32 protein-coding genes and 8 pseudogenes (1 of these 40 only partly in view) are annotated in these 49125 nt (G+C 61.9%); 19 read left to right on the top strand and 21 right to left on the bottom strand.

All coding sequences use genetic code 11. The features are described 5' to 3' along the window. Positions 1–386: 386 nt before the first annotated feature. The 5 genes and pseudogenes from ACMGFH_RS22515 to ACMGFH_RS22495 form a co-directional block, all read left to right on the top strand. Positions 387–635 (top strand): annotated as a pseudogene (locus tag ACMGFH_RS22515) (UPF0175 family protein); the annotation flags it as partial. After that, positions 632–950, top strand: a pseudogene (locus ACMGFH_RS22510) (twitching motility protein PilT); the annotation flags it as partial. The pseudogenes ACMGFH_RS22515 and ACMGFH_RS22510, both read left to right, overlap by 4 nt. 759 nt (positions 951–1709) lie before the next feature. After that, positions 1710–2006 carry a hypothetical protein gene (locus ACMGFH_RS22505; RefSeq protein ID WP_415383369.1) on the top strand — a complete coding sequence of 99 codons (297 nt, stop codon included), beginning with the start codon at positions 1710–1712 and terminating at the stop codon, positions 2004–2006. A gap of 89 nt (positions 2007–2095) precedes the next feature. Further along, positions 2096–2455 (top strand): MarR family transcriptional regulator, encoded by a 360-nt coding sequence (locus ACMGFH_RS22500; protein WP_415383368.1) that lies wholly within the window; start codon positions 2096–2098, stop codon positions 2453–2455. Beyond that, positions 2452–2574, top strand: a pseudogene (locus tag ACMGFH_RS22495) (PemK-like protein); the annotation flags it as partial. The gene ACMGFH_RS22500 and the pseudogene ACMGFH_RS22495, both read left to right, overlap by 4 nt. Here the strand turns inward: ACMGFH_RS22495 and ACMGFH_RS22490 are convergent. Together ACMGFH_RS22490 and ACMGFH_RS22485 are read right to left on the bottom strand one after the other, a co-directional pair. Further along, positions 2573–3133: a hypothetical protein gene (locus tag ACMGFH_RS22490; protein WP_415383367.1), complete on the bottom strand. Its 561-nt coding sequence runs from the start codon at positions 3131–3133 to the stop codon at positions 2573–2575. The pseudogene ACMGFH_RS22495 and the gene ACMGFH_RS22490 sit on opposite strands and share 2 nt — an antisense overlap. After that, on the bottom strand, positions 3130–3669 hold the full coding sequence (locus ACMGFH_RS22485) for a winged helix-turn-helix domain-containing protein (protein WP_415383365.1): 540 nt from the start codon (positions 3667–3669) through the stop codon (positions 3130–3132). Before ACMGFH_RS22485 ends, ACMGFH_RS22490 begins: the two co-directional genes overlap by 4 nt. A gap of 53 nt (positions 3670–3722) precedes the next feature. Between ACMGFH_RS22485 and ACMGFH_RS22480 the strand changes: the two are divergent. The 4 genes and pseudogenes from ACMGFH_RS22480 to ACMGFH_RS22465 all read left to right on the top strand — a co-directional run bounded on the left by ACMGFH_RS22480 (position 3723) and on the right by ACMGFH_RS22465 (position 10179). Beyond that, a pseudogene (locus tag ACMGFH_RS22480) lies at positions 3723–4048 on the top strand (hypothetical protein). Between the two features lie 49 nt (positions 4049–4097). After that, positions 4098–4697 (top strand): helix-turn-helix domain-containing protein, encoded by a 600-nt coding sequence (locus tag ACMGFH_RS22475; protein ID WP_415383364.1) that lies wholly within the window; start codon positions 4098–4100, stop codon positions 4695–4697. Further along, complete coding sequence (locus tag ACMGFH_RS22470; protein ID WP_415383363.1) at positions 4694–5203, top strand: hypothetical protein; 510 nt, start codon at positions 4694–4696, stop codon at positions 5201–5203. Before ACMGFH_RS22475 ends, ACMGFH_RS22470 begins: the two co-directional genes overlap by 4 nt. Positions 5204–6843: 1640 nt before the next feature. Next, positions 6844–10179: a PAS domain S-box protein gene (locus tag ACMGFH_RS22465; protein WP_415383362.1), complete on the top strand. Its 3336-nt coding sequence runs from the start codon at positions 6844–6846 to the stop codon at positions 10177–10179. Positions 10180–10348: 169 nt separating this feature from the next. Here ACMGFH_RS22465 and ACMGFH_RS22460 read toward each other — a convergent pair whose 3' ends face one another. The 7 genes from ACMGFH_RS22460 to ACMGFH_RS22430 all read right to left on the bottom strand — a co-directional run bounded on the left by ACMGFH_RS22460 (position 10349) and on the right by ACMGFH_RS22430 (position 19268). Beyond that, positions 10349–12217 (bottom strand): hypothetical protein, encoded by a 1869-nt coding sequence (locus ACMGFH_RS22460; RefSeq protein ID WP_415383361.1) that lies wholly within the window; start codon positions 12215–12217, stop codon positions 10349–10351. 885 nt (positions 12218–13102) lie between these two features. Continuing rightward, entirely contained in the window at positions 13103–15004 is a 1902-nt protein-coding gene (locus tag ACMGFH_RS22455) for an ABC transporter ATP-binding protein (protein ID WP_415383360.1), read from the bottom strand. A gap of 457 nt (positions 15005–15461) precedes the next feature. Then, complete coding sequence (locus ACMGFH_RS22450) at positions 15462–15752, bottom strand: exodeoxyribonuclease VII large subunit (RefSeq protein ID WP_415383469.1); 291 nt, start codon at positions 15750–15752, stop codon at positions 15462–15464. Next, positions 15695–15895, bottom strand: a complete 201-nt coding sequence (locus tag ACMGFH_RS22445; protein ID WP_415383359.1) for a hypothetical protein — start codon at positions 15893–15895, stop codon at positions 15695–15697. Before ACMGFH_RS22445 ends, ACMGFH_RS22450 begins: the two co-directional genes overlap by 58 nt. 97 nt (positions 15896–15992) lie before the next feature. Further along, positions 15993–16970: a hypothetical protein gene (locus ACMGFH_RS22440; RefSeq protein WP_415383358.1), complete on the bottom strand. Its 978-nt coding sequence runs from the start codon at positions 16968–16970 to the stop codon at positions 15993–15995. 457 nt (positions 16971–17427) lie between these two features. Then, complete coding sequence (gene heR / locus ACMGFH_RS22435) at positions 17428–18201, bottom strand: heliorhodopsin HeR (protein WP_415383357.1); 774 nt, start codon at positions 18199–18201, stop codon at positions 17428–17430. A 188-nt stretch (positions 18202–18389) separates the two neighbouring features. Further along, positions 18390–19268 (bottom strand): magnesium transporter, encoded by an 879-nt coding sequence (locus ACMGFH_RS22430; protein ID WP_415383356.1) that lies wholly within the window; start codon positions 19266–19268, stop codon positions 18390–18392. 877 nt (positions 19269–20145) lie between these two features. On the opposite strand from ACMGFH_RS22430, the gene ACMGFH_RS22425 reads away from it, so the two are divergent. Further along, positions 20146–20634: an Lrp/AsnC family transcriptional regulator gene (locus tag ACMGFH_RS22425; RefSeq protein ID WP_415383355.1), complete on the top strand. Its 489-nt coding sequence runs from the start codon at positions 20146–20148 to the stop codon at positions 20632–20634. Between the two features lie 81 nt (positions 20635–20715). Continuing rightward, positions 20716–20967: a HalOD1 output domain-containing protein gene (locus ACMGFH_RS22420; RefSeq protein WP_415383354.1), complete on the top strand. Its 252-nt coding sequence runs from the start codon at positions 20716–20718 to the stop codon at positions 20965–20967. Positions 20968–21342: 375 nt separating this feature from the next. Here ACMGFH_RS22420 and ACMGFH_RS22415 read toward each other — a convergent pair. Then, positions 21343–23287, bottom strand: a pseudogene (locus tag ACMGFH_RS22415) (type B DNA-directed DNA polymerase); the annotation flags it as partial. Positions 23288–23470: 183 nt separating this feature from the next. Here ACMGFH_RS22415 and ACMGFH_RS22410 point away from each other — a divergent pair. Beyond that, positions 23471–24160, top strand: coding sequence for an SOS response-associated peptidase (locus ACMGFH_RS22410; RefSeq protein WP_415383353.1), 690 nt, complete (start codon positions 23471–23473; stop codon positions 24158–24160). Between the two features lie 322 nt (positions 24161–24482). On the opposite strand, the gene ACMGFH_RS22405 is transcribed toward ACMGFH_RS22410, so the two are convergent. The 3 genes and pseudogenes from ACMGFH_RS22405 to ACMGFH_RS22395 all read right to left on the bottom strand — a co-directional run bounded on the left by ACMGFH_RS22405 (position 24483) and on the right by ACMGFH_RS22395 (position 27668). Next, the gene (locus ACMGFH_RS22405; RefSeq protein ID WP_415383351.1) at positions 24483–25880 is read right to left on the bottom strand and encodes an FAD-binding oxidoreductase; all 1398 of its coding nucleotides are present in this window, start codon (positions 25878–25880) and stop codon (positions 24483–24485) included. 32 nt (positions 25881–25912) lie between these two features. Next, entirely contained in the window at positions 25913–26356 is a 444-nt protein-coding gene (locus ACMGFH_RS22400) for an ester cyclase (protein ID WP_415383349.1), read from the bottom strand. 282 nt (positions 26357–26638) lie between these two features. Further along, positions 26639–27668 (bottom strand): annotated as a pseudogene (locus ACMGFH_RS22395) (Cdc6/Cdc18 family protein). 265 nt (positions 27669–27933) lie between these two features. On the opposite strand from ACMGFH_RS22395, the gene ACMGFH_RS22390 reads away from it, so the two are divergent. Beyond that, on the top strand, positions 27934–28857 hold the full coding sequence (locus ACMGFH_RS22390) for a DUF955 domain-containing protein (protein WP_415383348.1): 924 nt from the start codon (positions 27934–27936) through the stop codon (positions 28855–28857). A 31-nt stretch (positions 28858–28888) separates the two neighbouring features. After that, positions 28889–29536 carry a hypothetical protein gene (locus tag ACMGFH_RS22385; protein ID WP_415383347.1) on the top strand — a complete coding sequence of 216 codons (648 nt, stop codon included), beginning with the start codon at positions 28889–28891 and terminating at the stop codon, positions 29534–29536. Between the two features lie 29 nt (positions 29537–29565). Here the strand turns inward: ACMGFH_RS22385 and ACMGFH_RS22380 are convergent. Further along, positions 29566–30231: pseudogene (locus ACMGFH_RS22380) on the bottom strand (helix-turn-helix domain-containing protein). A gap of 178 nt (positions 30232–30409) precedes the next feature. Between ACMGFH_RS22380 and ACMGFH_RS22375 the strand changes: the two are divergent. Both ACMGFH_RS22375 and ACMGFH_RS22370 read left to right on the top strand, forming a co-directional pair. Then, on the top strand, positions 30410–30613 hold the full coding sequence (locus ACMGFH_RS22375) for a hypothetical protein (protein ID WP_415383346.1): 204 nt from the start codon (positions 30410–30412) through the stop codon (positions 30611–30613). 604 nt (positions 30614–31217) lie between these two features. Beyond that, positions 31218–35921, top strand: coding sequence for an Ig-like domain-containing protein (locus ACMGFH_RS22370; RefSeq protein ID WP_415383345.1), 4704 nt, complete (start codon positions 31218–31220; stop codon positions 35919–35921). 73 nt (positions 35922–35994) lie between these two features. Here ACMGFH_RS22370 and ACMGFH_RS22365 read toward each other — a convergent pair whose 3' ends face one another. Beyond that, entirely contained in the window at positions 35995–36780 is a 786-nt protein-coding gene (locus ACMGFH_RS22365; RefSeq protein ID WP_415383344.1) for a helix-turn-helix transcriptional regulator, read from the bottom strand. Between the two features lie 176 nt (positions 36781–36956). Here ACMGFH_RS22365 and ACMGFH_RS22360 point away from each other — a divergent pair, with 176 nt between their 5' ends. Beyond that, complete coding sequence (locus tag ACMGFH_RS22360; RefSeq protein WP_415383343.1) at positions 36957–42044, top strand: beta strand repeat-containing protein; 5088 nt, start codon at positions 36957–36959, stop codon at positions 42042–42044. 278 nt (positions 42045–42322) lie between these two features. On the opposite strand, the gene ACMGFH_RS22355 is transcribed toward ACMGFH_RS22360, so the two are convergent. Both ACMGFH_RS22355 and ACMGFH_RS22350 read right to left on the bottom strand, forming a co-directional pair. Next, positions 42323–43126, bottom strand: coding sequence for a DUF6036 family nucleotidyltransferase (locus ACMGFH_RS22355; protein ID WP_415383342.1), 804 nt, complete (start codon positions 43124–43126; stop codon positions 42323–42325). Then, positions 43123–44049, bottom strand: a complete 927-nt coding sequence (locus tag ACMGFH_RS22350) for a MarR family transcriptional regulator (protein ID WP_415383340.1) — start codon at positions 44047–44049, stop codon at positions 43123–43125. Before ACMGFH_RS22350 ends, ACMGFH_RS22355 begins: the two co-directional genes overlap by 4 nt. 138 nt (positions 44050–44187) lie before the next feature. On the opposite strand from ACMGFH_RS22350, the gene ACMGFH_RS22345 reads away from it, so the two are divergent. Both ACMGFH_RS22345 and ACMGFH_RS22340 read left to right on the top strand, forming a co-directional pair. Then, positions 44188–44508: a hypothetical protein gene (locus ACMGFH_RS22345; protein WP_415383338.1), complete on the top strand. Its 321-nt coding sequence runs from the start codon at positions 44188–44190 to the stop codon at positions 44506–44508. Between the two features lie 179 nt (positions 44509–44687). After that, on the top strand, positions 44688–45005 hold the full coding sequence (locus tag ACMGFH_RS22340; RefSeq protein ID WP_415383337.1) for an RPA12/RPB9/RPC11 RNA polymerase family protein: 318 nt from the start codon (positions 44688–44690) through the stop codon (positions 45003–45005). 451 nt (positions 45006–45456) lie between these two features. Here ACMGFH_RS22340 and ACMGFH_RS22335 read toward each other — a convergent pair whose 3' ends face one another. The 4 genes and pseudogenes from ACMGFH_RS22335 to ACMGFH_RS22320 form a co-directional block, all read right to left on the bottom strand. Next, complete coding sequence (locus tag ACMGFH_RS22335) at positions 45457–46380, bottom strand: 2-dehydropantoate 2-reductase (RefSeq protein ID WP_415383336.1); 924 nt, start codon at positions 46378–46380, stop codon at positions 45457–45459. Continuing rightward, entirely contained in the window at positions 46380–47576 is a 1197-nt protein-coding gene (locus tag ACMGFH_RS22330; RefSeq protein ID WP_415383335.1) for an RNA-guided endonuclease InsQ/TnpB family protein, read from the bottom strand. The genes ACMGFH_RS22335 and ACMGFH_RS22330 overlap by 1 nt, the downstream gene beginning before the upstream one ends. A gap of 2 nt (positions 47577–47578) precedes the next feature. Beyond that, positions 47579–47968: an IS200/IS605 family transposase gene (gene tnpA / locus ACMGFH_RS22325; RefSeq protein ID WP_415383334.1), complete on the bottom strand. Its 390-nt coding sequence runs from the start codon at positions 47966–47968 to the stop codon at positions 47579–47581. A 339-nt stretch (positions 47969–48307) separates the two neighbouring features. Continuing rightward, positions 48308–49125: pseudogene (locus ACMGFH_RS22320) on the bottom strand (Fic family protein) (its annotated part continues 16 nt past the right edge of the window); the annotation flags it as partial.

The raw sequence follows: 49125 nt of genomic DNA, 5'->3' as shown, positions 1-49125 counted from the left end.
TGCTAGAAACGGAACAGGTGGCTGGAATCGAACGACTTACACCCGAAGATAGGTGAATGGGGCCCTGATCAGAACGTTCTGTGATGATGTCTGTTACGGACGTCTGTTAGAGTTATCTGTGGTGCTTGTCTGTGGTTGAGATAAATCTATTCACAAAAACCATCTCATTGATACTAGCCGAACATCTGGACGATACTTGGCCGAAACACCCCGTCGTCGATTTGTAAATCTCGCGGTTCAAGCGGGAAGAGCAACAATCTAACTGTATCCCTCAGCACGGAGGTGCCGTCGATTAATCTCGCGTCGATGCTGCCCTGCGCGCAGCCACAATATTTTGCGAACTACGACCCAGCCCGAAGTTGAGACCCCTCTTCTCAATGTATATGACTAATCATGAAACCGAGCACATTGCAGCTGCGCTCGCCCTCTACGAGCGCGAGCGGATTACGCTCGATGATGCTACGAGACTTGCTGATGTCGACCGGTGGACGATGCGTGATATCCGCCGCGAGCATGGCGTTGACCACCGCCTCGGGTTCGCTGACGAACACGACGCAGCCTACGAGGTCGAGGCAGCGACCGAACTCGAATTCGATGATGAGGACTGGGACGACGAGGGGTCGCGCGCGAAATGACAGGTGACGATCTTCCAGGAAACTCGAGTGCCCTGAATACGACTGTCCTCTCGAACTATTCCTACATCGACCACCTATGGGTCGTTGCAGAAATCACTGGGATCTGTACAGTTCCAGTCGTTCGCGAAGAACTCGAAAACGGCGTTGATGATCATCCGTCTCCCCGGTCGGCACCTGATATACTCGACGACGAAATTCCAGTCGCGACGGTTTCTGACACAGTTGCAAACAGAGAGCGGTGGTCAGTGACCATCTTGATCACGGCGAAGCTCAGGCGTTTCCTTGGTAGGCGTGCCTGACGGCCGTCTGCAGACAGTGAACAACGGTTTCTAGACCTACACGGATACGCCAGCAGTTTCCGCACAGAAACGGAGCTCCAGGGATGATCGCCTGCCGTGTTCGTGTCAAATTCGGTCCTACCCCGACATCGCTGTGGCGAAATATCGTCGACGGAGCGATAGAACAATCACAGAATTAGAGTCGGCGATCAACCTTGCAGTCGGGCTTAATAGACTCATGTCTGGTTCGGTAGAGGGAACGAAGACTACTGGAACAGCGAGGCCAAATACCGCTGCCCGCAGCAGTACGAGGAGTTGCGGGATGGCGATCAAGTATTGCGTACTGAATGGGTCGAGAACGTAAACGACGCAAAATCTCTTTTGTATATCGGAATATGGTTTATAAGGTAGCAGTTTGGGATTTCAGGCTCTCTATGTGGGGATATGACTGTATTTGGGGTGTCGACATGGTGGTGCTGATTATTCTGGTAATCACGACCAGTTTGAGGTATTCCGGCGCCGTCGGTGAAGCACGAATCGTGGAACTGACTCAGAACGGTGCTTCTCCCGGGCAGAGCCACCGAGACCGAATCGCAGACTCGTGGAGGACCGTTTGATGCCTGACCGGATACCCTCGACGCCACTCGTCGATAGCTTCGAGCGCTACCTCTAAGACGGGAGAATGGACGCGGGGGCGACGACGGGAACTACCGGTGAACACTACAATGGCTTCTGAACGACGCAACGAAACACGGGCAGGGCGTCAGGCAGGAGCCATCGCCAACGGTGCGGCGCCGTGGGCGAACCTAGAGGTGACGGTTCCGACCGGGATCACGCGTCGGCCGTTGCGCTCGTGGCGTGCGCCCTCGGCGATGTCACGCACGATGTGGGCGCCGTCTTCGTCTCCCGGCAGGTTGGGCGTTCGATGCGGACGCAGTACGGCGTCGGCGACGACGTCGGCGCGCAGTTCCAGATCGAACTCGGGCATCTGGTAGGCCCGTTGCAGCTGTGCGAACGCTGTAGTCCAGGCGGGCTCGTGACGTACTGGACGTGCGATCTCGAAGCACAGTTCGTCGCGATGCTGGCGGAGTGACTCCATCTCTCAATCCCCGGTACAGAAGTCACTCTCACAAGTAACAAACATCCCAAACAGCTGTGTCCCAACAGTCACACCACTAGTCTATGTCGAGCGGCACCATCGATATCGAGGAGTTCGAGGACGCCGACGCCGACGAGTTTGCTGAGCGCAACGACACCGAGCGGATCGTGCTGTTCCTCGACGAGCACGACGACCGGGCCTGGAAGGCAGCGACCATCGCAGAGCGACTTGGGCTGGAGACCGACGCTGTCAGCGCGATCCTCTCGCGCCTGAACGAACGCGGACTCGTGCGACACAAGCGTCCGTACTGGGCGATCACGGACGACGAGGAACGGCTCCAAGCTGCCTACCGACTCCACCGCCACCACGAGACGGCGGACGACCAGTACGGCGAGGAGCGGCTCGAAGACCTCCAGACTGATGAGATGGAAGCGGTACAGTGACTGCGTTCGATGACCTGACACGCGGTGACATCGCCTGGGCGAGCGACCCGCTCTCGGAGAAAGGTCCCCCGATGCTCGTGCTGGGAACTCCTCGATTCTCGAACCGCGGTACCCAACTCAGGCCTGCTGAAGCCGATCCGCGATGATTTCGAGGGTCTCCCAGAGAACACCGACCGGCGCCGTCGCCGCAAGCGATACGTCGTCGTAGTCGTACTCGTCGGTTGGCGACGCCCGTTCCTGATAGTGAAGGTGGCCGTCGACATGTGGGTTCGGTTCGAGATGGACGCCGCAGTCGAATCCCGACGACTCGCTATAGTGGATTTTGAAGTTCGACGTGAGTGATGTCCGACGGCGGTCGTCGAGACTGGTCTCCGGTGGAAGGTGCGGATTCGGCTGCCACGTCACCCGTAGCGATGCCGATTCACCATCGCGCCCGAACTGTGCTGGGTCGACGTCTGCCTCAAGTTCAGCATACTGCCCGTCCGGGCTCCCCCACGCGGAGTTGATGGCTGGATGGAGTTCGAGTTGCTCGCGCAGCGAGCGGAGAATCCGGTGACGTTTCTCAACGTCGTCGTGCGCTGACTCCCAACCGCCATCCGGCCGCTGTGGCTGGCGGCCGAACTCACTATCGGCGGTAGGCTGCTCACTTCCGTCATCATCTTCGCCGGCGTCGGTCATGCGGATGCCGGTGGACGAGAAGTATACGTCTCGTAGTGGTCGATCGCATCCCCAAGCAGCGAGAGTTGGTACTGTGCGGACTCCCAATTAGCCGCGATACGCAGTCGCTGTTGGGCGTCCTCAACCGAGACGTCTTCCGTGACGGACGCACGAAGCGATCGCGGTGACTCGACATCATACTCCGCTTTCCAAGACTCGATATCTGCTTGAATGGCTGTTGCCTGTTGAGTGAGGTCGGCTTCGGAGTTCTCTGCGACGAGTTCCTGTATCGCAGTCAGGCGCGTGTAGACCGGGTCCGGATAGTACGTCTTGCCTCGTACTGACTCATCGGTGACGAGCACACCGAGGTCGACGAGACGTTCGAGATGGTTACGCGTCGTCGGCTCAGAGACATGTGCTTCATCGGCGATCCAGCCCGCTGTCCGAGGCTCCTCAAGGGACGACGCAACCGAACGCACTCGGTCGAATCCCGTTGTTGCGTCCTTCCACCGCGAGACATATGCTGGTTCATCTTCCCCATCGCGAGAGTCCGCCATGTCCAACACCACGTGGTGGAGAAACATAATATTTTCCACAGCCAAAATAATCTATTCCCGTCGGCTGTGCGTTCTGCGACTCCACGCCCGGTACCGAGACTGGCGAGGCCCACACCTGGGGCACGACGAGCGGGTCAGCCACTCGATCTGCGTTGACTGTGCCACCCAGACGGAGCCGGATCCCGACGAGCGCGGTCACGTTGCCTGTGACGGCTGTAGGCTCGTCGTCGACGCGCTCGCGGCACTGACGCGGTTCTGAATGGAACTCGGCCATCTCGAAGGCCCGTTGCAGTTGTGCGCCCGCTGTAGTCCGGGCGGGCTTGCGACGTACTGGACGCGCTATCTCGAGGAGCATCTCGTCGCGACGACGGCAGAGTAACCCCAACACCCTTTACTGATTCGCTGTAATCTGTAATCAAGGCCGAATCGTGTCACGCACCTCAAACCGCGCCGACGGTGACATCGTCCAGGACTTCCTCTCGGTCGCTGACCTTCTCGAGGAGCCACAGCTGGCTCAGCTATACGCGTACCTCGCTCGGGAGGGGGAGGCGACTGTCCAGGACGTGATGGACGACCTCGAGCTTGCTCAGGGAACCGCCTACAGCTACGTCAATCGGCTCGTCGACGCCGGCGACGTCGACGTCACCGATGACGAGCAGCCGCGGCGGTACGCCGCCCGGGAAATCGACCTGACTGTAACGACGGCCGCCGGTGACCGCGAGTACACGATCACGACGGCGCTCATCGACGCCGTCGGCCGCCGCGAGACGGACGCCGACATCGACACGTACATCGACCGCCACGGCGTCGCCGGCCTCGCAACGGCGCTCACCTACGCCGTCGCCCGTGAACGCGGTGAGGTGACCCACCGGCTGATGGCGGAGGACCTCGACATCTCACCGCTGGCTGCAGAGATGATCCTCCAGGCACTCCGTCCCGTCGTCCACGAGCACTACGACACCGAGGAGGCCGGGGCGGGACTCGACGAGTTGGACATCGACGACGGCGACGCGGCTGACGACGCGTGAGCCGGCTCCACACCGCCGACACCGGCCTGTTCGTCGCGATGGGGCAGCCGTCGAACAGCCGCTACCGGGCCGTTCGGCGGTTCGATCGCCGAAACAACATCACCTTCGTCCTGCCCGAACGGGTGTACGAGGAGCTGACCATCGACGACCCCGACATCGAGGCACCACCCGTCGACGCCGCGATCGATGAGGGCTGGGCGACGGTTGCGTCACCGTTGGAGTTCTCCGAGCCTGTCGCCTCGCGGGTGATGGATGGCGTCCAGCGGTACATCGCGAACGCCGACGACCGTCCTGCCGACGAGATCGAGCGTGCCGACGCTGCCCTCGCCGCCCTAGCTGCCCAGCATCTCAGCGCGGGGTCTGCGACCGAGGTCTACATCTACACGACCGATATCGCGGCCGGCAAGGGGGCCGAAACCGTGCTCGCGAGCGAGGGCTACGGGGACTCGGTGCCGTTCGTGAACGGCTTCCGGTTCATCAAGGACCTGGTCGACGGCGACAGCTGACTGATTGCTAGTCTGCTTCGGTGGGAGAGGACACTCGAAACCCCTCGGCCGCTCGACGTCCCGCGACCACCGCTGCGCGCCTCGTGCCTGCGGTGCTTGCGGGGTCGGGGGACAGCCGAGGCGCCCTCACCCCTTTCTGAGACCGCCAGGACTGTAGATGGCTCACCGAGCGACGTAGCCGGCTGAACGGGTACGTATGAGACGGCCCGCCCCGCTCGCCGCTGCCGCCCTCCGCGTCGATCGCGACCGACGATTCCGGGCATGCGGGCGCTCTCCGCACCGCCCGCGCCCCTTCCGGGCTAAAGTGAATGTGCCCTCGGCGCCAGCGGGTAAGCGCGAGGGGTTGCGCGGCGTAGCTGCTCACCCCCGACTGGGAGGGCTATGATCAAGGTGCCAAAGAATTGCGCACGAAATGGTTATTTTCGTCGTAGGAATCACCGAATCTGCTGGTAAGTAGATATGCAAGTGTAACAGTAGTTGCAGACACCAAAGTCGTGAAGAGAAGTTGGACTGAAGCGACCACAGGTGACAGCAGGCGTTGAAAGCCCTCGGCGCGCTCGCGGTCGTTGAGTGGGATATCCTCGGTCGCTTCGCTCCCTCAGATAGTGCCCACTCAGACGACTCTCCGCTGGCGCGAGCACGCCTCGCCCTTTCAGTCCACCAGGACAGCATCGCAGACAGCCACACGCCTCCCCAACCGATTGCGGTGCTCGCTACGCTACGCTGCGCTCCTCGCCCCTCGCACGACTACTGTTGCGCGATGAAACGCGCGACAGCGCGCGCCACCGCAATTGGTCACTTTGTGGGCTACCCTGCTCGATTGATGCTCTCAACTGGCCAGTTCCGAGACGCGGTTGTCTGACTGCTGAACGGTGGTGAAAGAAGACGTCACCGGTACGGCATCGTCCACGCCTGTTCTCGACGGTGTGTGCGCCGCAGAATCCCTGGGCGTTTCCCCCGGACTCGCCTGACCGTGTCGTCGAGACAGCATTCCAAGGGCCATCAAGGGTGGGGACCCAGATCACGGTGGCGATGCCGCCATTGCCCAGTGACTCGCGACAGCGCGCGATTTGCTGGCGATCGACTAGCTACGTTCCCTACATACAGCGGCCTCGTGCCCGGATGGCGGGCACGAAGCGTGTTACGAAACGGTGTTTCGGTGGGTGGGCTGTGGGTGTGGAGTTCTGGCAGCTCCAACGAAGTGGATGGCTTCGTTGCCCGATGTACGGGCACTTCATCGATTGACAGCGATGTACTTTCACTCTTCGGCCTATTCGTTTAGGCAATAGTATCCACTCAGCGAGCAGACGAAGAAGTATCCGGACTGTAAGTGGGGCCATGTCCGCTGAGAACGTGACTGATCGCGGTCCTCAGCACTGGCGGTAGCCGTGGTTATGGGGAGACAAGACCGACGGCGAGAGACGAGATCAACGAGTTCGAAGAGGGGTCGAAACTGTTCAAGCGCGACCGTCGCGAGCCCTGCCCAGAGTCTCACGTGCGGCTCATCAATCCGGCTTTTCTCACTCGTGGAAGCCGGTCTCAGCCCATCGAATGGGTCGTTCTGGTGTCCACTCGAAACTCTGCGTAGGATCTGCAACTGGACGACGACCTTAACCGGATTGAAGTCCACTCGAACTCGTATGAGCGATCAGTCAGAGGAAACAGAAGGGGGCCTCTGGGAGGGTGGGGATGAGGAGACGTTCGAACGATGTCAGACCCTTCTCCGCACGGTCAGCGACGGTATGTATCGGCTCGACATCGACGGACGATTCGTCGCTATCGATGACGGTTTGATCGAGATGACCGGGTATACTCGCGGCGACCTCCTCGGAGAGTCGGTCTCGGAACTGCTGGACGAATCGGCTGTCGCCCGCATCGAAGACGTGATTCGCAACCGCCGCGAGAACGGTGCCGACGACACGCCCTTCGATGTCGCAATCACCACGGCCGACGGGGACCGGATTCCGTGCGAACTATATCTCAATCGCCTCCTCGACGGCGACGAGTTCGAGGGGACTGTCGGCGCCGTTCGAGAAATCAGCGAACAAAAGGAATACCAGCGGAAACTCGAGGAGTCCGAGCGGCGCTACCGGACACTGGTCCAGAATTTCCCCAACGGTGCTGTCACACTCGTCGACGAGGACATCAAGTATCAGACCGTCGGCGGTAACCCGCTCGACGTGATAGATCTCACGGCCGAGGAGGTGGAAGGTGAGCCGGTGAGGGATGTCGTCCCGCCGGAGCTAGCCGCCGAACTCGTTCCATGCTACGAGGCCGCATTCAGAGGTGAATCCAGTGCGTTCCAGGAGGAGTCCGGCCACAAGGTCTATCAGTTCCAGGTCGTGCCAGTCCGAGATGGCGAGGGCGACGTCTTCGCGGCACTCGGGATGTCCCAGGACATCACCGAGCGCGAGGAGGCCCAGCGCAGGCTTGCGGAGAGCGAGCGACGATACCGGACGCTCGTCGAGAACTTCCCGAACGGCTCGGTGGGGCTGTTCAACGAGGACTTAGAGTACACGGCCCTCGGCGGACAGCTTCTGGATACGCTCGGCGTTGCGCCGGACGACCGCATCGGGCACAGTATTCAAGAACTTCATCCGGACGGGTTGCTCGAGCAGATAGAGCCGCACTTCCGGTCTGCACTCGAGGGGGAATCGAACGTGTTCGAGATCGAGTATCGCGATCAGTATCTGTCGGTCTACACCCTCCCAGTGAGCGACGCCGGCGACGAGACCTATTCAGGAATGGTCGTCGTTCAGGACGTCACCGACCGGAAAGCGGTGGAACAGGACCTCAGGGAGAGCGAGGCCCGATTTCGGATGCTTGCGGAGAATCTCGACGAGATCGTCTGGATGACCACTCCGGACGCCGAGGAGTTCATCTACGTGAATCCCGCCTTCGAGGAGGTTTGGGAACAGGACCGGACGCAACTCTACGACGACCCGCTCTCGTTTCTCGATAGGGTCCACGAAGAAGATCGCGAGCGCATTCGCAAACGATTCACCGCCCTTCCCGAAGCTGACTTCGACGAGGAGTACCGCGTCGTCCGTCCCGACGGCGAGATCCGATGGATTCACTCCCGGGGCACAAGCGTGGTAGACGGCGGGATGGCCCGCATCGTTGGCATCGGCCAGGACATCACAGAGCGCAAAGAGCAGAAGCGAGAGCTCGAACGGGCATTGGACCTCCTCGAGCGGACCGAGCGCGTCGCGGACGTCGGTGGCTGGGAGATCGACACGGAGTCGATGGACGTGTTCTGGACCGACCACACGTTCGACTTGCTAGAGGTCGACGCCGACGAGGAACCCCCGCTGGATACAGCTCTCGACATGTATCACGACGAGGGCCAATCGGCCCTCGAAGACGCCATCGAGACCGCCCTGGAATCGAACGAATCGTTCGACGTAGAGGCCCGAATCCGGACAGGCGACGGCGGCATGCGATGGCTCCGGCTCCAGGGAGTTCCCGAGACCATCGACGGCGATGTCGTGTCGCTCCGTGGGGCGGCCCAGGACATCACCGAGCGCAAACACCGCGAACAGCGACTCGAAGAGAGCGAGGCCCGGTTCCGTCTCCTCGCAGAGAACCTCGAGGAGATGGTCTGGATATCCGACACCGAGACGAGGGAAATCCTCTACCTCAACCCCGCTTACGAAGATATCTGGGGGCGCGACCGAACGTCGCTGTACGACGACCCTACCACGTTCCTCGAGTCCGTCCACCCGGACGACCGCGAGCGCGTCGAGCAGGCGTACGCGACTGTGCCAGACGAGCGGTTCGACGAGGAGTACCGGGTCATCCAGCCAGATGGCGACGTTCGGTGGCTCTCCGTCCGAGCCGAATCAGTCCGCAGTGAGGGGAGAGAACGCGTCGTCGGCATCGCCGAGGACATCACTGACCGCAAAGAGCACGAACGAGCGCTCGAGGAGTCCGAACGGCGCTACCGGACGCTCGCAGAAAACTTCCCGAACGGCGCGGTCGGACTCTACAACGAGGATCTGGAGTACACTGCCGTCGGCGGGCAGCTTCTGGAGGCGACTGGCGTCGAACCGGCGGACCGTATCGGCAGCAGCGTCTACGAGATCTACCCTGACGAACTCATCGAGGAGATCGAGCCGTACTTCCACGCCGCGCTCGATGGTGAGGCGAATTCGTTCGAGACCGAGTTCCACAACAGAAACCTGCTTGCCCATACGCTCCCCGTGAGAAACGCCGATGACGAGGTGTTCGCAGGGATGCTCGTCGTGCAGGACGTCACCGAGCGTCGCGAGTACGAGCGCCGACTCGAAGAATCGAACGAACGGCTCGAACAGTTCGCCTACGCGGCTTCCCACGACCTGCAGGAGCCGCTCCGGATGGTGTCGAGTTACCTGCAGCTCGTCGAGAGCCGGTATGCAGACCAACTCGATGAGGACGGTCGAGAGTTCATCGAGTTTGCCGTCGACGGCGCTGACCGGATGCGGGACATGATCGAAGGCCTACTCCAGTACTCCCGGGTCGACACGCGCGGAAACCCCTTCGAAGCGGTCGATCTCAACGAGGTAGTTGCGGACGTTCGCCAGGACCTGCAGGTGAAGATTCAGGATACCAACGCTGAGATCACCGCCGAGGACCTCCCCCGAGTCTACGGTGACGGCAGTCAACTCAAACAGGTCTTTCAGAACCTGCTGGACAATGCCATCGAGTACAGCGGCGACAAACCACCGCACGTACACGTCGGTGCCGAGAAGAACGACGATCAGTGGATTATTTCGGTCAGGGACGAGGGTCTCGGCATCGATCCCGAAGACGCAGAGCGGGTGTTCGAAGTGTTTCAGAGTCTCCACGGTGGCGGAGATTCCGGCACGGGGATTGGACTGGCGTTAGTCGAGCGCATCGTGGAGCGCCACGACGGCGAGATCTGGATCGACTCGGAGCCCGGTGCGGGGGCCACGTTCTCGTTCATCTTGCCCGCGGCCGACGAGGTCGACGAGTGACCGGAACGGCGCTTCGGCAGCTACCCTGCTAGTCGCGAACCTCTCCGAGACTATTGCCTACCCGCGGGGGCGTTCTGTCAGATAGCATCATCACCATGCTCTCCGTGGCGACCGATGGTACCGAAGTGTTCGATTCCCTTTGCGCGTAGGTTTCGAGCGCGGTCATCCACTACTCGTCGATAATCTCGTCGCGGAGCTGGGCTACCGTGTAGATATCCGTCAAGCCCGGTTCGTCGATCTGCATGGACTGGGTTGGCGTCCCCTCCGAGTAGGTCTTCTCGACACGCGGGTCGCCGTCGAGCGGGTCGTTGAGCGCGGCGAGCACCTCGTGGGCGTCCTGATGGGACATCACGACCCAGATCGCCTCGTCGGGATCGCAGGTGGCCATCTTGTCGTAGTCGTCCGGCACTGCCCGGCGGGTATCGTGATTGATGCGTTCGACCTCGATCGTCAGGACGATCTCGCCGTCTTCGTCGAGGCCGACGAGGTCCAGCCGGTGGTGTTCGAAGTCGTCAGCGGCGTCCTCGACGGCCTCGTCGCCACCGAAGAAGGCGTCGGCGTCGATCGACCCCTCTTTCAGGTCGTAGTAGGGGCGGATGGTCACCACGTCGGAGTCGGGGTTCTTCGCGAACTCGCGGGTGGCCCAGCGGTCGCTGACCTCGACACCGAGGTCGTGCTCCGAGGACTCGTCGAGGTCGCCCTTGCCGTGACCGAACGCGACGCCGAGACTGTGGGGCTCCTGGATCACGTCCCGGCCGTCGGGCGTGAGTGAATAGAGGCGATACGGGCGGTCGGTGTCTCTGGTGACCAGCCCGTCGTCGACCAGTTGCTCGACGTCGTCGGTGTCGATGCCAGCGTACTCCTGGATCCGGATCATCGAGTCGCGGGCGATGTCGTACTCCGGGCGCTCGTAGTTGTTCTGCTGGGCGTTGTACACTGCCTGCATGAAACACAACTCTCTGGGCGAGTACTCCGACGCGACGATACCTTCCGAGGCGAGCGAGAGATTGAAGTCGCAGATAGGGAAGTCGTCCGGGTCGATTCCGCTCATGAAGTGACAGCAGTCGATCGCCTGCATCATGCCCTGGGCGCTGGCGTTGTAGCGGTTGTCACAGCCCTCACAGCGGATCGCGTGTGCGCTCTCGTCGTAGTCGACGCACCCGGGCAACCGCTTCGTGTAGGGCAGCAGCGTGTCGACGCGTGGTAACGCGTCGGCGTCGACATCTTCGTCGGTGGTGCCGAACTCGTGGTCGATGGTACTGGGTTCGCCGATTTCGATGCCCGCTTGCTCGCGGGTCCGGTCCTGCAGTGACTCGACGGCGTCCTCGAAGGCACGTCGGTCCCGGCCGACGAGCGTGTCGTCGCTGGCGGGGTGACCAGGTGGGGCGGGCAGGGACTCACCGAGGAACGGACGGACCGACGGTTCGCCGAAGCCCGCCCCCCGGCGGACGAGCCACTCACCGCGACGCAGCGCGCCGAGTCGGCGCTCGACCTCACTCGGGGACATGTCGCCCGTCGCGAGTACGTCCGGCAGATGACGGTCCACGGCGACGTTGCCGACGACGAACGTCGCGGTCTCGTTGAGCGCCTCGCGATACGTGTTGTTCGACGGGTCCGGCGAGTCCAGCTGTTCGAGGAACTGCACACCCAGCGTTACCGACAGATCGAAGCTCCGCCCCTGGGCGAGCAGCGTATCCACCAGTTCGGTGTCGGCGACGTCTTTCGCCTCTTCGAGGTAGAGGTTGACCTGTGGGGTGTCCGCGTCGCTCGGCGTCCGCTCTTCGCGGGCTTTGATCGCCGTCCAGAGGTTCGACAGGAGCACGAGCGTGAGCGTCCGCTTGATCCGCGTCTCCATCCCGCCGAAGTCGAAGATGACCACTGTGTCTTCGTCGACGACTTCGGTGAAGTCGAAGCGGGCGTCGTCGGCCGGGCTGGGATCCGTCTCTTCGACGGGGACCGGAAGCGGCCGCGGTGGGCGTGTGGCTGGTTCGGGTTTGGACGGTGCTGCCGATTCTGTAGCGTCTCGTTCACTCGCCATCGTTGGGAGGGCGTCTGGCTGCTGGATTCTGCGGATCTGTCTACAGCTACGTTGGCCTATTCATGTCCATTCATTGTACTTTGCGGATCGCGATGGTGTCGTGGCGTCCGAACGCCCCCGCGCGCTCGTCGCCGCCGCGCCTCGCTGCGCTCCAGTGGGTGCTTACGTCGGCGGGGCGGCGACGAGCGCGCGGCTCCGTTCGATTGCCCGCCCGGTGTGGACTGTCGCGAGATTTGCGGCTGGTGTCGCTGTCAGTGTGTGTTTTGGCGACAGATTTCGACGTCAAGAGGACGTTCTACTCGGGATGGACGACGGTCCCGCAGTCGGGACACTCGGCGTAGCACTTCGCACTGTCGTCGGTCTCGTATTCGACCAGTACGTGGACGTCGTACAGAGCTGCCCCGCATTCATGACAGCGTCCGATTCGGTCGGGACTCTGTTGCATTTGGATCACCAGAAGGGGAACGAGCGCGTGTGACACTCGTGAGGACTGGATCCTCTACCAGCCCGATCGGCCGGTTTGCACTTAATGGTCCGCTGAGCGGGGTGAAAGTAGAACTCCCGTACGGGGATGATTGTAGCACCTAAAGTCGTGCTGAACTCTGTAGATAGTCGGAAGTGCCCGAACAACGGGCTCACGAAGTGACCCACTTCGCTCGGGACACATGCCCAGTTCCCGGACTTCCCCACGTTTCCTGCATCGACGCCGAGGGTCTGCTCAAGTGGCAGTGTCGTTCGCATTCGTCTCGTCATGCTAGTGCAGACACAGACCCCGCCTGGTCGAGCAGCGAAAAGGGGTAACGTATGGGACGTGCCCGCTTACAGACAACCCGCGCCCGATTCGAGAACAGGGGGCCGAGCGAGCATCATTCACAGTCGAGCCCGTCAGGCACGGTCGCGCGCAGCAGCCTCTTCGAGGAACGCGTCGGGAAGCGACCCGAGTTCACCGACTTGCACGCGCCAGAGATTCGCGTAGAGCCCGTCCGTGGCCAGTAATTTCTCGTGTCCCCCTCGTTCGACGATTTCTCCGTCTTCGAGGACGAGAATCCGGTCGGCGTCACGGACCGTCGAGAGCCGGTGGGCGATGCTGAACGTCGTCCGGTCTGCGGTCAGTTCGTTCAGCGACTGCTGGATCAGGACCTCGGTCTCGTTGTCGACGTGGCTGGTCGCTTCGTCGAGGATGAGTATCTCTGGGTCGCGCAGGAGCACACGTGCGATCGCAATGCGCTGGCGCTGGCCGCCCGAGAGCCGGTCCCCGCGCTGCCCGACTTCGGTGTCGTAGCCGTCATCGAGGTCAGTGATGAACCCGTGTGCGTTCGCTCGCTCGGTCGCCGACTCGATCTCGTCGTCGGTCACGTCGAGTCCGTAGGCGATGTTCTCACGGATCGTGCCGGTGAACAAGAACGGTTCCTGAGAGACGTAGCCGATCGAGGAGCGCAGACTTCGGAGCGTCACGCTCCGGACGTCGGTCCGGTCGACGGACACCGACCCTTCGGACACGTCGTAAAACCGGAGCAGCAGTTTCATCAGTGTGGACTTCCCGGAGCCCGTCGGACCGACCAGCCCAATCGTCTCGCCGGCATCCGCAGTGAACGAGACGTCGGTCAGCGCCTCCTCGCCGTCGGGGTAGCTGAAGGAGACATCGTCGAAGTCGACGGTGCCATCGACATCGGTGAGTTCACTCGCGTCGGGATCTTCCGGAATGCTGACTGGGTAGTCGAAGAGGACGAACACGCGTTCGGCGGACGCTTTCACGCGCTCGAAGTTGTTCAGAAGCTGGCCGGCCTGGGTCATCGGGCCCTGAATCTGGCGGGTGTACTGGAGGAACATCACGACTGTCCCGACAGTGACCGTCCCGGAGAACATCCCCAGTGGCGGGCCGAAGAGCACCCACCAGCCCCCGACCATGAACACGAGTGCGAATCCGAGGCCATTGATCAGCGTGAGCAGCGGGCCGAAACGGATTCCCCATCGGCGGGCGCCCCACCGGGCATCCATGTGCTTCTGGGACGCACCTTCGACCCGAGTAGATTCGAACGGCTCGTTCGTGAACGATTTCACGACCTGAATCCCGCTGAGATTATTCTCCAGTCTGGACGCGAGGTCACCGAACGTTCCGCGGGCTTCGCGATACATCGGTCGGACCTTCTTGACGAAGAGGTAGCTAACGAGCGTGAGCAGCGGCGCCGGTAGGAGTGCAACGAGCGCGAGTTGCCAGTTCGTCCCGAGCATGATCGCGCTGATGCCGACCACCTGGACCAGGATGTTGAGCAGTTGCCCGAGCCACCCGTTCAGGAACCCTTCGAGTCGGTTGACGTCGCTCGACAGGACGCTCATGAGTTCGCCCGTCTGGCGGTCGGAGTAAAACTCCATCCCGAGCCCCTGCATCTTGTCGTAGACGTCCGTCCGCAGTTCGTGCTGGACGTTCTCCGCGAAGACTGCCCACCCCCAGCTGCCGAGCCACGTGAGAATCGTCGTGAGCAGATAGACACTCACGAACAGGCCGACGGTGAGGAGCATCTTCCCCTGCGTCGTCTCTGGGAGCATCTCGACGGGGACGAGCGGGAGTCGATAGGGCGTGCTCTCTGTAAAGAGGCCGTCGATGGCCAGCGCGAGTAGCCACGCCGGCGCCAGCCCGAGCAGTGGCGATACCATGTTCGCCGCCAGCGCGAGACAGACGGGCTTGGGGTACCGGCGGGCGTATTTCCCCAGCAACCGACTCATCGGCCTCTCGATGTCTTCTCGTTCGTCGGAGAAAATGTCGTCTTCGTCGTCGTCGTCGGGCATCGAGGATTAGCTCCCCCGTGCGACTGTCTCCGACCACATCGAGATGGGCTGCTGGGGAGTGCTACACTGACGAGTCCACTGTCGAGAAACGATCGTATCGGAGCGCCCTGGGAAGGAGGGTACTTGCATGTAGCAAGAAGGTATGTAGTACGGATATATAGCCAGCGAACCCGGAGAGAACGGGGTCTTCTTCGGTTCTCATCTCCGATCACGCAACGAGTGTTGGTCAGTTCAGATCTCTCCCAGCAGCCGGTCCCTGGATGGCTCGTCTGGTTCCGCCAAACTGGTCTCGAAAGCGCAACCATTCCTGCGGTATCGGAAGGGCCTTATCGCAAGACAGCGAACGGATCACTACCCGCATGAGCGGGTGCGAAGCCATCCACTTCGCCTCGAGAGACCCACCCGTCTCTCGTTTCACATCCACCCCACCCACCGTTTCTCAGAGGGCCGGCGGCTCTCAGTGCAGTCTAAGGCATTCTTCGGCCGACGGATCTACATCTACCCCAACTTGCTGGTAGGTGCCGTCGCCGACGGGGACGACGTGCCGGACGATGAGCGAAACCTGGCCTTCGCTCTCGTAGTAGGAGAGGTCGCCCTTCACGGCGACCTGCGTGCCGTCCTCGATATCGTCGTCGACGCGACCGAGTCGCGAGGCGAAGACGACGCAGTGGATGGTGGCATCGTCGTGGACTAGGTCGAAGTGACCGTGACCGTTCGCGGAGACGCCGTAGTCGGAGACGTTTCGCAGATGTAGTCGTAGTCCAGGTGGTCGCTCGTCTCGACGAGGTCGGCTATCTCGTCGTTGAGCGCGTCGACGAAGGTAATGGTCTCCGTCTCGAGTTCCGCAGCCAGGGCCGTAAAGTCGTCGTCGGGCCCTGGCTCAGTCTCCATGCGTCTGTGGTGTGTCGGTCTCCGAGATAAGGGCTTGGGTGGTTCGCTCAGTTGGTCCTCTCTTCTCGATACGGGTACTTGATAGGTGGTCTCTAGCTCACGCTGAATATGCGTCGAACCAGGCAAACTCCTCGAGCGTGATCGCATAGGCGTCTGCACTGCCGACGTAGCGGGTCGTATAGCTCGTTGGGTAATACCCCGCTTCGGGGAATACGGCAGGCGTCGGCACGGCAGTCGACACTTCGCCCTCAGCGCTGGCTGCGACATCTCGCATGAACGCCTCGGTGATCATCGGTTCGGTAAACGTTAGCTGTCCGGTCCCGGACCCGTTGTAGGTCGGGAGTGCTACGAGGCTGCCGTCAGGGCCGAGTGGAAGGTCAACCGTCCCATCCGGTGAGGCAGGATCGATGGCGAAGTCGTACGCGCCGTAGATGTACGTGTGCGTAAACGGCACGTCCGGATCCCATTCTGGCGACGTCTCGTCGTAGATGTGCTCACCCATCTGCTTCACGATGAAGCGAGGCGTCTCGTAGACGTAGCGCTCCGGCCAGAACGGTTCGGGGATATCGTAGGTGGCGACCCCCATGAACGGGATCGGGCTCGGCGTGACGAGTTCGTCGATCGCTGCTTCCTCGACGAAGTAGTAGTGGAAGTCGAAGTGCGGTGTCGTCCACACGTCAGCCGGTGGATGACCAGTGGGGTTCCAGTCGATCCCCGCGAACGTGTACGTGAGATCGGTAACGTCGGGGAAGTCGAGATGGAGATGCTGGCTAGTGGACTGGCTCGTGAGATGCTCGAACGCGTCGCTGGTCACCCAGATTCCCAGCTGCGCGGGCTTGCCGCTCCGAGTCGTCGTGGAAAACGTCCAGACGTCGTCCCCGTCCCCCGTAACGGATGCCCCCTCCCCGCGCTGGTAGTTCGAATTCGGGGTGTCAAACGGATTTTTGGTTGGTGCTGCGCTCCCCACGCCCACGAGCGCTGTTCCTGCGACCGCCGCACCGAGTCCTTGCAAAACGTTCCGACGACTAACAGCAGACATCCGACTCTCGGCGTTTTGTTTCGACATACTAGTCATCTGCTCAGACGACGCTTGCTATCTTATAGTCGTAGTGATACGTGGTAGCATCCTGATTCGCCGGTTAGAGGTGTTCCGAAGCGATTCCTCGCCACCCGGCCCCAATAGTGGCAGCCGTATCTCATATTCTATCTCTCGGTGGTGGAATGACCGGGTATCGATTCCGGTGGCTCCGTTCACTGTTCCCGACCGTTCGCCGCGCGCGATGCATTCCGCCCTCCGCGTCATCTCGCTCTGTATCTCCTGTCACCGGAACGCCGATCACGGTAAAATATCGAAGCAGCGACTTCGCTCGCTTATCGACAGTGAATCAAGTGCTCTTCTGGATGGATTGAACTCCCACTTCTAGGTTCACCGTCAAAACCAAATAATGAGCCCCAACGTGGGCCTTTAGCTTCTCTTACCGGCATCGGATTGCGTCTCTGACGCCCGTCTCAATCCACGAGAAGAGAGGTAGCTACACCGGTGAATTCAACGCGCCGAAGTAGACTTGCCAGGCCAGCAGCGACTTCGCCACGAGACTCAACACGATGTACGCCCGCTCACCGTACAGGTAGTCTTGCCACTTCCAGACCTCGCGATACTGCAACAGCATGTTGATCGCAAAGAGGTTGAACAGGACAAACAGCGAGGCGTAGATAACGATCACGAAGTCCGGTGGGCTGCCGCCAGCGTTGAACGTGCCGAGGATCGAGACAGCGATGACAATCCAGGGGACAACGCCGGCGATCGAACCGACGACGAACGAACTCCAGTCGGTCTCTTCGGTCAGACGATTGTGACGCTCCATCACCAGTCCACAGAGATTCATCACTGCGACGAGGCCGAACAGTGCGATCAGCGTGCCAAGATCCCAGACACCCGCGAGCATGGCGATCAAGACGATCATCACCGAAGCGCTGATCGCATACTCGTACCACCGGTACGGATTCATTCCCTGCCCAAGGTAGGCGACGTAGCGGTCGTAAAGAACCGTCGCGATAAGCACATGAGCGATTGCTGAGATGAAGAGGAACGCAACCGCCAAATAAGCCAACTCGATCGTCCCGATCGACTCCATGACGGGTGCAAGTCGCTGGCTTTCAGTGTCGAACTCGAGATGCGTCGCGGTGATCGTCCACTCCCGCGAGGAACTCAGATAGAGCATTAACGCACCCTGAAGGAAGTGTAACCCACCCATGACCGCGTTGAATCGCCGGAGATTCCAGTCGCCAGGGTTCGTCGTTCCCATAGACTATCTATTCGTAGACATCTGTTATCGTCTTTTGGTAGCATTTATCGCGGCCAGCAGACAGGCGTCTCCGTCATCGAAGCCCTTCGGGACAGATCTCCGACAGAAGAGATACCTACGTGGCCTTGTTGAAACCCTCAATTGGTGATAGGTATCAGCAGCTGTGCTGAATACAGGGCACGAACTGATCAGAGCAGAGCAATGGCGAACAAGAAATATATGACGATACTGATGATGTCCTGAAGTGCGGTGGCCAGCGGCCCGCTCCCGAGCGCCGGATCGATGTCTAACAGTATGAATCCTATTGGGATGAGCGAGGCGAGGACTGTTGCGACAGTACTGGAAATAAACAATGAGAGGCCCACCACGACGCCGATTTGCGCCGAACCAACGATGACCGCGGCCCCCAATCCGCCGAGGACGCCCAGCATGGTTCCGATAAGTATCCCGATAAGGAGCTCTCGTCGCAGGTAGCGTCCGTAATCGACGTCCGAGAGGACGAACGCCCTGATGGCGATGGCTTCCGACTGTGTCCCTACGGAATCAGCGATGTAAGCAACCACCGGAGCGAAAAAGGCGAGCGCAATGGTCTGCTCCAAGGTTGCCTCAAATTGACTCGTGACGACGCTGAGAATTAGTCCGGCGACCAACCCGAACAAGAGCCATGGGGCCCGTGCTCGGACCGCGACGCGAACCTGAGTAGAGGCGAGTTCTGTGATCTTATGTCTGGTTTTCTGAATCCCTGCACTGAGAAGTACGTCTTCGAGATGTTCCTCATGCATGGAGTCGATGATGGCCTGTGAGGTTACAACCCCGATGAGCTGTCCATCGCCATCTACCACCGGGATCTCGGTACGGTCGCTTTTGATAGCGAGAAATATGGCGCGCTCTCGGTCAGCGTCTGGAGACAACTGGACAGTCGCTGGCCCCATGAGACGCGAGGCAGGATGGTGGTCCGCCGACCCGAAGAGGGCGGCGATATCGATTCGACCCAGGAGTTGTCCACACTCGGTGACGTAGATCGTATCGGCGCTCTCCCACGTCTCGCCGTTGAGATGGTCCAGCATGTCATCTTTAGTGTCCTCCGGGTTGCAAGTGGGGATATCCTTCGATAGGATGTCTCGGATAGTCTCGTCCCCTACACTCGAGCCCATGCTAGAACATGTACCGAACCTACCCAGATAACACGAAGGGTACGCTACATCCATCCTCTGGGCCGTGTTTTGACGCGGTGCAGATCGTCCACTACGTTCGTTGTACGAACGACGAACTCTGGTCAGGAGGGGTACACGGACTGGTTTTGGGTAGCCGATCTAGCCACTTTCCGACGTCTTCAGGAGCGTCTAAACACGGCTCAACGAGTGCTATTCGTGTGGCAGTACATTCCCCGTCATTGACGTCAAGAGACGACAGGCCGACGTCCTTCACTTCGAGATAGAAGACGGACGCAACCGTCTACTCTTTCCGCTCGTCCTTTCTGGCGTGGTTGAGGAAGTGCTCGGAGTACACCGGACACAACTCATTCGAATCGGACCATCCACAATTACCGTTCGACTGGAGGTGCTCTCCGACCGCAACGAATCACACGTATGAGAGCAGGTGCACGCAGACCTACGGTTATTCTTCGAAGATCAGGGTATCACTGGGGTTGCTCTGGAGAAAGCGACTGAGCTACCGCAACGCGATACTTCTAGTGGGAACTTCCGCTTGCAGGGCGAAACCGACGACTCTGGATAGGATTTAGAACCGACCGACGCCGTGTTTGCTCGAAAATCGGTAACTGTCTCGGTAAGCGAATGCCGTTGAGTGTAAGATGCCCCCTCTAGGGAATTATTTCGCAGTATTCGTACCTATTCTCAGGTCTGTCAATTCGCTCAATGTAGGTGGGATACTGAGCGAATCAAGGGAACCCACTTGTTGGTGGCTCCCTTACAGTCCTTACCCATGGCCTCAGAGGGACTTGATTCCGTTGACAAAGGTATCCTGTATCTCCTGCAGAAAGATGCCAGAAACAATACGACGAACTCCATCGGGGAACAGGTCGGCGTTTCGTCCAGTACGGTCGCCAATCGTATCAACAAGCTCGAAGAGGGCGGCGTTATCTCGGGCTATCACCCGACGATTGACTTCGAGCAAACGGGGATGGGTCATCACTTGCTCGTCATTGGGACTGTTCCGATTGATGACCAAGAGGAGATTGTTGACGGCCTCGTTCGCGTCCCTGGTGTGGTGAGTGTCAGTGAGTTATTAACGGATAACGCAAATCTCTCAATTGAGTTGGTTGGGCAGAACAAGCAAGAAATTGAGAAGAGCATCGGTGAGATGAGTGGGTTGGGCATCGATATTGAGCGCATGGATCTACTGAAACGTGTTCGAGCGTTTCCCTACAATCATTTCGGAGAAGAATTCACGAACGAAGACGACACTGGATGATTTCCAGCCCGTATTTAAGACACAGTGGTTAATATAAAATAGACGACATGTTTATCCGAAGCGGAAGCATAGTCATTCTTGATGAGTCAAGTTCAGACCGCCGAGACGGATAGTCAGAGAGTGAGTCGGGCAGTAATCGATGCAGTAGCTGCCGTTGAGGGTATTCGACCAACGGAATTAGCGCCACCGCTGTACGACGTAGTTGACCCCGATGCGTTGGACAAAGTGTTCGCTGGGCGGTCATCACTGGGGAAAGTGGTATTCAACTACAACAGTTACGAGGTTACGGTAGATGCCGATGGCCATGTGGCAATCAAGGACTACAGTGGATAGCTAACGTAGTGAAACTATGAACCGTTCTGTAGAACATAAGTATCCGTTACTACCCCCTCGATCACTATGGAATGTACCGATTGTCAAAGTGAGGATGGGAAAGTGACTAAAGTAACATGTGGGTGTGAGAATAGCTATCGGGCATCCATTTGTGAAGACTGCATCATCGAATACGTTATGAGTTCGAACGTCACTGAAACCGATCGTGTACGACTCTCATGAGATCTGGTCTGTAAGCAAGTCTACTTACCAGTGCATTCAGCCAGTTCTACGATGAAAACAACCATTTTGTGAATAGGTCTCTGTTACCCTCGGCTCGTGCGGTTCTTTCCGATACCTGTCCAAATCTTGCTGGTCAGAAGCGATTACGCACTCTGAGTACGCCGCAAGCGTTGCGTCAGTGGTGTCGGTGAGCCGCTGGCGAATCTCGGTCCGATCCCATCCCAGCGGCGAAAGGACGCTCTCGATGGCGCGGACGAGCTGTGTCTCGTAGTACGATTCGTCGTAGTCGTCGACCGCTTCGTGGGCGAGTGCGACCCGCTCCCGAGATCCTTTCTCGTCGTCGACGACCACGTACTCGATGTCCTGACCGGGGTGGACGTCGAGGCCCTGGTCGCGGGCGCGTTCGAGCGCGGCGACGTTCTGGGTGTACTGGGTGTAGGCGTCGACCGGTTTCGAGATGCGATTCCGCTCGACGAGGTCGGCTGGGTCGACGCGACCCGCCTCGAGCAGGCCAATGGCCGTCTCCAGTCGGTCGACGACCGACTCCGGGTCACGGGTCTCGTCGAGGACGCAGATGCAGTCACGCTGGAAGCGTTCGACGAACGGTGGCGTCGAGCGCTGCCGGGCTTCGATACCGCGTGTCTTGTACGACTCTTCGTGAGCACGTTTCCCGAAGTACTTCGTCAGCGCACCGGCGTCGCTCTCGCGCTGCGGGACGAACGCGACCCAGTCGTACGCTGCTTCGTATTCGAGGCGGATCCCGATCTCGTCAGTGAGGTCGGCGGCGATCGCATCCAGGTCCTCGCGCTCGCTCGACTCGAACTCGGGATTGGGCGTCACCCAGATCGAATCGACGATGCCGTGGACGACGTCCCACCCACCAGCTTCGAGGCGCTGTTTCGCTCGCAGCAGGATCTCGCGAGCGTAAGCGTTGATCGCTTCGTGGCACTCGATCCGGCCGAACTTGGCGTTCGAGAAGCCCTGATAGCCGAAGCAGGCGACGAGAATCCACTTCAGCGCGTCCGACCGCCCTTCGAGCGCTTGCAGGCGGTCCTCGTCGGGATCGTCGCGCTGGCGTTCCTCGCGGATGGCGTCTTTTTGATCGCATCACGGTCGTCGATGATCGGTTGGAGGACGTCGACGAGATATCCCTGCTCGTCACAGATCGCGTAGTCGAGTTCGGGCACGTCCGCACGGTCGCGATGGCACTCACAGCGGATGACGTCCGGCGAGACGTTACGAGTGCAGATGATGTTCGGGTAGAGGCTGGAGAAATCGAGTTCGTGGACGTCCTCGTGTAACCCACGTCGGGAGCGAAGATGAACCCGCCCCGGTCGGCGTCGTGGAGCGTCCCCATCGGTTTGTAGAACTCGTGGCGCCAGGAGTTCCAAGGCGTCAGCACACCGCGAGCGGTCGCCTCGCGGATCTGGATGGCCGTGAGGACGTTCCCGATCGACGCCCACGCGAGTTCCTGCAGCGGCTTGTGCGACCGTCCGACCAGGTCGAGGATACCGTCGAGATTCGTTTCCCCGTGGAAGAAGGTGTTCGACTCGTCGACGATCGCTCGGCCGGGGACGTTGTATCGAGCGGGTGAGTGGCCGACGCGGCCGTAACTGGCGTACGTGGATCGCCCGGCGAGTTGCTGGTACTCGACGTCTGGCCACCGACTCAGTGAGAACTCATTGACGCCGGCGTCGGTAGCCATATCGTACAGTGTTGGGACGAGGTCGCTCGTCGAGCAGACGAGCACGTCCGGATCCCGGTCGTCGACAGTGGCCTGGACAGCCCGGACGATGCTCGCGGGCGAGCCTGTGACAGACTCGCCGTCGACGGTGAGTTCGCCGTAGCTATCGCCTGCCGTCTCGGTGACGGGGACGGCCAGTCGGAGCGTGGCAAGGTCGCCTGTCGGCGTCGGGTCACAGCCCGTTTCGAGACAGTAGCAAAACTCCCGGGTGAAATCCACGTTAAAGCAGGCCAGGTCGCCGGCCGGGGTATTCTCGCCAGCGAACTCTTGGTTCCGATCGGCATCGCGGACGGGCCGGTCGACCGACAGCCGGGTCGCCATCGAGTCCGACTTCGTCGTAGTGTGCTCTGACATATCTGCAAAGAGGGACGGATTCAGAATAAGCCGTGGCGTGTCTCTTCCGGGTTTCAGAGAACAGTGGCTCGGAGAGGTCCGATCGCGGTCACGTCCTGCGGATTTACAGCGGAGTAGTGCCCCTTCCGGGGCACCTTCCAGGCGGGTCGGGAGTTCAAGCCCACGGAGTGCGTAGACGGGGTCATGTGTGGTCGAACGTCCCTCTTCATCCCGCAGGACGACCTCGAAGACCGGTTCGACGCGACGGTCGTCACCGACGGCGGGTACACGCCGCGGTACAACATCGCGCCCGGAGAGCCACTGGAGGTCATCACGAACGAAGCGACCGACGCGATCGACCAGTCCCACTGGGGTCTGATCCCGTCCTGGGCGGACGAACCCGAGGAAGGTTTCATCAACGCCCGCTCAGAGACAGCGGCCGAGAAGCGTGCGTTCGCGGACGCCTGGAAATCACGGCCGTGTCTGGTGCTCTTGTCGGGCTTCTACGAGTGGCAGCAACAAAACGGCGGATCGAAGCAACCGTATCGGGTCTATCGTCCCGACGACCCTGCATTCGCGATCGCCGGGCTATGGGAGACGTGGGATGGCGATGATGAGGACGTGTCCTGCGTGACGATTCTAACGACCGAGCCAAACGACCTGATGGCCCCGATCCACGACCGAATGCCGGTCGTATTGCCAGCCGACGCCGAAGACCAATGGTTGACTGCGGGTCCGGGCGAGCGGGCTGAGCTCTGTCAGCCGTATCCTGATGGGGATCTAGATGCCTACGAGATCTCGACGCAGGTCAACAATCCCGACAACGATGAAGCGACAGTGCTGGAGCCGCTTGGCCACGAGCAGTCGGGACTCGGGGAGTTCGGGTCGTCGTAGGTTGAGCGGTGAGAGTTCTAGTGTCGGGCACCTCTTCCCATTCGTTCCTTTGCTGCCATCACGTTCTTGCCGAAAGCAATTGTTGGGTTGGAGCACATCAACGATTATGGTGGATAAAAGCGGAAACACGGTTTCTTAGCCGATCTTCGGGGTAGCTGGCTTGGTTAAATTCTGCAATAATCGATGGGAGTGGCCCGCTGAATACAGAGAGTGGATTCAACAGGATGGTCGAGATAGAGGAAGGACCCGCTGGATCGCATCATCGGAAACATAGCAATAACTCGGGCTGCAGGGCGATACAACCCTTTTCCAATCAACTGGGTTACACCGCCTTCGGGTTGATGTTCCTGTTCGAACGGAACACGTTGTCCGGGTCGTACATCGTCTTTGCCTCGGCGAGACGGGCGAAGTTGTCGCCGTAGGTCGCCCGGAGGCGCTCCTCGTCGTCGTCGGCGGTCTGGAAGTTAACGTAGTTCCCACCGGTCGAGAAGGGACGAATCTTTGCCCACGCATCTCGAACCCAGTGGCGGAACTGCTCTTCGTTTGGCTCGTCGGGTTCCCATTTGCCCGAGACACCGTAGATGAAGCGGATGTCGCGGTTGCCGACCGCACCCTCGTCGTCATCGTACTCGTTGAGGGCTCCTTCGACGTGGGCAATGACGAGCTGCGCACCCGGAATGGGACACTCTGCGGCCAGGTCCCGCATGGTTGAGCGGAGGTCATCGCTCAACTCTGCGGCAAACTCCGTCTTCCAGTAATAGTGCATCCCTTTCGGGTTGGTCGCGTCGAGGAGCGACTGCAACTGGGTGTAGGGGCGCTTTTGTAGCAGGTCCACGACGGGATCGCCCAGTTTCCGAATAGGGGCGAGCGCCTCTTCAACCTCGTTCAGATCGCCGCTGTAGCAGACCGTCATGGTACAGATCCGCATTCCGTGAGCCTCTTCGGGCACAAATGGTGCCGGCGGTGCCCGCATAAGGATCAGAAACACGGTGAGCTCCCTGGGCGCTGCAGTGGTTATCTCTCTGTAGACTTCGAGGATTTCATCTGCCCGTTCGAAGGGCCAGGCGATAAGCCCGCCGTAGACAGTGGGGCCGACCTCATGCAGGCTGTAGGTGAACGACGTGACGACACCAAAGTTGTGCCCGGCCCCTCGAATTGCCCAGAAGAGTTCGGCGTTCTGCTCGCGGTTGACGCGGTGAACTTTCCCATCGGCGGTGACGATTTCGACTTCAAGCAGGTTATCGACTGTCCACCCAAACCGACGGGTCAAGTAGCCGAACCCCCCACCGAGGGTCAAGCCGGCGAGTCCAGTCTCAGAAACAAAGCCCAGCGGAGTGGCCAGACCGTGGAGTTGGGTCTCCCGATCGACATCGCCGAGCAGGCACCCAGCCTGCGCCGTTACAGTTCTCGCCTCGGAATCAACGAGGACCCCGCGTAGTCGGGACATGTCGATAGTCAGACCATCGTCAGCTAGAGCCGTCCCGGCGATATTGTGACCGCCACCCTTTGTCGAGAGCAGGAGTTCGTGATCTCGAGCGAAGTTCACCGCGGCCACGACGTCGGCCGTGCCCGTCGGTTGAACCACGAGTGCCGGGGTCTTGTCGATCATGCCGTTCCACAGGCGCGTCGCTTCCTCGAATCCATCGTCCGACGGAGTGAGAAGTGAACCACGAAGCTGCTGCTCGAACGTCTCGAGTGTCTCTTCAGACAACGTCGTCATCGGCCCATCTCGGGTGGCGATTGTGGTATTGGTCATCGGTGCTCCGGTGGCACCGACTCAATGCCGAGTTGTCGCAGTAGTCCGAACGTGTCGGGCTGTACCCACCGTTCGGCGACCATCCCGTCGTCGAGACGGGTGAACACCGCATTCTCGACCTCGAATTTTCGCCCGGTCGGCTCGGATCCCAGAAACTCCCCCTCGTGAGTCCCCTTGAGCGTCACCCGCATGGCAACCATGTCTCCTTCGGCGATGATTTCCTTGACAGTCGCCGAGAAATCCGGGAACGCGACGAGAAGGCCTTCCATGCTCTTTCGGATTGCCGTCCGCCCACTGTGGTCACCGAACGGGTCGTGTTCGACGGCATCCACTGCATATACTTCTTCGATCAAATCGAGGTCGCCGCCCGTAGCTAGTTCTTCTGGAATGCGGCGGGCGATCCGCTTGTTCTGCTCGATACGTTGGTTTGTAGCTGCCATTATGGTCCACCATTAATAATTAAGAAGCGTATCGAGATGAGCATATCTGCTTGATGCGCGCTCTCCGCCGATCGATAGTTGCTCAATAGGTGGTGATTCAGAACCGATCTCGTGACCGATACGCGCCCTATATTCAGTACGACAGCCGAAATCCATCACTGCTTGGTGGCTTCACTGATCCCGCTGTCACCACTCGTAAATTGGATCTATGTGAGATCTGCACTGTGTCTCAGCACAGGCCCTCAGAACTATCACCGGTTGGGAGTCCCAACGAGATCAAAACTACTGCGTGGCTGAGGCCGCCGTCGCATCCACGAGCGCGTACTCCCTATCGCGACTCGTGCCCTCGGCCTTCACTAGGTTGTACTGGGTCATCTTCCAGAGGTACGTCCGGATCGTCCGCTGGGTCCGCGGATCGTCGACCCGGTCGCTGTAGTGGTCGTGAATCTCGCTCGGCCCGTGGGGGGCCGTGCTCGCGGACGACGTCGTAGACGACCTGCTGGTGGGGCGTCAGCGCGTCGAGGTTCTTCTGTTTGATCTGCGCCCGGGCGTCCGAGGCAGCATCGAGCAGGAGTTCATCGGTGATCTTTTCGCGGTTCTCCCGGTCGGCCTTGCTCGCGGCCGTGCGGAGGATACCGATCGCGAGCCGGGCGTCGCCGGCGGCGGCGTCGGCGATCCGGTGAAGCTGGTCGGCCTCGATGGTGTTGGGGTCCAGCCCCCACTTCGCTCGCGCGGCGAGGATATCGCGCAGTTGCTCGTCGTGGTAGCTGTCCATCCGGACGTGTTCACTCGACCGCAGGCGGCTGACAAGCCGTTCGTCGATGCGGTCGAACAGTTGCTCTTCCGTGTTGGCGATACAGATGAGCGCGAACTGCGGGAGGCTGTGCAGGTCGTAGATGACCGCGGGGTTTTCGAGCTGGTCGACTTCGTCGAGGATGACGACGCGTCGCGGCCCATCGTAGCTCTGGAGACGGTCGACGAGTTCGTCGTGGGGAGTGGACTGGCGGTGGATGTCGAGCGTCTCGCCGAGGTCGTCGAGGATCTGATACAGGGCGCGATAGCGGGTGTAGTTGCGCCAGCAGTTGACGTACGTCGACTCGACGTCGAGGACTTCCTCGCGGAGGCGCTCGGCGACGAACTTCGAGATACAGGTCTTGCCCGCGCCACTGGGGCCGGTCACGAGCGCCGTGTTCGCCGGCTCGTCGTTCGTGACCGGTTCGAGCACGCTGGAGAGGTGATTGACCTCGGCGTTGCGATGCTCAACCTCTCGCGGGACGAACCGGGCGCGCAACACGCGAGCATCGCGGATCATTCTGGTACAGTGATTCCGGCTTTGACTACAAAAACATATGCGGGGCGTTTCCGGGAAAGGGTGAGAGTGGGATATCTGGGTCAGCAATAGGGTCCATTCTGTGCCGTTTTCGAATGGCTACGGTCGGTGTTTCCCGAAAACCAGTCTTGGCTGTAGCCGATTTCCGGGAACGTGTCGGGTGGCGCTCGCGTGTGTTCTGTTTGCGCCCCTGAGGGGTGGGGCGCGTCCTGCCGGAGGCGCCTTCCGTCCAACGGAGTCGCTATTCATGGAGACAACTGAGTCATCGGTCTCCTTCGACGAGACCGACACACGACGCGATGAGATGCACAGCACGATCGACGCCTGGATCGACGACCTCGTCACGGCCGTCGACGAAGCCAAGGTGAGCGACGAGTTTCAGGAGTGGCTCGACGTCCAGAGTCGCTTCCACGACTACTCCTACCGGAACACGCTTCTCATCAACCGCCAGTGTCCCGAGACGAGCCGGGTTGCGGGCTACCGGACGTGGCAGGAGGAGTTCGACCGGCACGTCCAAGAGGGCGAGTCAGCCATCTGGATCTGGGCGCCGATCATCACGAACCAGTGCCCGAAGTGCGAGAATTCGCCGAGCTACCACGAGAACAGTAACTGTGAGTACGACGAGACGCCGCCCGAGGAGTGGTCCGAGGGCCTTGTCGGGTTCAAGCCCGCGCCGATGTTCGACATCTCCCAGACCGAAGGCGAGCCACTTCCCGACCTGGACGCGGAAGCGACCAGGGACGCTGACGACCTCGTCGAACAGCTGATTGCCGCCGCTGAAGAGTTCGGCGTGACGGTGCGAATCGTTCCAGCCGAGGAGTGGACCCACGGCGAGGCGAAGGGCATCTGCGAGCAGCTGAGTCTCTTCGACGCCCAGCCGCTCGTCGAGGTACGTGATCGAGAGAACGAGGCCGACCTCGCGCGGACGCTGATTCACGAGTACGCGCACGCCCTCCTCCACTTCGACGTCGACGACGATACCGAGCGGGCGAAATGCGAAGTCGAGGCCGAAGCCGTCGCGTACGTCGTCGGGCGCTACTTTGGGCTCGACATGAGCGGGTCAGTGTTCTACCTGGCCGCGTGGGAGTCGGATAATCCGGACGTTGTTCGAGAGCGGCTTGGCCGGGTCAGTACCACAGCCGAAAAGATCATCGAGGTACTGGACGGCTGAACGAAGATCATTAGAAGTCAGAGTCGAGACGTTGCTGCTGGTCGCGAAGAAAATTCACGACAGTATCGATATCCTGCTTCGGGATGGTCTGTTGTTCGAACACGCCTTTGAACGCATCTTCGAAGCCGTCGGCGGTGAGCCGTTCGAGGACCGTATCGATCCGCCCGGCAAGTTTCTCCAGATCGCCGCGCTGGAGATGGGTTGCAATCCGATCAAAATCCGCATCGGCAGCAAGCACCACCAAATCTCAGGAATCCGCCTTCCGACCGCTGCGGAGTTTCACGGCAAACAGCAGTTCTCGCTCCGGAATCTTCGCTGTTACCGGGTGGCCAGTTCGGAGCTCCGCCGTAACGGAATGCTGTGCCAGATAGCGGTACGACCACTCGGCTTCCGTCTGGCGACACCCCAACGCATCGACCATCGCGTCGAACCGAACGAGATTGCCGATATCTTTCTCGAACCGGATGGTACGGCCTTCGTAGCGGTCATTCCGTTCGATGTCGGCAATTTTCTCATAGTCGCGGTCAGCGAGAAGTGCAGTGTAGTCGTCGATCGCCTGCCCGGGAATGACGACATCGACATCCGTCGTGAACCGCTGGTTGAACGTTGCGATCGCCCATCCGCCAACCAGAACGTACGGTCACTCAGCGTCGATGACTGCGTCCAACGTTTCCAGTAGCTCGGCTTCGCGTTCGCCAAGACTCATGGTTAAAGACGTGGATCGTCGTGGGAAGCATCGATCTCTCGATCGTACTCCTCGGCGAACATCTCCAACGCTGGCTCGTAGTTCACTCGGTATTCCAACATATGCTCGATTGCCTCGTCCAACGAAATGACCGGATTGCCGTCGACCCACTCGCGAGTGATGCTCCCATTCGTCGGGAACAACACGTACGAGACGGTCGCATCGTAGTCAGTCGCATCCGGCCGCTCTTCGATCCGGCTCGGAATCGCGAACTCATCAAAGAACGCCGTCCACTGTTCGACGTGTTGGTCGTCGACCTGGATGAAGATCGGATAGTCGTCGTGGCCACGGGCGATCTGATAACCGCCATGCGTCCAGACGTAGACGCTATCGATCTTCGTATACGCGAAGGGCATCCCGGCGAAGTGGGGAATGACGTACCCCTCATCGATCGACGGAGCCACTGATCGAGAGATGGCCGCGACCATCTCGTAGTAGCGGTCTCAAACGGTGTAATCCTCAATATAGACGCCATCATCGCGACGGATGAAGCTTGCGTCCTCCAACCGCTCGATCCAGTCGTAAACCCATGAATAGGAGCCGTCGATCTTCTGGGCGATCCACCGGATCGAGTCGCCCGGCCGAACCGCCAACATGATTTTCGCTGCCGTTTCGTCGACGTACTCCATCATCGCTAGTTATCGGTATCGTATCTAACGATATCAGTATTGTCCCGGAAATTTCGGTTCTAGTTATCACAGTACAGATAGGGGATTCTTAGACCGGTACTTAGGCTCGACATGACACTCAGGACAACCGCATCTCGTAATCAAGGGTAAGCTTCGCGTGTTTGAAAACGCGTTTGCCATGGAGGCTTTGTTCGACGTCGAAGCCGGTGACGACGGCACGGCCAGTCAGGACACGAACGTCGGCTACTCTCTCCGCGGCACCGACGCCGCCGCGTTCAGCATCGACGGGAACACCGGGGATCTTTCTCTCGACGCCCCGCAGGACTTCGAGGTTCGAACACAAGATGAATTCCCAGAACGGCCAGTATCACGCTTCTACTGACGGGTGGCTTCCCGACCGCGTTTTCATGCTTCACCCCCGTGGGAGCGACGCATGGGACCTTCCTTTTCGCGCACTCGAAACCACTATTTCCGGAGCACTCGCGCAGATATGGGACACAGCACACCCCCGTATTGTGTCTCTCGCTGCGCTGGAGACTCCGTCGACAGGTGGACGTGGATCTGCATGTTCTACAGCCGTCTGAACACTACCACCCCGCCGCGATGTGCGAAAGCCCCATTATCGGCGATTCGCTCGTTCCCGGTTTAGTAGTTAGAGGATCCATACGAGGGGGCGAGCGGCGACCGGACCGCCGTCCGCCACGCGTGCGGAGCGAAGAGGGTCTGTTTCGGTGGGCGGGCGTTCCACGGCGTGGAGAGCGTTCTCACCGGCATCTATATATCGAGCTTTTGGTATAGTTTTGGCATGCAAGATTGTAGCCGCTCGTCAGCGTCTGGACGCGGCCGCGTACAGTCGGCGGTGCGGGGCGCTCACGCCGAGGTGCGGTCACCGTGAGACGAGCGCGTGGCGGTCAGCCCAAGACGCGACGGACCGGGGACGAGGACGCGAGGCGAGACGACGTCGGACCGCGCGTGAGGGTGGTTGCTTGAGCGCCGACGGGGTGGACAGACTGCGCGCGCTGGTGGTGTCGACGCTGCTGCTGTGTTCGATAGTCGCCGGTGTCTCGGTACTTACGGACGCGGGAACGGCCGCGACGGCCGACGCGTCGGTGAGCTATTCGAATCCGACCGTCGAGCAGTCGTCGCTGTTCGAGGGGAGCGCGGTTGAGACGACGGTCACGATCCAGAACGGTGGCGGCGGGGAAGGGACGTACAACGTGTCCGTGTCGGTCGACGGTACCGTCCGGCAGTGGGCCAACGGCACCGTCGCGGACGGGGCGACGAAGACGGTCAGCGTCGACGAGTCGCTGTGGACCGTCGGCGACCGGACGGTGACGGTTGCGGGTGGGAGCGCGAGCGCGACCGAGACGGTGACCGTCCAGGAGGCGATGGCGACGTACCACGGGGGTCCGGGGAACCTCGGTCACTATCCGGGCCAGACGGGGCCGACGAGCGAGCCCATCCCGGCGTGGGACATCTCGGAGGGCACGCCGCAGGTGATGCAGTCGATCGTCGTGGACGGGACGCTCTACACGGCCTTCCACGACGGCGGCAAGCTGTACGCGCTCGACCCCGAGGACGGCTCGGTGCTGTGGAGCGCGACGCCCGGCGGTCAAAGTGGATCGACCTGGACGACGCCCGCCTACGCCAACGGTGTCCTCTACCTCGGCAGTAACGACTACAAACTCCACGCGATCGACGCGACCAACGGGAACGAGATCTGGAGCTACGACACGGCGACCAATGTCCGGTCCGCCCCGGCCGTCGTGGACGGCGTGGTCTACTTCGGGAGCAACGGAGGGAACATGACGGCGGTCGACGCCGCGACCGGCGAGGAGATCTGGCAGTACACCGAGGAGTGGCAGGGCCTCGTCGAATCGAACCCCGCAGTCGTCGACGGCGTGGTCTACTTCGGGAGCGATTCGGACAACGTCACCGCCCTCGACGCCGAAACCGGGGCGAAACTCTGGAACTTCCAGGCGGCCGACGAGATCCAGTCCGACCCCACGGTCGTCGGCGACACGGTGTACATCGGGACCGACTCGGCGTCGTGGGAGACGGGCGGTGACGGCACGATCTACGCGCTCGAAACCGCCGATGGGTCCGTGCGCTGGAGTCACACGATGACGGGCGACGTAGACGGCGGCCTCGTCTACGCCGACGGGATGGTCTACGGCGGGAGTCGCGGGGGCGACTTCGTCGCGCTGGACGCCGCCGACGGGTCCGTAGAGTGGACGCGGACGGGGACCGACTTCCGCGGCGCACCGGTCGTCGCGGGCGGCGTCGTCTACGTCTCGGACTTCGGCGACGGGAGCGTCCGCGCCTTCGACGCCGACACCGGCACCCAGCAGTGGGTGTACGACTCGCCGGAGGGGAATCTCTACCCGACGCCGCTCGTCTGGAACGGCTACGTCTACTACGGATCCGGGAGCCACCTCTACGCCGTCAAACAGCCGGCACCGGCGATCTCGAACGTCGCCGTCACCAACCCGTCGGGCCAGGACATCGCGGTCAGTTTCGACTCCGATACGCAACTCGCTACTATCTCGGTGTCCGTCTCCGGTGCCGAGGACGCGACGCTGACCGACTTCACCGAGACGGGCGGGCCCGGCAGCTACACGTACACCGCGACGTACGCCGGATCGAGCGACGGAACCTACACCGCGACGGTCGACACCGCCGAAGACGCCGAGGGCACCGACGGTGCCGACGGCGAGTCCGCCAGCGTCACCGTCGACACGACGCCGCCGGCCGCCCCGTCGACGCCGGACCTCGCCCCCAGCAGCGACACCGGCGCGTCGAGTTCGGACGGCGTGACGAGCGACACGACGCCGGAGATTACGGGAACAACAGAGGCGGATGCGACTGTCGAGGTGATCTCTGACTTGGACGGCTCGCTCGGGACGGTCACCGCAGACGCGAACGGCGACTGGTCGTTCACCCCGGGCTCTGCCCTCGCGGACGGCACCCACAGCCTCACGGCGACGGCAACCGACGCCGCCGGAAACACCGGGCCCGCCTCAACCGCTCTCGGCGTCACGGTCGATACGACCGGGCCGGACGCGCCGTCGACGCCCGATCTCGATCCCGAGAGTGACACCGGCGACTCCGATTCTGACGATCTCACGAGCGACGCGACACCAACTCTCTCGGGAACCGCCGAAGCCGGGGCGGTCGTCGAAGTGGTCTCCGATATAGATGGATCGCTCGGGACGACGACGGCGGACGCGGACGGCGACTGGTCGTTCACCCCCGGCTCCGCCCTCGCGGACGGGGCCCACAGCCTCACGGCGACGGCGACCGACGCCGCCGGAAACACCGGTCCCGCCTCGGCTGGCGTGACGGTTACGCTGGACACGACCGCACCGGCGGCACCGTCGACGCCCGATCTCGACCCCGATAGCGACACCGGCGAGTCCAGTACCGACGACCTGACGAGCGACGTGTCGCCCACCCTCTCGGGAACAGCCCCGGCCGACGCGGAGGTCACCATCGTCTCCGATCTGGACGGCTCGCTCGGGACGGTCACCGCCGACGGCGACGGCGACTGGTCGTTCACCCCCGGCTCCGCCCTCTCGGACGGCAGCCACAGTCTCACGGCACAGACAACCGACGACGCCGGGAACGCCGGCACTTCGGCCGCCCTCGTCGTCACTGTCGACGCGAGCGCGCCAGCTCCTCCCTCGGCGCTCGACCTCGCGGCCGGGAGCGATACGGGCTCGTCGGACGCCGACGAGGTGACCTGCGACGCGACGCCCACACTCTCCGGGACCACCGAGGCCGACTCGGTCGTCACGTTGGTCTCCGACCTGGACGGCTCGCTCGGGACGGTCACCGCAGACGCGAACGGCGACTGGTCGTTCACCCCCAGCAGCCCACTCTCGGAGGACGTTCACAGCATCGCGGTGACGGCGACGGACGCCGCCGGGAACACCGGCAGCGCCGCCACTCTGACCGTGACGGTCGATACGACCGCACCGGGCACGCCGTCGACGCCCGATCTCGACCCCGAGAGCGACCTGGGTGACTCCGATTCGGACGACCTGACGAGCGACACCACCCCGACGCTCACGGGGACCACCGAGACCGAGGCGGTCGTCGAAGTGGTCTCCGATATAGATGGATCGCTCGGGACGACGACGGCGAACGCGAACGGCGACTGGTCGCTCACCCCCGGTACCGCGCTCTCAGAGGGCGACCACCGACTGACCGCGTCGGCGACCGACGCCGCCGGAAACGCCGGTCCCGTCTCGGCCGCGCTGACCGTGACAGTCGACACGACGCCGCCGGACGCACCGTCGACGCCCGATCTCGATCCCGGAAGCGATCTGGGCGAGTCCGATTCGGACAACCTCACGAGCGACGCGACGCCCACCCTCTCGGGAACCGGCGAAGCCGGGGCGACCGTCGAAGTGGTCTCCGATGTAGATGGATCGCTCGGGACGACGACGGCGGACGCGGACGGCGACTGGTCGCTCACCCCCAGCTCCGCCCTCGCCGATGGCACCCACAGCCTCACGGCGAAACTGGTCGACGCGGCCGGGAACACCGGCGTCGCTTCGGCGAGTCTCCCCGTCACCGTCGACGCGGTCGCGCCGGACGCCACCGCCAGCGGCGATCTGAGCGTCGAGATAGACAGCGCGGCGTCGTTCGACGCCGCGCAAACGACGGACGACGTCGGCGTCGAGACCATCGAGTGGGACTTCGGCGACGGGACGACCGCGACCGGGACCGCAGTCGAGCACGCTTTCGCCGACCCCGGCACGTACACGGTGAGACTCACGGCGAGAGACGCCGCCGGCAACGCGGACACAGACACGCTGACGGTCACCGTGACAGCCGCCAGTGCCGACGGCGAGAGCGGCGGAACAGGCGGCAGTACCCGCGACAGCGACGACGGCGACGGCGTGATCACCGCTACCGCGTCCGGACAGGGAGCCGCCGCGAACACGTCAGTCGACGCCGGCGAATCGGTTCGGGTCGACTTCGGCACGCACGTCCGAAACGACTCCACGGGCATCGAGGTCATCGGGGTCGACCTCACCTTCGAGAGAGGCGCGGGCTCCGTCACCGTCGCGGCCGCGCCGGGAGACGGGCGTCCGCCCGACGCCGATGCGCTCGGAGTCGACGGCACGGACGCGCTGACGTACGTCGAACTGACGGTGACGAACGAGACGGGCAGCGCGAGCGATTCGCTGTCGGACGCCACGGTCCAGTTCAGCGTCCCCGCCGCCATGCTCAACGAGCGCGAACTCGACGCCGCCGCGATAACGCTCTACCGCTTCGACGACGACACCGAGTCCTGGGAGATGCTCCCGACTTCTCTGGTCGGGACGGCCGACGGGCGGTTCGTCTACGACGCCACGGCGCCCGGATTCTCGACGTTCGCCGTCGCGACGGCGAGACCTGACGACACCGCGTCGACTACGGTCCCGTCACCGACGCCAGCCCCGACGGCCACGCCGACCGCGACGCCGACAGCGACCGGGATGGCGACCCCTACAGTCGCCTCACCGTCGGCGACTGCGACGTCCGGATCGCCGTCCGCGACGTCCGTGTCGACCGACGCGTCGGAGCTCGAACCGACCGACGCCGGGGAGACGACGAGCGGCGACGGCCCCGGGTTCGGCGTCGCCGCGACGCTCGTGGCGCTGTGGTCGATTGCGCTTCGCCGGCGAATCCGCGAATAGCCAGCAGACGCGAATCCCGATGTACCGCACGGGTACGTGGATCGGCCGCGAGCGGTGACCAGACTGGAGACGGTCACGCGAGCGTCTTCGACTGCGGCGTGTCGAGAGACTCCGAATCGCGCTTGTACCGCCGATACAGCGTTTCCGCCCACGCGCGGGCGTCGGGGTCGTCGGTCGTGACGGACGCGACCGGCAGATTCGTCTCCTCGTCGAAGGCGGCGACGACGACCACCTCGTCGATGATGCCCATCGTGAAGGGGAGGTCGGGGTTGACGTACAGCGAGGGGCCCTCGGCGCTGGCGATCGTCTCGAAGGCTTCCTCCGAGGCGTTTCGGTCGGCTTCGAGCGCCAGCGGCGTACAGATAGCTTCGAAGTCGACGTCGTTTCTGGCGTGTTCGAGTCCCTGTTCGGTCACCGCCGGGGGACAGCCGGCGACGACCAGGCTCCGCGAGCGCTCGAACGACTCGAAGTGGTCGAGCCACGCTTCGATGGGTTCGTGCGGGTTCCGCGGCGTCGCGACCGAGAGGTCGGCGTCGGCGAAGCGGTGGACGTTCCGCGTGAGTTCCGGCGCGGACAGCTCCGCGAGCAGCGGTTCCAACCGGTCGACGGCTGCCAGCGAGCGCTCGAACTGACGGGCGGCGTCGAGAGCCGCACGCCCGGCCCCGGTCGTCCGGTAGCCCGCGGGCGTCTGTTCGAGGAGTCCGTCGTCGGTGAGCGCCGTCGTCCGGCGATATGCCGTCGCGCGCGAGATGTCGAGTTCGTCCTGGAGCGTCGCCCGGTCGACCGCGCTGTCACGGGCCGCCTCCAGCAGCGGGGCGCGGTCCAGCACCCGATGTACGTCAGTCTCTCGGTGATCCATGCCGCGACCACGGGCTTATTAATGGTAAGTGTTCCGCCAGGATTCTCACGCCGTGAGACGGCGTCTCAGCCCGTAATTATAACGCTGCACTGACCAACTGCACGAATTGTGATACTGCTAGGTGGGGCCGTCGTCGTCGACGACGGTCGAGAGTGTGGGAGCGGTGGAGAGATCGTATGATGGGAACGACAGGGAAACTGCGGGCGCTCCTGCTGGCGACGCTGGTGTCGTGCTCGCTGCTCGCGGGCGTCACGGCGATCTCGGGGACGACAGCGGCGGCCGGCAACGCCGCACCGAACTGTGGCAGCGTCAGCTACAGTGGGGACGGGTCGTCCGGGAACCCGTATCAGGTCGCCAGCGTGGATCAACTCCAGTGTCTCGAGAGCCAGGGGCTCGACAGCGACTACGAACTCACCGCCGACATCGACGCGAGCGGGACGACAACCTGGAACGGCGGCAGCGGGTTCGACCCGATCGGGGACAAGAACAACGAATTCACCGGGATCATCGACGGCAACGGCTACACGATCACCGGACTCACCATCGACCGAGCGGGGACGTACTCCGTCGGCTTGGTCAGTGAGGTCGGTCCGGGGGGAACGATCACGGGGGTCGGCCTCGAAGGCGGGTCCGTCACCGGCGCGAGACGGACCGGACAGCTCGCCGGGTTCAACGACGGGACGGTCGAGGACTCCCACGCCACCGGTGAAGTCACCGGGACCGAGCGGGTGGGCGGCCTGATCGGTCGTAACGACGGGACGGTTCGTCGCTCCTACGCGAGCGGGGAGCGCACTCGTGGTACCGATTGGGTCGGCGGACTGGTCGGGTTCAACCGGGGGACGATCGATCGCTCCTTCGCTGCGAGATCCGTCGTCGGAGAAGGGGGCGGTTTCGATGGCGCGTCTGCCGGCGGACTCGTCGGCGCCGTCTCCACGGGAACGATAGCGGATTCCTACGCCACTGGCACGGTAACTGCAAGCTGGTTCGTCGGTGGACTGCTCGGGTCGTACCAGGCGGACGACGGGGGGACGACTCGGCGCTCCTACGCCACTGGAGCCCTCAGTATCGCCGACGAGAGCCAGGGGATCGGTGGAATCGTCGGTGGTTCCGCTGTTAGTGATACCACCGTGGAAAACGCCTACTGGGACGTGGGAACGACGGATGAGGCGAGCGTCAGTGGGCAGTCGATCGAAACGGTAACCGGCGTCAACGGCTTCGGAGCGACGGCGGACACCTCCCCCGCTCCCGAGATGCAGGGGGCGAGCGCGGAGACGAACATGCCCGCCCTCGACTTCGCGAGCACGTGGGAGACGGTCGAGAGCGGGGACGCTGACGCGGCGATGGACGGCTATCCGATACTGCGGGGACTCGACCGGACTGTACAGCTTCGAGCGCAGGGCAACACGCTGGACACTGCACCGACGGCGACGGACTGTGCCGACCTCTCGTGGACGACACAGCAGATCTCGGGCGAGACGTACGACGAGGTCGACAGTCTGTACAAACTCCAGTGCATCGAGAACCAGGGACTGGGGAACAACTACGTCTTGACCCAGGACGTCGACGCGAGTCCGACGGCCGACTGGAACGGCGACGGCGAGAACGCGAACGGGTTCGACCCGATCGGGGATGGCACCCGATTCACTGGGACGTTCGACGGCAACGGATACACCATCTCGGGACTGACTATCGATCGAGGAGAGACGGACAACGTCGGGCTGTTCAGTGAGGTTGGGTCGGGGGGAACGATCACGAACGTCACGCTCGAGGGCGACGTCACCGGAGACTACCGGGTTGGACAGTTAGTCGGCCTCAATTACGGGACGATCGAAGATTCTGCTGTCACAGGACCCACCGACGGGTACAGGAACGTTGGCGGACTGGTCGGCCGGAACGATGGCGCGATTCGTCGCTCCTCGGCCACTGGGCAAAGTACCAGTGAGAGCATGGCTGCTGGCGGGCTAGTCGGCCAAAGCTTCGGGACTATCGACCGTTCCTACGCCACTGGAGACGTCGACGCGGACTGGCTCGCTGGCGGGTTGGTCGGCCACAACGAGGGGATGGTAGCGGATTCCTACGCCACCGGAACGGTCACTGCAGCGTACACTGCCGGTGGGCTGGTCGGGAAGAACACCGGTGCGGATGCTAGTGGTATTGGTCTCGGGACAGTCAGGCGCTCCTACGCCACCGGGGCCGTCACTGCCAGTGAAAGTGACGCGGAGGCCGGTGGGTTGGCTGGTCGCAACGAGCGACCGGACGGCGACGGCACTATCGAGAACTCCTACTGGGACGTGGGAACAACAGGTCAGGACCGCGCAGGCGGAGACGGTGGTATCCTGACGGACAACGCGGGTTTCGGTTCGGTGAGCGATAGCGTCCCGGCGACAGCGGCCACGGGTGATTCCGTCTACGACAGTATGCCCGCGTTGGATTTCGACTCGACGTGGACGGTCACCAGCAGCTATCCACGGCTCCAGTGGGAAGGCGCCGACACGCTCACCGTCGAGTCGCTCGGTGCCACCACGGCGTCAGTCGGCGAGGCCGGAAGCGGGACCATCACGGTGACCGCGACAGACAGCACGGACAGTCCCGCTGAAGCGGTGACCATCGAGGTGACGAACGCCGACGGGCTCTCTGGACTCTCCGACGAGGCAGTCACCGACGCGAACGGCCAGGCCACGTTCGCGTTCACCGAAGAAGTGACGGGTAGCTACGGTCCGGAGTTCGCCTGGAAGTACGACCACGAAGTCGGGACGGCCGTCACCAGTACGGCGAGCGTGAGCGTCCAGAGTGACCCGGCCGTCGATTCCATCACCCGGGCTAGTCCGAGTGACGAGACGACGAACGCCGAGAGTGTCGTCTTCGAGGTCACGTTCTCCGAACCGGTCGAAAACGTCGGGAGGGACGATTTCCTTACGACCGGCTCCGCGTCGGGAACGGTCGACAGTGTCAGTATCGCCAGCGGATCGACGATCACGGTCACGGTAGCGTCCGTCTCGGGCGACGGCTCGCTGGGACTTGATCTCGCCAGCAGTGGCGACATCACCGACTCGAACGGCAACATGCTGTCCACGAGCGAACCCGGAACCGACGAGACGTACACCGTCGACAACACCGCACCGGGATTCGGGAGCAGTTACTCGGCGACCGTTGACGAGGGCACGACCGGAACCGTCCTCGACGTCGATGCCGGTGACGACGGCACGGCCAGTCCGGACGCGAACGTCGGTTACTCGCTCGGCGGCACCGACGCCGCCGCGTTCAGCATCGACGGGAACACCGGGGAGCTTTCGCTCGACGCCCCGCAGGACTTCGAGAGTCCGGGCGACAGCAACGCGGACGGGACGTACGAACTGACCGTCATCGTGACCGACGACGTGGGCAACAGCGACCGGCAGAGCGTCGCCGTCACCATCGGCGACGTCGACGAGACGCCGTCGTTCACCTCGGACACCTCGGCCAGCGTCGTCGAGAGCGCGGCCCAGAGTACGCTCGTCCAGGACGTAGACGCCACCGTCGGTGGCGCCACCGACGAGGGTGTGAACTATTCGATCGTCGGTGGGAACGTCGACGTGGCGGGCGACGGCGGCGGCGCGTTCGTTATTGACAGTTCGACGGGTGAGATCACTATCGACGACCTCGCCGACATTGACGGCTCGACCAAGAGCAGTTTCTCGCTCGACGTTACGGCCAGTGAGGGCACCGCAACGGAGACACAGACAGTCACCGTGGGCGTCACCGACGACGTCTCACCGACGGTCTCCTCGTTCGACGTTTCGAATCCCACTGGCCGGGACGTACGGATCTCGTTCGAGTCCGACGAGCGACTGTCGACGATCGCGGTCGATATCAGCGGTGCGGAGTCGGCGACGCTCTCGACGAGTGACTTCACCGAATCCGGCAACGGACCGTACACGTATACGGTGACCTACAGCGGGAGTAGCGACGGCACCTACGACGTGGCGCTTTCCACCGCCGAGGACGCCGCCAGCAACGACGGAAGCGGCCCCGTCGACTCGGAAGCACTGACCATCGACAGCACAGCCCCCGTGGTCAGCGGCGTCACGCTCGCCGACGCAACCGACGGCGACGGCACCGTCACGGCGGGCGACACGGTCGAGATCACTGCGACGACGAAAGATGCCACCGCCGTGACGGTCACCGCCGACGCCAGCGCGTTCGACGCGGGGACGGTCACGCTTGAAGACGATGGCCCGAACTCGGCGTCCGGCGACGACCGGTACAGCGCCGCTGTCACCGTCGGCGGCGCGGCCACCGACGGCGACCAGTCGGTGACCGTGAGCGGGACCGACGTGGCCGGGAACGGCGGGAGTCAGGCGGTCGGGTCGAGCACGTTGACCGTCACCATGATCGTCACGGAGACACCCGACGACGACAGCAGTGGGAGCAACGGAAGCGGTGGAGCCGACGACAGCGACGACGACGGAACCGTCACCGCCACCGCCGATGGCGATGGCGCCACGGCGACCACAGTAGCCGACGCCGGCGAGACCGTCAGCGTCGACTTCGACGGCCTCGTCCGGAACGACACCGCCGGCATCGGCATCGGACGGGTTGACCTCGACTTCGAAGAGGCCGTCGACACCCTCACCGTCGAGGGCCGCCCGATCGACGGGCGCTCGTCCGCCGCCGCCGCGCTCCGAACCGACGGCACGAACCCGCTGACGTACGTCGAACTGTCGGTGACCGACGAGGGAGCCGATGCGAGCGACGCGCTGGAGTCGGCCACCGTCCAGTTCAGCGTCTCGGCGAGCATGCTCAACGACCGCGATGTCGCCGCCGCCGCGGTCACACTCTACCGATTCGACGATGAAACCGACTCCTGGGAGGCGCTTCCGACCGACCTGGTTGAGGCCGCAGGCGGCCGGTTCGTCTACGACGCGACCACGACCGAGTTCTCGACGTTCGCCGTCGCAACGGGGAGACCCGATGCCGCACCGTCGACTGCGACGGCGACGCCGGTTTCGACGGCGACGCCGGTCTCGACGGCCGCGCCGACCGCGACGCCGACAACAACCGGGACGACGGCCGTCACACCCACAACGACGGCGTCCCCTGGAGTGACTACCACGTTCTCCACGGCCACCGCCGCCGCGGCACCGTCCGCGTCGACTGGCAAGGGCTCTGATGTGCCAGCCGACGAATCGGGAACGACGAGCGGCGACGGCCCCGGGTTCGGCGTCGCCGCGACGCTCACCGCGCTGTCCTGGCTAGCGCTTCGTCGCCGACGAACCCGCGAATAGTTGGTCGAGTGGACCACCACGTACCGGTAACAGGTACGTGAACCGGCCGCAAACGGAGCTCACGATCGCGATCTCCCTCGCCGAAGGTACACCGTCCCGCCGCAGAAGACCTGTACCTGCTCCCGGGCGGTCTTCCCGGACGACCACCAGACGGTTCGCTGCGGCATCGTCGATGTGATGGCTGCACTCGGGGCCTGGCGAGTGTGGACCGGGAGCGCAGCCGCGTGCGGTTCATACGACCATCGCGAGCGCCGCGAGGTCCTAGGGCAGCGATTAAGTTACTCCACGAGACGGACTGTGTCGCCATCTCGATGGATCCGGTCGAACTTTGAGAGATACGCGATCCGGTCATGAACTTCATCGGTATCCGGCTCTAGTTCGGCGGCCAGTTCGTCGACGGTCATCGGCTCGTCAAGTGCCTGGAGGACTTCGAGCCCCCGGTAGTACCTATTCGTGAGCTCGTGGACGCGGCCCTCGATCGGTGTGGTCACCCCGTACCGCTCCTCGAGTTCGACCAGGGCCTCGTTCGCGAACGTGGCGAACTGGTCGTCACCCAGGCGTTCGATCTGGGCTTCGAATTCATCTCGGACGATGTCGTAATCGAGGCCGGTCTGCACGAGCATATTCATGTCCTCGGTGTCGTCGTCCCGGCCTGCGATCAGTTTGAACAGGAAGATATCCTCGTTGCTGACCAGCCGGACCGTCAGTCGATCCGTATCGAGGAACGGCTCGCTACGCTCTTGCATGCCGTCGGTGAGCACGAGCTTGTTCGCGACCTGCTGGTTGAAGATATCGAGGCGACACCCATCGTCGTTCTCGACGCAACTCGTCGCCCCCAGCGCTCGGTAATCTGGATCCAACGATTGGATCTCCGCATACCCGAGGTCCATCAGGACGGACCACAGCTGACCGTACGCGTCGCTATCCGGGACGACCAGGTCGATATCTTTCGTCGCTCCCTTGAGGTCGCGCAGTGACATCGCACCACCACCAATCAGGTAGACCGTAAGCGGGGCTGTGAGCCCATCCGCGATGCGCTGGAACTCGTTCTCGATGTACTCGCGTCCGAATGTAGGTCTCATTGTGGGAGTTGCACCTCGTAGTCAGCCGCCAGCTCCTGGAACTCGTCCCACTCCGGGAGCCGGTCATCGTCGACTTCGCCGTGCGTCTCAAGGTAGCGGAGCAAGGCGTCGATTTCGTCTTCGAGGTCATACTTTGCCGCCTGCTCTCTGAGGCCCTCTTCGTCGACGTCGACGTGGCTGAGCAGGAGGAGACAGTACGAACGGTGGCGGGTATCGTCGTCGATCAGCAGCGTGTGACAGCAGAGATCCGCCGGCGAGATTTCCTCTACATCCTCGGAGTAAAAGTAGTAGCGGCGGCCAGTAAGCAGGAACTGGAGGTCGAAGGTCGCGAATCTAGCGAGGCCGGTTTCGTGGAACCCCGCCGCGTCGATCTCCGTCTCCGCCTGGCCGAGGAATTCACCGTAGTCCTCCCAGAGAATCGTGCCCTTCGGGGCGACGGATTCGAGGCGTTGGCGGTGAAGATGGTGTGCGAGTTCACGTGCGAACTCGTGGAGGCGATCGAAGTCGGCGTTGAAGTCATAGCGGCCGTCGTCCGTCCCGACGAGACCACGGTCCCGAAACCGCTTGAGGACTCGGTTGACCGTGTTGCGGTAGTTGTCGCTCCTGTCGGCGATCTCGGAGACCGTCCGCGGCTGGTCGAAGTAGTACAGCACCTCGAGTGCCTTGCCGGTCAGCAGTTCGGGGAAGTCGATGTGGGAGTGCTGGCGGACGAGGTCCTGATAGAGTTCGACGGCACGAGCATCCGACGGGATGACTCGTTTTCGCCGCCCGTCGCGTTCCGTGTAGATGAGTCCCTTCTCGACGAGGTCGCCGACGGCACGAGAGAGGTAGCTCTCGCTGTGGTCGAGCTTCGTCGCGAGCTCAGAGATCGTGTCGCCGCGGTCGACGGTGGCGAGAACCTCAAGCTCAATGCGCCGGAGCACAGTGTAACATAGTACGAAACTTGTATATAAATGAGTTTCGAGTAATGTTACAGTCAGCAGGCATCGAAGTCGGTCCTATCGTCTTACCCAACAACACTTTGGATTAGCGGGCTGTGTTGGTTAAAACGAAAGCAACCGATGTCCTACGAACTCCCGACCCCACCGGCGGGCCTCCCGGCGGAGATCGTCAATACGCTCAACGAGTCGACTCCGGAGCGTCTTCGCCATATTGCCAACTACGCCGAAGAACTGGCCGAACACAAGGCACGCGAGGCCCGTCTCGAGGAGAGTTCGGACAAAGATGAGGTCGAAGAAGAACCCGATGATCTTCCCGACGACGTTCCCTCGAAAGCGACGATCACAATCAAGGAGATCAACGACAATCGCTACTACTGGCAGTGGCGGGAGGGAGATAGCATCAAGTCCCAATATAAGGGGCCAGTCAATCCAGACGGCTGAACCTCCTCGAGGCACTATTTACACTACTGCTCTACCGCTGTAACTCCGCTAGTGTTTTGATTCAACGGTGCCTGTTGCCTCTTCGATAACTCGGTACAGTCAGTATGAGCAGTTGCCTGAAATCCACCACGGATCGGAAGTTAATACATAAATCCGACAACCGTGTACTCCTACTCTATATGCAATTCTGTGACGAGTGTGGCTCGATAATGCACACGGAGGGTGACACGTGGGTGTGTCGCTCCTGTGAGAACGAGGTGCCGCGGGAATCGCAAGCAGAAGCGGCGATGACGACTCAGGATGGACAGCGAGACGACGAAACACCCGCCGTGGCCGACGCGACCCAGGACTCCACCGAGACGATGCAGGAGCCCTGTCCGGCGGACGACTGCGGCAGCGACCGGGCCTACTACGAGATGATGCCGAAGCCGGGCGGCTCCTACGAGGTTCGGCTGTTCACCTGCGTCGAGTGCGGCCACAAGTGGCGTGAGTCCTGACGGCGCATCTCGCGAACCCCGCCGCTTAAATATACACAGACTGTCACATCAGACTTTCAACTCCCGGGCCTCGTGTCTAGAGTGCTTGCGGGGTCGGAGGACGACCAAGACAGCCTCGGCCTTTCTGAGGCCACCAGGGCCTCGGCTGTGTCACTGAGCGTCGAGCCCGGTTGAACAGGTTCTTTGTTACGGTCGCCCCGCTCGCCGCTGCCGCCCTCCGGTGAGCGAAGCTCACCGACGTGCCGCTCGTTACGCTCGCGGAACCTCCGCGTCGCTCGCGACCGATCATACCGGGCTGCCTGCCTGCGGTAGCGGGCGGGCTGCCGGGCTAAAATGCATGTTCCCTCGCGCTGGACGCTCGCTCCGGAAGAGCGAGCTCTTTCGTGCTCTCATTCGCTTCGCTCACGAGAACTCCGCTACGCGCACAGCTACCACCGACAGCAGCGCTTGGTCACTCGGCGTGTTCGTCGGCCCAGGGGCGCAAGATGGCGGTCACGGCCTCGTTCATCGGGACGTCGACACCTACGTTGTCAGCATGACGAATCACCGATCCGTTGAGAGCGTCGAGTTCGAGACGCTTGCCGTGAGTGAGGTCGTAGTGAAGTGACGAGTGCATGTCTGCGTCGAGATCCTGCGCAAACGCAAGCCACTCCGAGACCGTGTCGTCGGGCAAGTCCACTCCGATCGCGTTCGCCACGGCGACGACTTCCTCCATAATACGACGATACATCGCCCACGTCGCTGGCGTCTCCCGGATGGGACCGAGCGGCTTGCGCGTCACTGCGGTCATCCCAGAGTGGGCGCAGATGAACGCGAACTTCCGCCAGAGCTCTATCCGAATATCGTCGGACAACACCCCCTCGATCCCGTCGCACTCCGAGAGGGCGTGGTGGAGTCGCTCGATGCGATCCGTCCGTGACCCGTCCAGTTCACCGTAGACGAAGCGTGCCGGCCCGCCAGTATGGGCAACGACGCCCGGTGACTCGATCGTCGAGAAGATGTACGCGACGCCACCGATGACGTGGTCTTCACCTACCTCTTCGGCGATCCACCGTTCGTTGTCGACGCCGTTTTGAAACGAGACGACGGCGGTCTCGGGGCCGACGAGGGGATCGAGGTCGGCCGCGGCGTCGCGCGTGTCGTAGGATTTCACCGTGAAGAGGACGTAGTCGACCGTGCCGATGTCGGCGGGGTCATCCGTTGCGGGAAGGTCCACGGTCGTGTCGCCGGCGATGCTTTCCACGCGGAGTCCGTCGGACTGGATCGCCGCGAGATGGTCGCCGCGAGCGACAAGCTGTACCTCATGGCCGGCGTCGGCGAGTCGTGCGCCGAGATACGCACCGACCCCGCCGGCGCCGAAGATTGCCACCTTCATCAGTATCCGTTCGGACCGCAGCCACTGACATCCTTCCACGGCTTTAGCCGTGGGGTTCCCCCACTGAGGGTTGAGTCCACGGAAACGGAGAGGTTCGCAGGTTCGTCGCCATGTTGGACGATGACCTGCGTTTCGGGCAGTGCCAGTACAGCCCCCGCCTCGGACAGCGGTTTCGAGAACTTGCCCAAGGCTCGTTTGCCGATATTCAACGCACCATTCTTATCCGCGTTGTCGTCAAGCCCACACTCGGGACACTCGAAGCGCCCCTGTGTCTCACGGATGCCCTCGCAGGCACACCGATTGCACGTTTTCGACGTGTTGTACTCCTCAACCAATTGTACGTCTATACCTGCACCGTGGGCCTTGTACTCGATGTAGTTCAACAGGCGGGCGAACGGCATTTTGTGGGTCTTGTCGTTGACGTACCGTCCCTTGTCGTTGTCTTTGGGAATCCCACCGAGATCGCCCACGACGATGACCGCGTTCCGTTCTTCAGCGTCCTCCACAATCTGTCGTGCAATCTTGTGGAGGCGGTCGTCCACTTTCCGCGCTTCCGCATCACCGATGTGCGCGACGACCTGCTGTCCTTGTCGGGGTTTGGCCTTCCCGATAGATTTTCGCAACTGCTTGTAGTGTTCGCGGATACGACGGACTTCCTCGCCGTAGAAGGTGGTCTTGCGATCCGAGAGGAACGCGCAGGTGGCGACCCACCGTGCGCCCATGTCGATCGCCAGCACGTCGTCGTACTCGTCTTGGACGGTCACAGACCGCTTGACGACGAGGTGGACGTACCAGTCACCGTCACGACGCACCAGTTCGCTGTCCCGAATATCGCCCTCACGGACGAGGGGTTCGTCCTTCTGTGGAACGTGGGCAGGACACCAGATGGAGTTGCCTCGTCCTTGTTCTGGGTCGTAGACGGGGACTTTCACCCACCACGACGAGAGAACCGTGTCCTCGTCGTGGGCCACGTCGAACACGTCATTACGGAGGACGACAGGTTGTTCGGTGTCGGGGTTCGGGTCTTTCTGTCGCTGGACTTTCGATGCCTGTTGGTCGGTCGCAGAGTACAGGTCAGCGGCTCCGCCGTGAACCTCAGTCTGGAACGCTTCGTACTCACGGGCGAGCAGGTCAGCCTTCCTGTTGGTAAGCGAGTGGAGTTTGACCCGCACCGTGGTCGAGACGATCCGTTGCATGACTATTCACCCGCTTGTGCATCGATGTACTCCTCAATGATCTCGCTGGACACGTCGCCCGCGCTTGAAACGAAGTACGAGCGCGTCCACAGCGAGGGAAGCCCGAAATCGAACTCGTCGCGGAGGTGGCGCGAGGAGTAGCCCTTGACCTGTTGCATGATCTTGTTCGGGGCGAGCGTTGGGTCGCCCGTGATGAACAAGTGTACATGGTCGGAGCGAATCGTCAACTCCACGATCTCGAGATCAAGCTCGTCGGCTTTCTCCTCTATGAGTTCTTCGAGACGGTCGCGCACCTCGCCCTCGAGTACCGATTTGCGGTACTTCGGACACCAGATGAAGTGGTACTGGAGTTTGTGAACGCTGGTACGTTCCCTGTCGAACCCACGAGGCATCGTCAGTATATAGAAACCATTCATCTAAAGATGTTACGAAAGAATTCAACCCCAGGCGTGGCTGCGAACGAGAGTCCCCTTCCCAATTGTCGGCTTCATCCCACGGCTAAAGCCGTGGGCTTTCACCTTGTTACCAATGTAAGAACTTCACTCGAACGGAGAGGCGCGGTCGACACCGTCGTAGTTCTTCTCGATTCATTCGAGACAGTCAACTTGGTCGGTAGAACTGCACCGATTCGTTGAGGAGTCGCAGGTCCATACGAACAGTCTCACAAGTAGTGTTTCCACAGGGACGAATTCGAGCACCACCCTACACCATCCGGCACGTCGCCACCGTGGTCAGGAGGTCTGCGGTGGCTGTTCGAGAATCTCGAAAATTTCGCGGGCACGATATTCCTTGTTCCGTCCCTTCCCGGTCACTTCCTCGAGGACTCCTTCGTCGACGAGGTCGTTGATTACTCGCGACGCCGTCGGTTGCTTGACGTCGAAGAGCCGTTGAACTGTCTTGCTCGTGACGTAGGGCTGTTCGAAGAGCTTCAATGCGAGTTGGTTCTTCGTGTACGACTTTCCCCCGTAATCGGCGTCGTACTGACGCCTGAGATGGGCTAGCGAGAGTGTTCGGTCGACGGATTCGTGGGCCTGCCGAGCGACGCCCTGGATAAAGAACGATAGCCACGCTTCCCAATCGCCATCGTATCGAACGGCCTCCAACCGGTCGATGTACGTCGGCTTGTTTCGATTGAAGTATTCACTAAGGTAGAGATTTGGGCGTTCGAGATAGCCAGCGTCGTACAACTGGAGCGTGATGAGGAGTCGGCCGAGACGACCGTTCCCGTCGCCATACGGGTGGATGGTCTCGAATTGGTAATGGAAGAGCGCGACGTCTACGAGCGGGTGGTAGCTCCCGCCAGTTCTGTGGTAGGTGAATAATGCATCCATCAGGCCGTCGACCTGGCCTGGAATGGGTGTGAGGAAGTCACCGATATGGTTCGGTTTCGTCTTGTACGCGCCGAGAGTATCGGTATCCACGCGGTCGCCTGGAACACCCGTGAGAAGCGTCTCGTGGAATTCGTGTAGCCGTTCGACGGTCAGGTCTTCGCCCCGGTCGAGCGCCTCGAGACCATCCTCGATAGCGTCCTCGTAGTTGAGGACTTCTT

Source organism: Halosimplex rarum (genome assembly GCF_047715405.1).
Taxonomy (GTDB): domain Archaea; phylum Halobacteriota; class Halobacteria; order Halobacteriales; family Haloarculaceae; genus Halosimplex; species Halosimplex rarum.
This window is presented reverse-complemented; position numbering and strand designations above follow the sequence as displayed.

Coding starts and splice junctions, on each gene's coding strand:
- ACMGFH_RS22455 (WP_415383360.1), bottom strand. CDS start 15,004: ATGCCCGACGACGACGACGAAGACGACATTTTCTCCGACGAACGAGAA.
- ACMGFH_RS22360 (WP_415383343.1), top strand. CDS start 36,957: ATGATGGGAACGACAGGGAAACTGCGGGCGCTCCTGCTGGCGACGCTG.
- ACMGFH_RS22490 (WP_415383367.1), bottom strand. CDS start 3,133: ATGACCGACGCCGGCGAAGATGATGACGGAAGTGAGCAGCCTACCGCC.
- ACMGFH_RS22460 (WP_415383361.1), bottom strand. CDS start 12,217: ATGGCGAGTGAACGAGACGCTACAGAATCGGCAGCACCGTCCAAACCC.
- ACMGFH_RS22500 (WP_415383368.1), top strand. CDS start 2,096: ATGTCGAGCGGCACCATCGATATCGAGGAGTTCGAGGACGCCGACGCC.
- ACMGFH_RS22390 (WP_415383348.1), top strand. CDS start 27,934: ATGGAGACAACTGAGTCATCGGTCTCCTTCGACGAGACCGACACACGA.
- ACMGFH_RS22465 (WP_415383362.1), top strand. CDS start 6,844: ATGAGCGATCAGTCAGAGGAAACAGAAGGGGGCCTCTGGGAGGGTGGG.
- ACMGFH_RS22440 (WP_415383358.1), bottom strand. CDS start 16,970: ATGACTAGTATGTCGAAACAAAACGCCGAGAGTCGGATGTCTGCTGTT.
- ACMGFH_RS22405 (WP_415383351.1), bottom strand. CDS start 25,880: ATGACGACGTTGTCTGAAGAGACACTCGAGACGTTCGAGCAGCAGCTT.
- ACMGFH_RS22485 (WP_415383365.1), bottom strand. CDS start 3,669: ATGGCGGACTCTCGCGATGGGGAAGATGAACCAGCATATGTCTCGCGG.
- ACMGFH_RS22335 (WP_415383336.1), bottom strand. CDS start 46,380: ATGAAGGTGGCAATCTTCGGCGCCGGCGGGGTCGGTGCGTATCTCGGC.
- heR (WP_415383357.1), bottom strand. CDS start 18,201: ATGGGAACGACGAACCCTGGCGACTGGAATCTCCGGCGATTCAACGCG.
- ACMGFH_RS22340 (WP_415383337.1), top strand. CDS start 44,688: ATGCAATTCTGTGACGAGTGTGGCTCGATAATGCACACGGAGGGTGAC.
- ACMGFH_RS22345 (WP_415383338.1), top strand. CDS start 44,188: ATGTCCTACGAACTCCCGACCCCACCGGCGGGCCTCCCGGCGGAGATC.
- ACMGFH_RS22330 (WP_415383335.1), bottom strand. CDS start 47,576: ATGCAACGGATCGTCTCGACCACGGTGCGGGTCAAACTCCACTCGCTT.
- ACMGFH_RS22375 (WP_415383346.1), top strand. CDS start 30,410: ATGGAGGCTTTGTTCGACGTCGAAGCCGGTGACGACGGCACGGCCAGT.
- tnpA (WP_415383334.1), bottom strand. CDS start 47,968: ATGCCTCGTGGGTTCGACAGGGAACGTACCAGCGTTCACAAACTCCAG.
- ACMGFH_RS22410 (WP_415383353.1), top strand. CDS start 23,471: ATGTGTGGTCGAACGTCCCTCTTCATCCCGCAGGACGACCTCGAAGAC.
- ACMGFH_RS22430 (WP_415383356.1), bottom strand. CDS start 19,268: ATGCTGGACCATCTCAACGGCGAGACGTGGGAGAGCGCCGATACGATC.
- ACMGFH_RS22445 (WP_415383359.1), bottom strand. CDS start 15,895: ATGGAGACTGAGCCAGGGCCCGACGACGACTTTACGGCCCTGGCTGCG.
- ACMGFH_RS22425 (WP_415383355.1), top strand. CDS start 20,146: ATGGCCTCAGAGGGACTTGATTCCGTTGACAAAGGTATCCTGTATCTC.
- ACMGFH_RS22400 (WP_415383349.1), bottom strand. CDS start 26,356: ATGGCAGCTACAAACCAACGTATCGAGCAGAACAAGCGGATCGCCCGC.
- ACMGFH_RS22420 (WP_415383354.1), top strand. CDS start 20,716: ATGAGTCAAGTTCAGACCGCCGAGACGGATAGTCAGAGAGTGAGTCGG.
- ACMGFH_RS22365 (WP_415383344.1), bottom strand. CDS start 36,780: ATGGATCACCGAGAGACTGACGTACATCGGGTGCTGGACCGCGCCCCG.
- ACMGFH_RS22355 (WP_415383342.1), bottom strand. CDS start 43,126: ATGAGACCTACATTCGGACGCGAGTACATCGAGAACGAGTTCCAGCGC.